This window comes from Streptosporangium amethystogenes (genome assembly GCF_000721075.1).
In the GTDB taxonomy this organism is placed as follows: domain Bacteria; phylum Actinomycetota; class Actinomycetes; order Streptosporangiales; family Streptosporangiaceae; genus Streptosporangium; species Streptosporangium amethystogenes.
Map to the genome: position 1 here is coordinate 1 of NZ_JOEQ01000038.1, position 56,885 is coordinate 56,885.

Below are 56,885 nucleotides of genomic sequence, written 5' to 3' on the forward strand. Positions count from 1 at the left end.
GTGTCGGGCCGGTTGGTGGTGACGGTGCACCATCTGGCGGTGGACGGGGTGTCCTGGCGCATCCTGCTGCCGGACCTGTTCACCGCCTGGCACGCGACCGGCCAGGAAGCGGCCCCGCAGGTGGTCGCTGTTGAAGGGGCCGTTCAGGAGGCGGCCTCGCGGGCGATTTTGCGCGGAGGGGGCGCCCAGCGATCGGCCTCGCGAGAGGCGGCTTACGGAGCGGTCACCGGACAGGGCGCGACCGCTCAAGTAGGGCCTCTTCAGAAAGTGGTCGCTCCGGGAACCGCCCCGGTGCTGGAGCCGGTGCCCACCTCCTTCCGTACCTGGGCACACCGCCTGCACGACGAGGCGGCCCGCAGGACCGGCGAGCTCGACCACTGGACCCGCACGCTCGGTGGCGGCACCGGGCGGCTGGACCCGTCCACGGACACGTTCGCCACCCAGCGCCACCTCACCCTCGAACTTCCCGCCGACGTCACCGTTCCGCTGCTCACCCGGCTCCCGGCGGCGTTCCGCGGCAGGGTTAACGACGTGCTGCTCGCCGGGCTCGCCCTGGCCGTGACCCGCTGCACCGGGCAGCGGGAGGTCCTCCTCGACCTGGAGGGGCATGGCCGGGAGGAGGTCTTCCCCGATGTCGACCTGTCCAGGACCGTGGGCTGGTTCACCACCATCCACCCCGTCAGGATCGACGCGGGTCCCGCCGACTGGACCGACCTTTCGGGGCCCACCGCCGCGCGGGCGATAAAACGGGTCAAGGAGCAGCTCCGTGCGACTCCCGGAGAAGGTATCGGCTACGGCCTGCTCCGCCACCTCAACCCCGTCACCGCGCGGGAACTGGCCCGCTGTCCCGTACCGGAGCTGGCTTTCAACTACCTCGGCCGCGTCGAGGCCGCCACAGGTGCGGACTGGTCCCCGGCGCCTGAGTCGGAGGCGGTGGGCGGAGGGCACGCGGACGGCCTCGCGCTCCCGCACGCGCTGGAGGTCAACGCCCTCACCAGGGATCTGCCGGACGGGCCGCGCCTCTCGGCGACCTGGTCGTGGGCCGGGCGCCTGTACGGCGAGGAGCAGGTCAGGGAGCTGGCCGAGGCGTGGTTCACCGCCCTCACCGGCCTGTCCCGACACACCGGAGACGGCCTGACCCCGTCGGACCTGCTGATTTCCATCAGCCAGGAAGAGATCGACGCGTTCGCGGCGGAACTCGACGCGGAGTGGAGCACACGGTGAGCCAGCTTGAGGACATCCTGCCGTTGTCGCCGCTGCAACAGGGCCTGTTCTTCCACGCCGTGTTCGACGAGGCGGCGCCCGACGTCTACACCGCGCAGCTCGTGCTGGAGCTGGAGGGCGCCCTCGACGTCCCCGCGCTGCGGGACGCGGCCTGCCGGCTGGTGCACCGCCACGCCAACCTGCGGGCCTCGTTCCGGCAGCGGGCGGGGGGCGATCCGGTGCAGCTGGTGCACCGGCGGGCAGAGATACCGGTTGGTTTTCACCAACCATCACATCCTGCTGGACGGCTGGTCGACACCGCTGCTGGCGGCCGAGCTGTTCGCGCTGTACTCGGGCCAGGAGCCCGCCCCCGCGCCGCCCGGACGCCGGTGAATCCCGGATGCGTCCGAGCCCGTCTCGACGAGGATCTCACCGGCCGTCTCGCCTCCGTTCTGCGTGCCCGATCGCTCACCCTCAACACGGCGGTCCAGGGGGTCTGGGCGCTGCTGCTGGCCCAGCTGACCGGCCGCGACGACGTCGTCTTCGGCGGTACGGTCTCCGGCCGCCCGCCCGAGCTGCCCGGCGCCGAGCGCATGATCGGGCTGTTCATCAACACCCTGCCGGTCCGGGTACGGCTGCACCCCGCAGAGACCCTGGCCGGGCTGCTCGAACGCCTCCAGGCGGAGCAGTCCGAGCTGTTCGCCCATCACCACCTCGGCCTGTCCGACATCCAGCGCGCCTGTGGGCTGGGGCGGCTCTTCGACACCATGACGGTCCTGGAGAACTACCCTCTCGACACCGCGATCCTGAACGGCCGTTCCATGGAAGCGGGCGTGGAGGCGGGACTGCGGCTCGCGGGTGCCTCGGGCAGCGACGCGACCCACTACCCGCTGGCCCTGGCGGTCGTCCCCGGTGAGCGCCTCTCCCTGCGGCTCGACCACCGCCCCGACGTCGTCCCGCACGCCGAGGCCGTCAGGCTCCTGGACAGGCTCGTCCTGCTTCTCGGGGCCGTCGCCGCCGACCCCGAGCTGCCGCTCGCCCGGCTCGACCCGCTCTCCGCCGACGAGCTCGTCCGGATCCTTGACGAGTGGAACGGCCCCGAATCCCCGCCCGTGCCCGGGGCCGCGGCGACGATCGCGAGTGCCTTCGCCGAGCGGGCGCGGCGGGCACCGGACGCCGAGGCCGTCGTCGGCGACGGTTTCTCCCTCAGCTACGCCGAGCTGGACGGCCGGGCCAACCGGCTGGCGCACCGGCTGATCGGGCTGGGCGTCCGCCCTGAGACACCGGTCGCGGTCCTGCTCGACAGGTCCGCCGACGTGGTCGTGACGACCCTGGCCATCGCCAAGGCGGGGGGAGCCTACGTCCCGATTCACCACAGCTACCCACCGGACCGGATGAGCTGGGTGATGGCCGACACCGGCGCTCCGGTACTGGTCACCGACCGCACTCCCGGATTCGAGCACGCCGCCGAGGTGGTCCGGGTGGACGAGCCCGTCCCGGCCGATCCGGCTCCGCCGGAGCCGCGGGTCGAGGTTCACCCCGAGCATCTCGCGTACGTCATCTACACCTCGGGTTCGACGGGAACGCCGAAGGGGGTCGCGGTGCGGCAGTGCGACGTCGTGGCCCTGGCCGCGGATCGCAGGTGGGAGTGGCACCGGCGGGTGCTGATGCACTCGCCGCACGCCTTCGACGCCTCCACCTACGAGATCTGGGTGCCGCTGCTCCGCGGTGGCACCGTCGTCGTCGCGCCGCCGGGCGACCTCGGTCCCGACGCGTTCGCCGGCCTCGTCGCCAGGCACCGCCTGACCGCGCTGTTCATCACGACGGCACTGTTCAACCTGGTCGCGGAGGAGGCGCCGGGCACGTTCGCGCCGCTCGCCGAGGTCCTCACCGGCGGTGAGGCCGCCTCGGCCGCGGCCATGCGCCGGGTGCGGGCGGCCTGTCCGCAAACCCTGCTCGGCCACGTCTACGGGCCCACCGAGGCCACGACGTACGCCACTTATCACCCCGTCTCCACGGTCTCCCGCGCCGGCACGCCGCCCATCGGGCGGGCCATGGACGGCATGCGCGCCTACGTGCTGGACGGCTTCCTGCGGCCGGTCCCGCCGGGGGCGCCGGGCGAGCTGTACCTGGCGGGCGCCGGGCTGGCCCGCGGTTACCTCGGCCGCCCGGCGCTGACCGCGGAACGGTTCGTCGCCTGCCCGTACGGCGGGCGGATGTACCGGACCGGGGACGTGGTCAGGTGGTCGGCGGACGGCGAGCTGGAGTACCTGGCCCGTGCCGACCGCCAGGTCAAGATCCGGGGGTTCCGCATCGAGCCGGCCGAGATCGAGGCGGCCCTGGCAGGGCACCCGGGTGTCGTCCAGGTGGCCGTGACCGTCCGCGACCGCCGCCTGCTCGCCTACGTGGTCGGCACCGTGGCGGCCGAGGAACTGCGCCGGTTCGCCGGGCGGACGCTCCCCGAGTACATGGTGCCGTCGTCGGTGATCGGCCTGGACGCGCTGCCGCTCACCCCGAACGGGAAGGTGGACCGCGCCGCCCTGCCCTCGGCCTTGGCCGCCGCCGTGGGGCGCGACCCTCGCACCCCCGAGGAGGAGTCGCTCTGCCGGCTGTTCGCCCAGGTGCTCGGCCTGGAGCGGGTCGGCGCCGACGACGGATTCTTCGACCTGGGGGGTGACAGCATCGGCGTGATCCGGCTGGTCTCCCTCGCGGCGCGGGAGGGGCTGGTGATCAGCCCGCGTGAGGTGTTCGCCCGCCAGACGGCCGAGGCGCTCGCCCGCGCCCAGGGGGAGAGCACCCGGGACCTGGGAGAGGGCGGGCTGGAGATGCTGCTCCCGCTGCGTGCCTCGGGCTCCCGGCCGCCGCTGTTCTGCGTGCACCCCGGTGCCGGGCTCGGCTGGCCGTACGCGGGACTGCTCCGCCACCTCGGCCCTGACCAGCCCCTTTACGCCTTCCAGGCCAGGGTCCTGGCCGAGCCCGACTATGTGGCCCCGTCGATCGAGGCCATGGCCCTGGACTACCTGGAGCGCCTGCTCCAGGTCCGGCCGCACGGGCCGTACCGGCTGGCGGGCTGGTCCATGGGCGGCCTGATCGCCCACGCCATGGCCGTGGAACTGCGCGAGCGAGGGGAGGAGGTCGCGCTGCTGGCGCTGCTCGACTCCTACCCGGGTCAGGAGATCAACTCGGACGAGCGTGACGTGCTGGTCGAGTTGCTCTCGGCCATCGACTACGACGGGCCCGGTGAGATCGGCGACGTCGTGGAGTTCCTGCGCGAGCAGGGCGGCCCGTACGCCACGCTGGACGAGCGGACGCTGACGGCGGTCTACCGGAACTACCGGAACGGTGTGAAGATTTCCGAGGAGTACGCGCCGAGGATGTTCGAGGGGGATGTGCTCTTCGTGACCGCGGCCCACGGCCACGAGGAGGGCGGTCCCACGGCCGCCGACTGGAAGCCTTATGTCACCGGCGCCATTCATGATCACCAGGTCGCCTGCGACCATGCGAACATGTTGAGTCCCGGACCCGTCGCGGAGATCGCCGCCCTTCTCAGAGAGGACACAGAGTGAGCAGCAACCCATTCGAGGACCCCGAGGGCGTCTATCTGGCGTTGATCAACGACGAGGGCCAGTACTCTCTCTGGCCCGCCTGGTCGGAGATCCCGGCGGGCTGGACCGTCGCCTTCGGCGAGGACTCCAGGCAGGCCTGTCTGGACCACATTGAGGCCAACTGGACCGACATGCGGCCCAACAGCCTGATCCGGGCGACGGAACAGTGAGCGGCCGAGTGCACAGGGGAGAGGCATGACCTGGCTGCGCTGCGCCTCCCCCCGCCCGGGGGCGACCACGCGGCTGTTCTGCTTCACGCACGCGGGCGGATCGGCCACCGCCTACCGGGACTGGCCCGCGCTGCTACCCGACTCCGTCGAGCTCCACGCGACCCAGCTGCCAGGCAGGGCGGACCGGTTCGGAGAGCCGTCGCCCCAGGACATGGACACGCTGGCCGACCTGGTGACCGAGGCGATGTCGCCGCTGCTGGACCGGCGTTTCGCGCTGTTCGGGCACAGCATGGGAGCGACGCTCGCCTACGAGGTCACGCGCCGCCTGGAGGCCAGGGGACTCGCCCCGGCGCGGCTGCTGGTGTCCGGGGCGAGGGCGCCGCACGAGTCCCGGGAGAGGAACGCGATCTCGGAGTACGACGACGACCGCCTCGTCGCCGAGCTGGCCAAGCTCGGCGGTACCGAAGTGGAGATCCTCTCCCACCGGGCGATGCGCGAGATCGTCCTGCCCTACATCCGCGCCGACTTCCGGCTGGTCGAGGCCTACCGCCATCGCCCGGGACTCCCGCTGCACACCCCGATCTCCGCTCTCGTCGGCGACGCGGACCCGGAGGTCACCCCGGTCCAGGCCAAGTCGTGGGAGGCCCGTACGATCTCCGACTTCTCTCTCACGGTCTTTCCCGGCGACCACTTCTACCTGCAGCCGCAGCGCGCGCCGGTGGTCGGGGAGATCACCCGGCTGCTCGCGAGATGAACGAGCCGATCAGAGGATGAGCGCGAAGCAGTCCGGCCGGTAGCCGCGGGGCATCGGCCCGGGAGTCTCCAGCGCCTTGTTGACATAGGAGAGCATCACCGGATCGAGTGCCTCCAGGTTGTGCCCGATGGCACCCTCGATGATCCCCTTGAGCGGGCAGTCGTCCTGGAGCATCCGGTTGGTCACCTGCTCGGGCGGCCCCTCGACGAAGGTCGAGGCGGCCTCCTGCTCGGCCTTCAGCCCGAGCGCGGTGTAGTCGACGCCGGGCTCGACCATGGAGGGGGTGTTGAGCTCCTTCATCAGGGCCGAGTCCGAGTGGAGCTCGTCGCAGACCGTCTCCCCGCCGCAGCTCCTGCGCAGCTCCTCGGTCAGCTCGTGGTGCGGAGCCCCCAGGGTGACCAGCTCGGACACCTTGCCCGCCCCGCCCTCCGAGCGCAGGTACGCCCGGGGGACGATCCCCCCGAGGCTGTGCCCGACGATCGCCACCTTCTCGGCCCCGGTGGCCTGGAGCACCCCGTCCACGAAGTTCCCCAGCGTCCGGGCCGAGCGCCTGATCGAGTTGCTCCAGCCGTAGTCGAGGGCGAAGACGCAGTAGCCCTGTTTGCTCAGGTAGGGGGCCGCGACGGGCCAGGTCGCCGCCCCGGTGCTTCTCGCGCCGTGGACGAGCACCACCGGGTACGGCGTGTCCTGGTCGGGCCGGCAGTCGAAGTCGTTGGCCTTCGGCAGCCCCGCCGAGGCCAGCCGCCTGGCCTCGGCGACCATGTCCACCCTGGGCGACGGGGACGCGGACCGCCCGCCGGTGAGTGTGCCGGCCGCGACGGTGAGCACCGCGAACCCCGTCACGACACACAGGACGATCACGATGATGTGGCCGAGACGGAGCTGCCCCACTCGATCTCTCCTCAGAAAGAACGCCGGACAAGAGCCTTTCTCGCCGCCCCGCCCCGGAGCTATGCCCTGCCCGCGCCTGTTGCCGTCCCAAAGTTGGCACTCCCGCAACAAGCGGTCCCCATGCCGATGCCACAGCCGGGCGCGTCTACCCCCAGGGAGACCACCCGGCTGGCGGATTGTGTCGAAGAGTTGGCCTTCCTTGGGCAGTGAGTGCCCATGAGGCGAGGCGTGGAGGCCGTTAGCGTCAGCCTGTGGGTGAACGAGTACTGATCGCGCTCGGTGGCAACGCGATGACGGGGCCCGACGGCGGGGCCTCACCCGGCGACCAGCGCCGTGCGGTCGAGCAGGCCGTCCGCCATGTCGCCGCGCTCATCGCGGAGGGCCATCAGGTGACCCTCACCCATGGCAACGGCCCCCAGGTCGGCAACCTGATCCTGAAGAACCAGCTCGCCGCGCACGTCGTGCCACCGGTGCCGCTCGACTGGTGCGGGGCACAGACGCAGGCCACCATAGGCACCCTCGTTCTCAACGCGCTCGACGGCCGCGCGGCCGTCGTGGTCACCCGCACGCTCGTCGACCCCGCCGACCCGGCCTTCCAGGACCCGGTCAAGCCGATCGGCCGCTACTTCAGCGAGGCGGAGGCCCGTCGCTTCGAGGAGCTCGGGCAGACCTGGCGCCGTTTCGACCGGGGCTGGCGCCGCGTGGTGGCCTCCCCCGAGCCGCTGGAGATCCTCGACGCCCCCGCGATCACCGCGCTGGTGGCCGCCGGCTTCACCGTCGTGGCCGCGGGTGGTGGCGGCGTGCCCGTGGCCCGCGACGCCGGAGGGCGGCTGGGCGGGGTCGAGGCCGTGATCGACAAGGATCTGGCGGCGGCGGTGCTGGCCCGGGACGTGCGGGCCACGGTCCTGGTCATCGCGACGGACGTGCCAGGGGCCGTCGTCGGGTTCGGCACGGCCCAGGCCAGGCCCCTGGGCGCGGTCACCGCGGCCGAGTTGCGCGTACTACACGCCGCCGGGCACTTCGCCGGCGGCAGCATGGGCCCGAAGGTCGAGGCCGCGCTGCGCTTCGTCGAGCAGGGCGGCGACCGGTCGGTGATCACCTCCCTGGAGAACATCGGGGCGGCGCTCACCGGCGAGAGCGGCACCGTGGTGCGAAAGTGAACACGACGCGATTGAAAGGTGGCAGGGATGCCGGAACCCATTGAAGTGCGCAAGGTGCCCATCGAGAGCGTGACCGACGCCTCCGGGCTGGCCCGGCTCATCGACGACGGGGTGATCGAGGCGCACCGGGTGCTCGCGGTGATCGGCAAGACCGAGGGCAACGGCGGGGTGAACGACTACACCCGGATCCTGGCCGACAGGGCCTTTCGCGAGGTGCTGGAGGCCAAGGGACACCCTTCCCCGACGAGCGTGCCGCTGGTGTGGTCGGGTGGCACCGACGGCGTGCTCAGCCCGCATGCCACGATCTTCGCCACCACGGCGAACGCCGAGCCGAGCGACGAGCCGCGGGTGAGCGTCGGCATCGCGATGAGCGATGTGATCCTGCCCGAGGACATCGGCCGGCCCGCGATGGTGGAGAAGGTCGCCGCCGGAGTGCGTGAGGCCATGAAGCTCGCCGGGATCGACGACCCCGCCGACGTCCACTACGTCCAGACCAAGACCCCGCTGCTCACCCTGTCCACGATCAACGACGCCAAGTCGCGCGGCAAGGACGTGGTGATCGAGGACACCGGCCCGTCGATGGACATCTCCAACTCCACCACCGCGCTCGGTATCGCCGTCGCGCTCGGCGAGATCGAGATGCCTGCCGCCGACCAGATCCACCGCGACCTGTCGCTCTACTCCTCCGTCGCCTCGTGCTCCTCCGGCGTCGAGCTGGACCGGGCCCAGATCGTGGTCGTCGGCAACGTACGTGGCATCGGTGGCCGCTACCGGATCGGCCACTCGGTCATGAGGGACGCGCTGGACGCCGACGGCATCTGGGAGGCCATCCGCTCCAGCGGCATCGAGCTGCCCGACCGCCCCCACCCGTCCGATCTGGGCGACCGGCTGGTCAACGTCTTCATGAAGTGCGAGGCCGACCCGTCGGGCAGCGTGCGGGGCCGCCGCAACATCATGCTCGACGACTCAGACGTGCACTGGCACCGCCAGATCAAGGCCACCGTGGGCGGCGTCGCGGCCAGCGTCACCGGCGACCCGGCAGTGTTCGTCTCGGTCGCCGCGGTCCACCAGGGCCCGAGCGGCGGCGGCCCGGTGGCCGCCATCGCCGACCTCGGCTGACGGGTACGCGCTCGGGCGGGGTGGAAATCCTCCCCGGGCACCACCGCGGGTAGGCTCCCGGTTCGTGCCGAGTATTCCGCAGCCCCTGGTCCCCGGCGACGACGGCGCCACCGACGCCGCCGTGGCATCCGCGCTCGCCGCCTTCGCCGCGGGGGAGGTGGAGGCCGGTGCGGTCGTCGCCGCGCTGAGCGGGACGCGGCTGCTCGTGCCCGTGGTCGCCCTGCTGAAGGAGTCGGAGATCGGCGAGCACGGGTTGCGGCAGGAGAAGGAGAGCGAGATGGCTCTGCCGAAGCTCGTCGGCGCGGACGGGCGCGAGGCGGTGCTCTCCTTCACCGGGATGGAGCCGCTGCGGCGGTGGCGCCGGGACGCCAGGCCCATCCAGGCCACGATCCTTCAGGTCTGCCAGGCGGCGGTGCACGAGAACACCGCCGCGGTGGTGATCGACGTCGCGGGCCCGGTGCCGTTCGTGATCGAGGGCGCTCTGCTGCGGGCACTCGCCGCGGTCACGTCGGGCACCCTTGACGAGCTGGGCCCCGAGGTCACAGTGGCACGGATGGAAGAGATCGCCGAGCCTCCCAGGCGTCGGCGGTTCGGTTGGCCATCGCGTGGACGAGGTTGATCGTCAGAATCGCCGGGGCGATCACGGCGACGAACCCGCCGAAGTCGCGTTCGAAGACCAGGGCGAGGATCACGGCGGTCACGCCGTTCTGCTGGGCGAGCCCCAGGTGTACCCGGTCGATCAGCGGCAGGCCGCGGGTGAGCACCAGCGCGGCGACCATCTGCGCGGCGTACGCGGCCAGCCCGAGCAGCACCCCCATGCCCATGTTCGTCCCGCCGACGAGCAGCAGGCCCATCAGGAACGCGGACAGCGCGAACGCCACGCTCACCGCCCGCCCCAGCCAGCGCGCGTCGGGCATGCGCAGGTAGAGCCCGGCGGTCGCCAGGCCGAGCATGAGGGAGCTCCACGCGGCCGACACGACGGCCCCGACCGCCGTCAGGTAGGTCAGCACCGGCGGAGCGTTCCTGATCAGCCGCCAGAGCAGGTAGACCCCGGCCGCGAACAGCGCGTTCAACCCCAGGTCGGCGAAGTACGAGGCCGACAGGCCGCCCCCTCCCGAGCCGCTGACCAGCGCCGCCGCATAGACGGCCAGGATGATCGTCACCGGGTCGTCGAAGGAGGACCACGCCCCGAGGATCGTCTTCGCCTGGCTTGAGAGCCGGCTGTCCCGCATCACCCCGGCGACCGAGAGCGGGTCGATCTGGGCGACCACCACCGCCATGATCAGCGCCCGGGGGTCGCCCGAGACGAGGTAGACGACGCCGGCGATGAACGCCGTCTTGAGCAGCACCCCGACGGTGACCGCGAGCACGATCAGCCGGGAGTGCTCCCTGGCCTCGGCGCGGTCGATCCCGTGCGTACTGCCGTACAGGCCGATCGCCAGCAGCAGGCTGCTGAACAGCACGTACGCGCTTGAGTGTTCCAGGTCACGCAGGCCGCCCAGGTCGGCGGCCAGCCAGCCGAGACCGACGACGACGATCAAGAGCCCGATTCGGGCCACCGCTCACTCCTTGGGATGGATCGCAGATGCCCCTGAGGTCTCGGGGGGCGTTGTCGCTGGTTGATCGGCGGAAGGGTGAAGTGCCCGCGGATCATGTCCACGAGCTTGGCCATCTTGTCGTCGGCGACGTCGACCTCGCGCTGGTCCAGCGTCACCCCGATCAGGTAACGGGTCTCGTCGATCCAGTAGAAGAACATGGCCCCGCGCTCCACGTCGAGGACCGTGCGGATCAGGACGCCGCCCTCCAGCCGGCGCAGCTGCTGGTTGAGCCGCTGGGTGAGCCAGTTGAGCTGGTTGCCCGCCTTGAGATAGATCCTTCGGCGCTCCTCCGGTTCGGTGTCGTGGAAGAAGTGGGCCAGGTCCGCGTCGTCGAGCACGTCGGTGTAGAAACAGCACCGCTGGTCGCCGAAGTAGGCCACGAAGTGCAGGTCCTCCTGGTCGACCATGGCGACGCAGCTGGTCAGCGCCTTCTCCACCGAGGGGCCGATGTCCGGCAGGGTACGGATCAGGATCTCCGACTCGCCGATCACCCTGCGCTTGGTGGCGGTGGGCAGCGGGCCCATCCCGGCCTCCAGATACGGGAGATAGAGGCCCCGGCGATACTGGATGAGCAGGTAGACGCCGGTGGCGACGGCGAACGCGCTCACCCCCGTGGTGATCAGGCCGTGCAGTTCGCCGGGCAGCCCGCCCTGCCAGAGCACGGGGCCGAACGCCGCCACGAACCCCAGCGCCACCTCGACCGCCGCGGTTCCGGTCAGCGCGACCACCATCAGCACCGGCAGCCGCGCCCTGATCCGGCCGAGCACGGTGGAGATGAGGGCGAGCACCACGATCACCGAGACCACGGTGGCCGCGCGGGCCACGTCGTACTCCTCGCCCTCGATGTACCAGGCGAGGAGTTCGAGCAGCACCGGAAGGAGAACGAACGACGCGATGACCGCGGGCAGCTTGCTGAAGCGATCTGTGTCCATGCGCACCGTCCCTCCGGGGATAGGGATCGGGTACAGCCTCCGTGATCATCGCGAGCCCCGTCAATGACCTTCGGGGTCACTTCGAGCCCTCAGATCCCCGGCGGGGCCGGGGTTCGCGGATTATGGTCGCTCCGTGAGCGAGTACGCCGAGCCGGCACAGCGGTCCCTCAGGCACCCCCGGGTCTTCGGGGCGGTGGTGGTCTCGTGAGTGTCGTGGTGGCGCCGCTCCTTCCGGTCCTGGCGGCGGCCACGTCGGGGGCGGTGATCGGGCTGTGGACGCGGCGGGTGGTGGCCCGCCACTCGGTGCCCGACGGGGAGTGGTCCGGGCGGCCCCGGCCGGGGGCCGTGGAGGTGACCACCGCGGTGGTGCTGGCCGCTCTCGTACTGCGGGCGCTGTGGCCCGGCGCGCCCGCGGGGACGGCGAGCACCGTGGTCGGCAGGGCGGGGGAACTGCTCGCCTTCGGGGGGCTGGCGGTGATCGCCGTCACCCTGTCCTTCGTCGACGCAGCCGTCCACCGGTTGCCCGACCGGCTCACCCTGGCCGCCTACCTGGGAATCGCCGCACCGCTCACCGGGTCGGCCCTCGTCGACGGCCGCCTCGGCGATCTGCTCGGCGCGGGTCTCGGCGGCCTCGCCCTGGCGGGCTTCTACCTGGTGCTGCTCCTGATCAATCCGGCGGGAATGGGGCTGGGCGACGTCAAGTTCGCGGCGAGCCTGGGCACCGCCCTCGGCTGGCTGGGCTGGGACACCCTGGTCACCGGGGCCTTCCTCGGCCTGGTGGCCGGGGGCGTCTACGGGGCGGCCCTGATGGTCCTGCGCCGCGCGGGCCGCAAGAGCGAGATCCCCTTCGGCCCCTTCATGGCCGTCGGCGCTCTCGCCGCGGTCCTCACCGCGCTCTGACCGTCGGCGGATGTCTCACTCCGTGAACCGAGGCCATTCCAGTAGGCGACACATGGAAGACTTGTCAGCATGTTGCGTTGGCTGACCGCCGGAGAGTCCCACGGCCCCGAACTCGTCGCGATCCTGGAAGGCCTGCCCGCAGGGGTGGAGGTGACCACCGCCCGGCTGGACGAGGCGCTGCGTCGCCGCCGCCTCGGTTACGGCCGTGGGGCACGGATGAAGTTCGAGCAGGATGTCGTCACCATCGTGGGCGGGGTCCGTCACGGCCGCACGCTCGGCAGTCCCGTCGCGATCCGGGTGGGCAACACCGAGTGGCCCAAGTGGGAGACGGTCATGGCGGCCGACCCCGTCGACCCGGCCGTGCTGGAGGGGCAGGCGCGCAACGCGCCGCGCTCCCGCCCCCGTCCGGGCCACGCCGACCTCGCGGGCATGCAGAAGTACGGCTTCGACGACGCCCGCCCGGTGCTCGACCGGGCCAGCGCCCGCGAGACCGCGGCCCGTGTCGCGCTCGGCCAGGTGGCGCGGAGCTTCCTCAAGCAGGCCCTAGGCGTCGACATCGTCAGCCACGTCGTCTCGATCGGCGGGGCGGCGACCACCCCCGGTGTCATCCCCGGCCCCGACGACTCAGCGGCGATCGACGCCGACCCGGTGCGCTGCGCCGATCCGGAGGGCAGCGCGGCGATGGTCGCCGAGATCGACAAGGCGCACAAGGACGGCGACACCCTCGGTGGCGTCGTCGAGGTGGTCGCCTACGGTCTGCCGCCGGGCCTGGGCAGCTACACCCACTGGGACCGCCGCCTCGACGCCCGCCTCGCGGCCGGCCTGATGGGCATCCAGGCGATCAAGGGTGTCGCCGTCGGCGACGGCTTCGAGACGGCCCGTCGCCCCGGCTCCCTGGCCCACGACGAGATCGAGAACACCGCGGACGGCATCCGCCGGATCACCAACCGGGCCGGTGGCGTCGAGGGCGGCATGACCAACGGCGAGCCGCTGCGCGTCAGCGCGGCGATGAAGCCGATCTCCACGGTCCCCAGGGCGCTGGCCACCGTGGACGTGCTGACCGGTGAGGCGGCCAAGGCCCACCACGAGCGCTCGGACGTGTGCGCGGTCCCGGCCGCCGCGATCGTCGCGGAGGCCATGGTGGCGCTGATCCTGGCCGACGCCGTGATCGAGAAGTTCGGCGGAGACTCCGTCGAGGAGGTCACCCGCAACCTGTCCGGCTACCTCTCTTCGTTGGTGATCAAGTGAGCGGGCGCCAGACCGGCGAGTCGCGGCCCAAGGAGGGCAGATGAGTCCCCGTGCAGTGTTGATCGGCCCTCCGGGGTCGGGCAAGTCGACCATCGGAAAGCTCCTGGCCGACCGGCTCGGGGTCGCCTTCCGCGACACCGATACCGACGTCGAGCTCACGGCGGGCAAGCCGGTGAGCGACATCTTCATCGAGGACGGCGAGGAGGTCTTCCGCGAACTGGAGGCCGACGCCGTACGACGGGCGCTGGTCGAGCACGACGGCGTGCTCTCCCTCGGTGGCGGCGCGATCCTCGCCGAGGCCACCTGCGAGCTGCTGGCCGAGCATCCGGTGGTCTACCTGGAGGTCGGTCTCTCCAACGCCGTCCAGCGGGTGGGCCTGGCCTCGGCGCGGCCGTTGCTCGTGCTGAACCCGCGCAGCCGGCTGAAGAAGCTGATGGACGCCCGCCGCCCCGTCTACGAGAAGCTGGCCAGGATCGTCGTGGTGACCGACGAGCGCGAGCCCGGCCAGATCGTCGACGAGATCGTGAGAGGCCTGGAACCGTGACGATCTCCAGGATCAAGGTCGCCGGTGAGAGCCCGTACGACGTGGTGGTCGGCACCGGAGTGCTCGGTGAGCTGCCCGGCCTGCTCGGGCCGAAGGTCCGTACCGTCGCGGTGATCCACCCCGAGAGCCTGCCGGAGATCGCCCGCCCGGTCTGCGGCGCGATCGAGGCGGCCGGGTACGAGGTGGTCCCGCTGCCGGTGCCCGACGCCGAGCGCGCCAAGACCGTCGAGGTGGTCGCGGAGCTCTGGTCGGCCTTCGGCCGCGCGGGCGTCACCCGGTCCGACGCCGTGGTCGGCGTCGGTGGAGGGGCGACCACCGACCTGGCGGGATTCGCCGCCGCCACCTGGCTGCGCGGCGTCAAGGTGGTGCAGGTGCCGACGACACTGCTCGGCATGGTCGACGCGGCGGTGGGCGGCAAGACCGGTATCAACACCCCCGAGGGCAAGAACCTGGTCGGATCCTTCCACCCGCCGGCGGGGGTCCTGTGCGACCTGGCCACCCTGGTCTCGGTGCCCCGCGCCGACTACGTGGGCGGCCTCGCGGAGATCATCAAGGGTGGTTTCATCGCGGACCCGAAAATCCTCTCCCTCATCGAGGACGACCCCGAGGGGGCCAGGCTCCCCGAGGGGCGGCACACCCGCGAGCTGATCGAGCGCAAGATCCAGATCAAGGCCGACGTCGTCGGCGCCGACCTGCGCGAAGGCGGCCTGCGGGAGATCCTCAACTACGGCCACACCCTGGCACACGCCATCGAGCGCGTCGAGCGGTACCGGATGCGCCACGGCGAGGCCGTCGCGATCGGCATGGTCTACGCGGCCGAGCTGGCTCATCTGGACGGCAGGATCGGTACCGACCTCGTGGAGCGGACCAGGTCCATTCTGACCTCGGTCGGGCTGCCCACCGCCTACCGCCGCGAGGCCTGGCCCGAGCTCCGCGAACACATGCGCCTCGACAAGAAGAGCCGCGGCGCCATACTGCGCTTCGTCCTCCTGGACGACCTGGCGAAGGTGTCCCCGCTGTCCGACCCCTCGGAGGAGCTGCTCGAAGCCGCCTACCGGAAGATCGCCCGCTGAGCTGCACGACGCCGGCGGGTGCGGTGGCCCGGGGCGTGTCCGGGAACCGCGGCGTGTGGTCGCCCCGGGCGGGAAACACCGGCGGTGCGGCAGGCGCCGAGAGCACCCGCTGAACCCGGGCGACCCGGAACCTTCAGCGGGAGGCCGCCGCCGTCCCGCGTCCCGGCCGCACGCGGCCCCCGGCGGTCCCGGTGCCGGGACCGCCGGGGGCCGAGGCGGTTTCAGGAGCCGCTGAGGCGCTTGAGGGCGCTGCGGACCTTCGCCGGGTCGTTCGTGGGCCAGAAGGGCGGCAGGGAGTCGCGCAGGAACCCGGCGTAGCGGGCCGTCGCCAGCCGGGGGTCCAGCACCGCGACCACGCCCTTGTCGTGCTGGCTGCGGAGCAGGCGGCCCGCGCCCTGCGCGAGGAGCAGCGCGGCGTGGGTGGCGGCGACCGACATGAACCCGTTGCCGCCTTTGGCGGCCACATGGCGCTGGCGGGCGGAGCTGAGCGGGTCGTCCGGCCGGGGGAAGGGGATGCGGTCGATGATGACCAGGCGCAGTGAGGGGCCGGGGACGTCGACGCCCTGCCAGAGGGAGAGCGTGCCGAACAGGCAGGTCGGCTCGTCCTCGGCGAACTGCTTGACCAGCAGCATCGTGGAGTCGTCGCCCTGGCAGAGCAGCGGCACGCTCAGCCGGTCGCGCAGGGCCTCGGTGGCCGCCTTGGCTGCCCGCATCGAGGAGAACAGGCCGAGGGTGCGGCCTCCGGCGGCCTCGATCAGCTCGGTGATCTCGTCGATGTAGGCCTCGGGCAGGCCGTCACGCCCCGGCTGGGGCAGGTGCTTGGCGACGTAGAGGATGCCACTGCGGGGGTGGTCGAAGGGAGAGCCGACGTCGATGCCGTTCCAGCCGGCCCGGCTCTTGCCGGCCTTCTTCCCGGACTTGGGGTCGGTGCGCTCCTCGCCCGTCTCCTCCGCCTCCTTCCTGCCGCCCTCGGCACCCAGGCCCCACTGGCGGGCCAGGCCGTCGAAGGCACCGCCCAGGGCGAGCGTGGCCGAGGTCAGGATGACCGTACGGTCGCCGAAGAGCCGGTCGCGGAGCATGCCCGCCACGGTCAGCGGCGCCACCCGCAGCAGGGGCGGCCGCCGGTCGGTGCCCGCCTCCAGCCAGACCACCTCGGCCCGGTCGACCTCTTCGGCGTGGCCGAAGGCGTCGAGCATGCGCTGCGCGGTGTCGTGCACCTCGTCCAGGGAGGTGAAGGCCGCCTTGCGCAGTCCCGCGCCCTCCGGGTCGTCCTTGTCGCCGGTGCGCGGGCCAAGGGCGGTGATGCACGCCCACGCCGAGTCGCGGATCAGGGCGAGCGTCAGCCCGAGCACATCGGGAAGCTCGTCGAGGCGCCCGGCGGGGGCGGCGGCGAGGAGGGCCTTGAGGTCCTCTCCGGCCTCCATGAGCCGGTCGGCCAGGTGCTGCTCGATGAGCTTGCCGACCCGCCGCACGGTCACCGTGACCATGGTCTCCGACAGCTCGCCGCTGACCACCGAGGTGACGCGGTCGACCAGCTCGTGAGCCTCGTCGACCACGACCACCTCGTGTTCGGGCAGGAGCGGGAAGTCCTCCATCGCGTCGATGGCGAGCAGCGCGTGGTTGGTCACGACCACGTCGGACTCGCCGGCGCGGGCACGGGCCAGTTCGGCGAAGCACTCCATGCCACTCGGGCAGCGCGTGGCTCCCAGACACTCCCTGGCGCTGACCGAGAACTGGCGCCAGGCCTGCTCGTTGACGCCGGGGACCAGCTCGTCGCGGTCACCGGTCTCGGTCTCGTTCGCCCACTCCTGGACGCGCTGGACCATCCGGCCCGTCGCGTTGACCTCCCGGGGGTCGAAGAGCTGGTCCTGCTCCTCGTCGGGCCACCCCGCGCTCGCCTTGTAGCGGCACAGGTAGTTGCGGCGGCCCTTGAGGATCGCGAACGTGGGCTCGTGCGGCAGCTGCGGGGCGAGGGCCTTGGCGAGGCGGGGCAGGTCGCGGTCGACGAGCTGGCGCTGGAGCGCGATGGTGGCGGTGGAGACGACCACGGCTCCCTTGGAGGTCATCGCGTGCCTGATCGAGGGGATCAGGTAGGCAAGTGACTTGCCGGTGCCGGTGCCTGCCTGGACGGCCAGGTGGTCGCCCGACTCGATCGCGTGCTGCACCGCCCTCACCATGGTGATCTGTCCGGGGCGTTCGACCCCGCCCACCGCCTCGACGGCGGTGCTCAGCAGGTCCTCAACCGGGGGGATGTCCACCGTTGAGGAGACGTCTTCGGGAGTGGTGATGGAGTCGGTCGGCACGACAGCCAACCGTACCGGCTCGCCCCGACAAGCGTGGCGGCTCCGGCGGGGGCGAAGGTGCTCCCGCACCCGGTCATCGGAATCGCCGGGTGGAGGCCCCGTCGTTCACGGCGGGGAGGAAACGCGGAAAACGGTGCCGTCCGGTGGCGGTGAGTGACAGACTCGGTGCGTGCCGGTGACGGAGATGCTCAAGCTCGCGCCCCCGCCTGAGCAGGGGCGGCGTGCCGAACTGCACTCGCGGGGTTTTCATCAACCGCGGACGTTCGTGACGCACAAAGCGGTTTCGGCCGGGATGGTCGTGCGGCTGGTGGATCCGCGCGACACCTTCCGCGCCTGCCCGGGGTGTGGCCATATCGACATTAGGAATCGTCCTGTCCGGGATGACTTTCGTGGTGTTCCGTACGGGCTCGCCGGCCCGGCGGACTACTTCGCGGCGATCGATGTCGGCCGCCGGGCAGTGCGCCGCGCTGCCGACGACGCGGCCTGAAGCGTCGAATCCATCGACGGAGAGGAGTCACACGCTCGGCCCCAGGACCGGGTGGCTGACCTGGGCGTATGGCCTTCCCCTTGTGAGGGTCAAGCCTGGGGGGACATCTGGGCCCTGAAGCGGGTTCCCCCGCTCTTGAGCTTACGCTCGGATATAGTCCCCTTTAGGTGTTCTATTGCGTACCCTTTGCTCGTTAGGCGGTGACCGAGAGTGATGGTCGGCGTGACGGTGTCCGCCGCGATTGCACCGCGATTGCACCGTGTGAGGTGCGATTGCCCTGCAAAGTCCCTGCTCGAACTGGATGTTTGGGGCGTTTGAGTACATTATGTCCTCCATGTCGGAAGTTGTCCCGTTGCCGTCGTTCGGCGAGGTGTTCTTTGACGAGCGTGGCCAGGAGCGGGTGCTCCGGGTCACCTGGCACGAAGGCACGCTGGTGCTGAGCCTGTGGCGCGGCGAGATGTGCACCGCGAGTTTCCGCATGCCCATGAACGACGTGGGGCGGCTGGTCGACACCCTTGACGAGGGCTTCGTCCAAGCCGGTGGGCAGTACCCCGACGAGGTGGGCGAGCCCGTCCACCCCGAGCAGCGCCCCCCTGCCGAGCAGCAGATCCACAGTGAGTATCCCGGCACCGGTCAGTACGCCAGACCGCGGCCCGAGGACTACGCCCAGCCCCAGCAGTATCCCGACCCGGCCGGTCACCTCCCCGTGCCGGACGAGCCCCGCCAGGTCGCCGCGCTCGGGCCGAACGACGTGCTCGTCGCGCGGGGAGTGGTGCCTCCGCCGGATCGACCCGACTGGTCGCAGGATCGGATGGCGCCGGGGCACGGCTTCTCCGACGCCGTGCCGCGCGAGAACATGATCGTGAACGACGCCCTGCCCTACGGGCAGCCGCAGTCCTTCGATCCGCTCGGTACGGGCCCGGTGTCCGGCGAGGCCGCCTACCAGATGCCGGGCGACCACTACCCGCCCGCGCAGCAGCCCGCTCCGTACACCGCCCAGCAGCCGGATCCCTACGGCGCGCCCGTGCAGCAGCCCGCCGACCGGTTTGGCGCCCAGCAGCCCGATCCGTACGGAGTGCCGCCCCAGCAACGGCCCGTCGACCCGTTCGCGCCGCACGCCGACCAGTTCCCCAATCCCCTCCACCGGCCGGATCCCGACCACTACGGGCAGGGGCAGCAGAACTCGACGGACCCCTTCGGGTTCGCCGCCCAGCAGCAGGCCGGGAGCCACGGGACCCAGCAGCCCGACCCGTACGGCTACCCGGCCCCCGCACAGCCGGACCCCTACGCGTTCGGCACCGCACAGCCGCACCAGGCCGGTCACCCCGCCGATCTCAGAGACCTGTACAGCTCACCGCCGACCTATCCGCAGCAGGACGTCGATCCGTCCGACCCGCTGGGCCTGGGCGGCCAGTCCGCGCTCGACCAGAGGCTGCCGCGCCCCTACCTCCAGGACCCGCCGCACTCCACCGGCGAGAGACTCCGTCCTGAGCAGAGCTACGACGACCGGTACGAACGCCGCCATGACGAGCACCAGTACGACGACAGACGCCGTGAGGGACGGCGCCGCGACGACCGGGACGAACGCCGGGAGTGGTGACTCTCCAGGGGAGGTGAGTTCCCCGGAGGCGGATTCCGTCGTGTCCCGGGCACGAGATCCACGTCCGGGAGTAGCGTCGTTCTGTCCGCCGGATGGGAAATCCGGCGCTGTGTGATGGTTTCCGCTGTCCCGCGTGGTTCGCGGAGGCACGGAAGCCGATCGATCCCTATCGGGTGGGGTGGCGTGGACCAGTCGACCGTGGTGCAGACGCTGGCCGTGTCGGTCCTCGGCATCGCGGTGGCCGCGGTCGCCAGGCGCAGGGGGTGGCCGGCGCCGCTGTTGCTGGTGCTCGCGGGCCTGGTGCTGTCGCCCTTCTTCCCCGAGTACGAGCTCGACCCCGACCTGGTCCTGCTGGTCTTCCTGCCCCCGCTGCTCTATTCGGCGGCGGTCGACAGCTCCTACCTGAGGCTCAAGGACTTCCGCAGGCCGATCGGGCTGCTCTCGATCGGCCTGGTGCTGTTCACCACGTTGGTCATCGGGTGGATCACCCACCTGCTCCTGCCCGAGCTGCCGTCGGCCGCCGCGTTCGCGCTGGGCGCGATCGTGGCCCCGCCCGACGCGGTCGCCGCCGTCGCCGTGGCCCGCAGGCTCGGGCTGCCCCGCAGGACGGTCACCATCCTGGTGGGGGAGAGCCTGTTCAACGACGCCACCGCGCTCACCGCCTACCGGGTGGCGATCGCGGCGGCGCTGGGCGGGGGCATCACCTGGCTGGAGGTCAGCGCCGACTTCGCCCTGTCCGCGGTGGGCGGCGTGCTGATGGGCCTCGGGCTCGCCTGGATCCTGGCCTGGGTGCTGATCCGGTTGCGCGACCCGCTCATCGAGAACACCGTCATGCTGCTCGTCCCGTTCGCCGTCTACCTGGCGGCCGAGAGCGTGCACGTCTCCGGTGTGATCGTCGTGGTGATCGTCGGGCTCTACACCGGCCACCGCCTGCCCAGGGCGGGCTTCGGTACCCGGCTGCTGTCCGAGGCGGTCTGGCGGGTCCTCGGGTTCTTCCTGGAGACGATCGTCTTCGCGCTGATCGGCCTGCAGTTCTGGCCGATCATGAGAGGGCTGGAGTGGGCCAACCCGTGGAAGCTCGCCGGGATGGCGCTGGTCGTCTTCGCCGCCGTGGTGGTCACCAGGGCGGTCTGGCTCGTGCCCAGCATCTACCTGCCCCGGATCCTGTCCGCGAAGATCCGCGAGAACGAGCCCCACGCGCCGACCTGGAGGCAGGTGGCCGTCGTGAGCTGGGCGGGCATGCGCGGAGTGGTCTCCCTCGCCGCGGCCTTCGCCATTCCGCAGACCCTGCCGGGCCGCGACCTGCTGCTCTTTCTCACCTTCTCGGTGGTGATCGGTACCCTCCTGGTCCAGGGCCTGACGTTCCCGGCGTTGATCCGCAGGTTGGGGATCTCCAACGAGCGGGAGGTCTACACCGACAACCTGGCCGAGGCGGCCGCCCAGCAGGCGGCCACCTCCGCCTCGCTGGCCCGGCTGGACGAGCTGGTGGGCGAGGGCGTCGACGAGGTCTATCGGGAGGTCGTCGACCAGCTCAGGACACGCGCCGAGCGCCGTACCCTCACCGCCTGGGAGCGGCTGGGCAGCGGCACGGGACCACAGGGGGAGGAGACGCCCAGCACCGTCTACCGGCGGCTCCGCCGTGAGATGCTGGCGGTCGAGCGCGAGGTTTTCGTACGCCTGCGCGACGAGCGGCGCATCGACGACGAGGTGCTCCGCCGGGTTCTCCACGAGATCGACTTCGAGGAGGCCATCCTGGAGCGAGACTAGTGCTGCGTTCCTCATAGCAGGTAGATAAAACGGCGGCGGAGTTGACGAGGTTCAGGAGCTGGACGGACCCAGATCCATGGTCGGGCGTGGGCGTTGACAGGTCCCTCATCTCTCGCGCGCTCAGCCCGATCGGAACAGCCCGATCTCACCTGTCGCCTCCGAACGGGCACCTGGCTGGACGGATCATCTCGTCCTCACCGTCGGGATGAGCGAAACGTCCAACCTTGATTGCGTACGCCCGGCGGAGCGGCACGATACGGAGATGTGAACGACAACGACCTCCTTCTCAACCTCAACGACCGCAGGTTCGTCATGGTCAGCTCGACGGCGAGCGCGGTGGACCCGGATGGGCCCACCGAGTTCACCTACCGGGAGTCCGGCGGGATCATCTGGGGCGACTACACCGGCGACACGGTGGTCCACGGGCGCTTCGTCGGCATCCGGGACGGCGACCGCGTGGAGATCACCTACGTCCACCTGCTCAAGAACGGAGAGCGCGCCAGGGGACAGGGGGGCAGCCGCGTCGAGACCCTCCCCGACGGCCGGTTGCGCCTGCTCGAGGAGTTCCAGTTCGCCGGCGACGACACGCAGCACGTGAGCGTATGCGTCGAGGTCACCGGAACCTGAGGACCCGCCCGTCGAGCCGGACGGCCCCGGAAAGAGCTCGGCCATACCGGTACGGCTCCCGGGCAAAGGCGGCCGTACCGGACGTTCCCGGGAAGTCCGCCCGCCGTGGCGGGCGGTTCAGACGTCCTGCTGGAGCTGAGCGCGGCCCTCGGCCACGCCCACGAAACGCATCATGCCCAGCGGGACCTCTCCGCCGGCGGACCCGGCGGATCCCGTAGGTCCGGCGGATCCCGCGGATCTGGCGGCTCCGGTGGACCTGGCGGGCCCGGCTGGGGGGTCGGCGGGAGGGCGGCGGGAGGACCGGCCGGGGCCGCGGTCGCTCGGCAGGACGTAGGGGCGTCTGAGCACTTCGTCCAGGATGAAGACGGTCTCGGTGGCCTTGACCGCCGGGATGTTGGCCAGCCTGTCGGTCACCATCGCGTGCACGGCTGCGACGTCGGTCACCCGGACCTGGATCATCGCGTCGTGCTGGCCGGTGGTGATCGCGCAGTACTCCACCTCGGGCATCTGGGCGAGCTGGGTGCGGAACTGGCGCCACATCTGCTGCCGGACGGTCACGAAGATCAACGCGGTGATGCCGAGACCTGCGCGGACGTGATCGATCTCCGCCGTGAACCGCTTGATCGCGCCGTCGGCGCGCAGCGCCTCGAACCGCGTGTAGGCGTTCGCCCGCGAGATGCCGACCCGTTCGGCGAGGGCCGCCACCGAGATCCTGCCGTTCTCGCGCAGCACCTCAAGGATCTTCAGGTGGGTCGCGTCGAGCTCCAGGCCGATTCCGATCCGTCCAGGTTGGCCGCCCTCTTGGGTCGAGTTCCTTGACATTTCGGTCATGGCCATACCCCTTACGTCAGTTTCGTCTCAGCTTAGCCTCATAAGCTGGACTTTCTGCCGGATAATCCTGGACGATCGGCGATCAAACGTCTACATGGCCCATTTTCGGAGGACACAGAATGGCGATCCGTTCACGGCGCCCCGGAGCGAAGGCAGCTCTGCTGCCGGTGCTGCTCACCGGCACCCTCGCCCTTGCCGCCTGCTCCAGCGGCGGTTCGTCCACGACATCCCAGAACGGTGGCACCACCACCGCCGCCAAGACGCTCGTGATCGACACCTCCTTCGACCTCAAGACGGCCGACCCGGGGCGTACCTACGAGCCGACCGGTCTGATCATCGGCAAGGCCGCCTACGAGACCCTGCTCACGTTCGAGGGCTCCGACGTCACCAAGCCGGTGCCGGCCCTCGCCGAGTCGTTCGAGCTGTCCGCCGACGGCAAGGTGCTCACCCTCAAGCTCCGCCAGGACGCCACGTTCGCCGACGGCTCCCCCGTCACCGCGGACGACGTCGTCTTCTCGCTGAACCGCGTGCGCGACATGAAGGGCACGCCGTCGTTCCTGCTCGACGGCGTGGAGGTGGCCGCGTCCGGCGCGGACACGATCACGCTGACGTCGAAGAACGCCAACCCGGCGCTGCCCTACATCCTGCCCAACCCCGCGCTGGGCATCCTCAACTCCAAGCTCGCCAAGGAGCACGGCGCCACCGCCGACACCGGCGACAAGGCCGAGCAGTACCTCAACTCCGCCTCGGCGGGCTCGGGTCCGTACACGATCGAGTCGTTCAACGTCAGCAGCCAGGTCGTGCTCAAGGCCAACGCCAAGTACTGGGGCGCGACCAAGCCGGTCTACGACAAGGTCGTGCTCCGCAACGTCGAGGCCGCGACGCAGAAGCTCAACATCTCGCGTGGCGACAGCCAGGTCGCGCTGAACCTCTCCGGCGACCAGGTCACCGGGATCACCGGCGACCTGCAGATCAAGAAGACGCCCGCGGCCAACGTGATCTTCCTGCTGGCCAACCAGGACCCCTCGGTCAGCAAGATCACCTCCAACCCCAAGTTCGCCGAGGCCGTGCGGAAGGGCGTCGACTACGCGGGCCTGCTGGAGCTGGCCGGCGAGGGCTCGGTCCAGACTCCCGGAATCATCCCCTCGATGTTCCTGGGCTCGCTCCCGCAGGACCAGGCGGCCAAGCGCGACGTCGAGGGCGCCAAGGCGGCGCTCAAGGAGAGCGGCGTGGCCGACCCGACGGTCAAGCTGGAGTACCCCAGCGAGCTGACCGTCAACGGCCTCTCCTTCCAGCCCCTCGCCGAGCGGATCCAGGCCAACCTCAAGGAGGTCGGCATCACCGTGGAGCTCGCTCCCGCGCCGATCACCACGGCCCTGGACAACTACCGCAACGGCAAGGAGGAGCTGGGCCTGTGGTACTGGGGCCCCGACTACCCGGACCCCAGTGACTACCTGGCGTTCCTGCCGGGCAAGCTCGTGGGCCTGCGGGCCGGGTGGAAGGCCGGCGCCGACAAGGAGCTGGAGGCGGCCGGCGCGAAGGCGGCCACCACGATCGGCGACGAGGCCAGGAAGCAGGCCTACGTCGACGTCCAGACCAGGCTCAACGCCGCCGGCACGTTCATCCCGCTCATCCAGCCCAGCCAGAACATCGTGACGGCCAAGTCCGTCACCGGCCTGGAGTTCCACCCGGTGTGGACCATTGATGTCGCCGACCTCAAGTAGCGAGGACCTGAAGGGGGATACGGCCCGGCGCAAGCCGGGCCGTTCCGGCAGCCGGAGCCCGCTGATCCGCTTCCTGGCCCGCAGGGTGCTCACGGCGCTGCTGCTGGCCGTGGGCATCACCCTGGTCACCTTCGTCCTCACCAACCTGGTCCCCGGCGACCCCGTCTCGGCCAACCTCGGCCAGCGGGCCCTCGGCGACCCGGCGATCGTCGCGCAGTGGCGGGCCGAGCACGGCCTGGACAAGCCGCTCCCCCAGCAGTACCTGATGCACCTTCAGGGAGTGGTCCAGGGCGACCTCGGGACGAGCCAGCAGAGCCACCGCCCGGTCATGGACGACCTGGCGGAGTCCGTGCCCGCCACGCTCGAACTGGCCGGCGCCGCGATCCTGATCTCCCTCGTGGCGGGGGTGGCGTTCGGCGTGGTCGCGGCGCTCCGCCGGGACCGGCTCACCGACCACCTGCTCCGGGTCCTCAGCCTGATCGGCATCTCCGTGCCGACGTTCTGGCTGGCGCTGATGGCGTTCTACGTCTTCTTCTACCGGTTGCAGGTCACTCCGGGCAGCGGCCGCATCGACCCGACCATGAGCCCGCCCCCGCAGGTCACCGGGCTGTACACGATCGACTCCGCTCTGGCGGGACAGTGGGACGTGTTCGCCTCGGCGGTCGGCCACCTCGTCACCCCCGCGCTGGTGCTGGCCCTCTACACGATCGGCCTGCTCACCCGGTTCACCCGGTCGGCGGTGCTGGAGGTGCTGGGCCAGGACTACGTGCGCGCCGCACGGGCCAAGGGCCTGCCCGGCCGGGTGATCCTGTTCCGCTACGTGCTCCGCTCGGCGCTGGTGCCGATCATCACGGTCGCGGGCCTGGCCTTCGGCAGCCTGCTGTCCGGCACCGTGCTCGTCGAGGCGATCTTCGCCTGGCCGGGCGTGGGACAGTACGCCTACAAGAGCGCGACCACCCTCGACCTGCCCGCCGTGATGGGCGTCGGCCTGGTGGTGGGCGGGGTCTACCTCGTCATCAACCTGATCGTCGACGTGCTGTACGGCGTCATCGACCCCAGAGTGAGACTCCAGTGAAACTCCCCCAAGCCTGGCGGCAGCCGCTGGCGATCGTCGGCGGGGTGATCGCGCTCGCCTGGATCGTGATCGCGCTGGCCGCCCCGCTGCTGGCGCCGCACGACCCGCTCGCCCAGGACCTGCCGCGGCTGGCCTCGCCCGGCCCCGGCCACTGGTTCGGCACCGACCAGCTCGGCCGGGACATTCTGAGCAGGGTGATGTACGGCGCGCGCCTGTCGATCCCGCTGACCCTGCTGCTGGTCGTGCTCTCGGTGCTGATCGGCGGCCTGCTGGGCGCCTGCGCCGGATATTTCGGCAAGTGGGTTGATGAGACGATCATGCGGTTCGCCGACCTCGTCTTCGCCTTCCCCACCATCATCCTGGCCATGGTCGTCGCCGCCGCGCTCGGCGCGAGCCTCACCAACGCCGTGCTCGCCGTACTCGTCGTCGCCTGGCCCGCCTACGCCCGCGTGACCCGCGGGCTGGTGCTGGGCGTGCGCGAGCGCGAGTTCGTGGTGAGCGGACGGCTGCTCGGCTTCTCCGCCTGGCGCTCGCTCCGGGTGGACGTGCTGCCGAACGTCACCGGCCCCATCCTGGTACTCGCCACCCTCGACATCGGCACCGCGCTGCTGCTGCTGTCCGGCCTGTCGTTCCTCGGGCTCGGCGCGAAGCCACCCTCCCCAGAGTGGGGCGCGATGGTCGCCTCCGGTGTGGAGGTCTTCGACAGCTGGTGGGTGGCGACCTTCCCCGGCCTGGCCATCCTGACCGTCGTGCTGGCCTTCAACTTCCTGGGCGACACGCTGCGTGACGCCCTCGATCCGCGGACGGCCCGCGCCATCAAGGAGCGTGCGCTGTGAGCCTCCTCGCCATCTCCGACCTGAAGGTCTCCATCGGCGGCAAGGAGATCCTGCGCGGCGTCGACCTCGACCTCCGGGCCGGCCGCGTGCACGGCCTGGCCGGCGAGAGCGGCTCGGGCAAGACGATGACGGGCCTGGCCGTGCTCGGACTGCTGCCGCACGGAGCCCGCACCAGCGGCCGGATCGCCCTGGGAGAGCGCGACCTGCTGGCCATGCCGGCCAAGGAGCTCAACACGGTGCGCGGCGGCGAGGTCGCCATGGTCTTCCAGGACCCGGCGACCAGCCTGCACCCGATGCTCTCGGTCGGCCGCCAGCTCACCGAGCACATGCGCCACCACCTGGGCCTCGACAGGAAACAAGCGCGGGCCAGAGCCCTCGAACTGCTGGGCCAGGTGCGCATCCCCGGCCCCGAGGCGGCGATCGACCGCTACCCGCACCAGTTCTCCGGGGGCATGCGCCAGCGCATCGCGATCGCGATCGCCCTGGCCTGCTCGCCGAAGGTGCTCATCGCCGACGAGCCCACGACGGCTCTCGACGTGACCGTCCAGGCCGGGGTGTTGAGGCTGCTGCGCGGCCTCTGCGACGACCTGGGCCTGGCCGTACTGCTCGTCACCCATGACCTCGGCGTGATGTCGGCGGTCGCCGACGAGGTGAGCGTGATGAAGGAGGGCCTGGTCGTGGAGACGGGCCCGCGCGGCCAGGTGCTGCGTGACCCGACCCACCCCTACACCCGCGCCCTGCTGGAGTCACTGCCCGGGGAGACCTCATGACACTGCTGACCGTGGACGACCTCGTCGTCGAGCACCGTACCCCCGGCCGCCCCCTGGTGCGCGCCGTGGCCGGAGCCAGCCTGACCGTCGCGGCGGGCGAGGTCGTCGGGCTCGTCGGCGAGTCCGGATGCGGCAAGTCGACGCTGGCCCGCGCGGTGTGCGGGCTCAACCCGGCCGCCTCCGGGACGATCACCTTCGACGGGCACCCGGTGACCCCGCTCGGCCTACGCCGCAGAAACCGCGCACTGGCCGGGATCCAGATGGTCTTCCAGGATCCCTACGCCTCGCTGAACCCCCGGCGCCGGGTCGGCGCGCAGATCGCCGACGGGCTGCGTACGGCGGGCGACACCGTGACCGCCCCCGCCGACCTGCTGGAGCGGGTCGGGCTGCCCCGCGACTTCGCCGGCCGCCACCCGCACGAGTTCTCCGGCGGGCAGCGGCAGCGGATCGCGATCGCCAGGGCGCTCGCCGCCCGGCCGACCATGCTGATCGGCGACGAGCCCATCTCCGCGCTCGACGCCTCGGCCCAGGCTCAGGTGGCCAGGCTGATGCGGGACCTCGCGGTCGAGTCGGGCGCCGGCCTGCTGTTCATCAGCCACGACCTGTCGGTGGTACGGCTGATCGCCGACCGGATCGCGGTGATGTACCTGGGGAAGATCGTGGAGGTGGGCCGTACCGCCGAGGTGTGGGCCGATCCCCGTCATCCGTACACCCGGGCCCTGCTGGGCGCGATCCCCGCGCCCGACGGCGCCGGCGTGCTCCCGGCGGAGCTGTCCGGAGACGTGCCCGATCCGGCCGATCCGCCGTCCGGCTGCCGGTTCCACCCGCGCTGCCCGGTGGCGATGGACGTGTGCCGGGAGCGCGAACCCACGTTCGGCCCGGTCGCGTGCTGGCTGCACGAACCTGCATGATCGACAAGGTGCGCCTCAGGATGGCCGAAGAGGGGATTGACGCCCTGGTGCTGCGCCCCTCCCCCGACTTCCGCTACCTGGGAGGGCAGGGCGACGGATATCTCGTCCTGCCCCTCCGGGGCCCGCTGGAGGCCGCGGCCGGCCCGCTGGAGGCGGCGGCGCTCATCCCCTCCTCCGCCCGTCGCGTCGGGGTGGACCCCGAGATGCGGGCCTGGGAGCTGTTCTCCCTGCGGCTGAAGGCCGAACTGGTGCTGGCCTCGGTCGCGCTCGCCCCGCTCCGGCTGCTCAGGGGGCCGGCGGAGGTCGCGGCGACGGAACGCGCGGCCTCGGCGGCGGACGCGGTCCTGCTCATGGCGCGCGAGCTGGCGTGGTTCGGCACCACCGAGCGCGCGATGGCCCGGCGGCTGTGGGCGATGATGGTCGAGAAGGGCTGCGAGGAGGTGCTGTCGGTGCTCGTCGCGGCCGGAGAGCACAGCGCCGTCCCCCGGCACGTGCCGTGCGACCGCGTGATCAATCCGGGCGACGCGCTGCTGGTCTCGGTCTGCGGGAGATGGGGGAACCACTGCTCGGAGGTCGCCCGCGTCTTCGCGGTGGCCGAGCCGCCCGAGGACTTCGAGGCGATGTACTCGGTTGTCCTGTCCGCCCAGCGCGCCGCCCTCGACTCGCTGCGGCCCGGCGTGACGGCGGCGGAGGTCGGCAGGGCCGCCCAGGAGGTGGTCGATGGCAGCGGCTACGGCCGCTACGCCGCCGGGCGGCTGGGACGGGGCATCGGCCTCGGCCAGGACGAGCGTCCGTGGCTCGTCTCCGGCGACGCGACCGTGCTCGCCCCCGGCATGACGGTGTGCGTCGAACCGGCGATCTACCTGCCCGAGCTGTTCGGCGCACGGGTGGCCGACGTCGTGGTGTGCACCCCCGCCGGGGCGGAACGGCTCAGCGGGAGCTCACAGGCCCTCCACGTCCTCGACCACTGAACGGGCGGGCCGGTCCGTCCTCCTCCGGGGGAACGGACCGTTCTCCGACGGGGGGTGTCCCTATGGGATTCGTCAAGCGGCCGCGGGCTTTCGGGTGTGGTTCTTCCGGCGGGATTGGTAGGGCTTGCGGTCGCGGAGCATGGCGTAGATGACGTCTGAACGGCGGCGGGCGAGGCAGATCAGGTCGGCGTCGGCCTCCAGCATCGCGGCCAGCACCTCGCGCTCGCCGATCTTCGGGTTGGCCGTCGCCCACAGGATCGGCATGCCGGTCGGGGTGCACACCAGGTACAGGCGCAGGCCCCAGAAGAACCGGGAGTGGGAGGCGCAGTAGCCGTAGCCGGCCCAGCCGGCCAGGTTCGAGCGCTGCACGGTCGGGCGCGACATGCCGCGGGGCACGGGGGTGGAGCCGGCGATCCAACGGTTGTCGAACCAGAAGTCGCTGTCGGTGGCCAGTTCCCGGATCATTCGCTTGATCAGTAGCAACGCGGAGCGTAAGCGCTTGTTGTAGCCCGGTCTTTGCGGGAGGTAGGGGAACATGCCGGCTCTTCATCTGTTAGTTGGACTCGCGTCACGCGGGACGGCCTATCGGATCAGGCCTCGCTATCCGGGCGAATCTCGCAGATTGATCACAATCCGATACGCGCCCTAGGCGGGTGGCCTCGTCAGCCGCCCTGGGTGTAGACGGTCTTCCACCGTGAGCACCGACCGGTCGGTCGTGCGGAGGTGCCCCGGCAGGTCCTCGCCTTGATCTGCAGGACCCCGCCGACGTTCTTACGGAACGTTCCCGGGCCGGGAACGCAGTTGTAGTAGGACGCCGTGTGCCACCGTCCGTGCTGAGCGCTCAGGTAACGTATCTGGGCCCACGCGCAGCCCGAGCCACGGGTGTCCTCCAGCGTGCCGTACACGACGAGGCCCGACTGGCCGACGGCGACCTTGCCCCAGGCCTCGGCGAGTCCGTCGGTGGAGGCCAGGGGGCCCCATCTCCAGACCGTGGGGGCGGAGGTGGAGGCCAGGGCCGGGGCCGAGCCGCCGAGAGCGAGCGCCGCGGCGGTGGTCAGGCCGAGCAGGAGACGAAGACCGGTACGCATGGAGGGGTTCCAAACTCTTGAGCATCGTTACATGTCAAGAGATAGGCCCTCGCGCTTGGAAAAGACTTGCGGCTGACAGCATCCCCGCGGGGCGGAGGACCCCGGCCGGCGCCGGTCAGCCGATGATTTTGTCCACGTAGCACCACCGCCAGTCCTCGCCCGGTTCGAACGAGGCGATGACCGGATGACCGATCACCGTCGCGTGGGCGGTGGCGTGCTTGTTGGGAGAGGAGTCGCAGCAGCCGATGTGCCCGCAGGACAGGCACTTGCGCAGGTGAACCCAGCGATCTCCGGCGGCGAGGCACTCCTCGCACCCCTGCGGGGTGCGAGGCGCCGGGTCCTGGGCCTGCGCGAGGTGTTGACAGATCTGCATGGTCTTCCCTTCGTCCGAACACTGACGATCGTACGGCCGGGGCCGGGGTCCGGTCTCCAACGCCTCGCGGCCCGGGCAACGAGCCGGTACGACGGGCACCTGTCGCACCGGCTCGTTGGGTAGGGTCTGGGCATGCGACCCCTTCCGCGACGAATCCCAGCCCTCGCCGCCTCAGCGCTCGCCGCCGTCCTGATCACCACTGGCTGCTCCGAGATCCAGGAGGTGAGCCAGGGCATCGACAAGGCACAGCAGTGCGTGCAGGCCGCCGGCATCGTCACCGAGACCGTCTCGAAGGTCTCCGGTCTGCTCGACGACCCCGCCGCGATGGAGCAGGCGCTGAAGGACGGGGGCGCCAAGCTGGGCGACCTGGCCGACAAGGCGGCCAACACCTCGCTGAAGGAGGCGGCCGACAGCGTCTCCAACACCCTGGAGGGCTTCAACGTCCCCGATGCCAACAGCGCCATCGACACCGCGCAGAAGGTGGCGACCGACTCGGTGCGGTGGGTCGAGCAGCTGACCGGCGCCTGCGGGTAGCCCTCACCCGCGGAGGCTCCGTCAACCCGGGTTCTCTATGGGGAATGTGGCTGAAATAGCGTCGTTCTCATGAAGCCTCCGGACCGTGAACCGGACCCCCGGTTCACCCTTGCCAACGAACGCACCTATCTGACCTGGTTGAGCACATCGCTCGCGCTGAGCGCGGGCGGTGTGGCCATGGCCGCGGTCTCCGCCGATGTCTTCGTCCCCTGGATGCGGACCCTGCTCGCGGTGGTCCTGGTGTCGTTGTCGGCTCTGGCGGCCGCGATGGCCTACCCTCGCTGGCGTCGCGTCCAGCACGCCCTGCGCAGCTCCGCCCCGCTGCCGCCTCCCGCCCTCGCGCCGCTGTTCGGGTACGGTGTGGCGACGGTCGCGGTGCTCGCCCTGATCCTCATCCTGCTGTCGCGATGAACGGACCTTGGGACGAGGGACTGCAGAGCGAGCGGACCCAGCTCGCCTGGATACGTACCAGCGCCATGCTGGCCGTCACCGCCCTGGCCGGCGCCGGCATCGCCCTGCGCGCCGGCACACCCCCGATGGCGATCATCCCCTTCGCCCCGGCCCTGCTCTGCGCCGGCCTGCTGCTGATCCACACGGGCCTCCGCTTCCGCCGGGTCCAGGAGGCGCTCCACCAGAGCCGCCCCCTCGACAACCGGACCGACGCCCTCGTCGCCTGGCTCGGTACCCTCGCCACCGTGGCCGGAGCCGTCGCCTTCGTGCTGGCGAGGTTCGGAAAGTAGGGAACACGCGGCAGGCTGTTGCGGCATGATCATCCGATGTCGCGGGCGGACCCGGTGTCGGGCCGGATCAGGTCCGGTCAGGGGCGGGGTTCGCCGCCGAGGGCGACGGTCTCGGCGACCTCCGCGTGGCGCTCGGCCTCCTCGGCGGCGAAGCGCTCGGTGTCGAGTCTCTCGGCGATGTCCTCGTCCTGCCGCATCAGCGCCTCCAGGTTCTGGCCCGCCATGTCCAGCACGCCCATGTCGGCGTAGGCCTGCTGCAGGCGGGGGCTCCACAGCCCGATGTCCTTGACGCAGGGAACGATGCGGCTGAAGAGCAGCGAGCGGAATAGCTGGAGATATTGGGACTTGTCAACAGATTCCATGGCATCGGCGACCTCGGCCTTGTTCAGGCCCAGGTTCTCCCAGGTCTCCTGGCCGCGCAGCCGGTCGCGCATCAGGTAGCAGCCCTCGATGACGAAGTCCTCGCGCTCGCGCAGCTCCGACTCGCTGAGCTGACGGTAGTAGTCGCGCAGTGCCATCCGGCCGAAGGCCACATGCCTGGCCTCGTCCTGCATCACGTAGGCGAGGATCTGCTTGGGCAGCGGCTTGGTGGTGATGTCGCGCATCACGCCGAAGGCGGCCAGGGCAAGGCCCTCGATGAGCACCTGCATGCCAAGGTAGGGCATGTCCCAGCGGGAGTCGCTCAGCGTGCTGTCGAGCAGCGACTTCAGGTGTGGGTTGATGGGGTAGGCCAGCCCGACCTTCTCCTGGAGGAAACGGGCGTAGGTCTCGGCGTGACGGGCCTCGTCCATGGTCTGGGTGGCGGCGTAGAACTTGGAGTCGAGGTCGGGGACCGACTCCACGATCCGGGCCGAGCAGATCATCGCACCCTGTTCCCCGTGCAGGAACTGGGAGAACTGCCAGGAGGCGCCGTGCAGGCGCACATCCTTGCGCTGCTTTTCGTCCATCCGCTCCCAGAGCGGGGTGCCGTGGATCGCGATGGTCTCGTCGGGGATGCCGAGCACGTTGTACGGGTCGACCTCCAGGTCCCAGTCGATGCGTTTGACCGAGTCCCACTGCTTGTCCTTGCCCTTCTGGTAAAGGGCGAGCATGCGGTCCCTGCCGTTGTCGTACTCCCAGGTGAAGCGGGCGGCTCCGGCCGCCTCGACGTCCCACGTGGAAAGCTCGGCGGGGATGGTGTAGAGATCGTGTGTCGACATGCGGCCTCCAGAGACGTACACCGTACGTACACAACGAGCGTGCCACGTACACTGTACGTAGGTCAATGGAGTCAATGAGGGGACAATGGTCATATGCCTGCCGAGCCACTGTCCCGAGCGCGCATCGTCGCCACGGCGATCGACCTGATCGAGCGGGAGGGCGCCGACGCGGTGTCCATGCGCGCGATCGCCGCCGAACTGGGTGTGGGCGTGATGTCGCTCTACAACCATGTGCCGAACAAGGAGGCGCTGCTGGACGCGGTGGCCGAGACCGTGCTGTCGCAGATCGAGTTCACCGACGACCCGGACGCCGAATGGACCGATCGGGTGCGCATGCAGGCGCTCGCCTTCCGGCAGATCGCGCACCACTACCCGCGGTGCACGATGGTGGTGGTCAGCCGCCAGCTCCGTTCCACCGCCGGGCTGCTCCCGGTGGAGCGGGCGCTGGCCACGCTGCGTGGCGCGGGCTTCGGGGGCGACGAGGCGGTGCGCGCCCTGCGGGTGTTCATCGCCTACATCGTGGGCTCGCTGCTGAGGGAGGTCGGAGTGACCCCGACGTTCGCCCCGATGCACCGGTCCGACGTCCGCGTCAGTGAGGTCGACCCGCTGCTGTTCCCACAGGTCGGTGAGCTGGCTCCGGCACTCCACGAGTGCGACCACGAGGCGGAGTTCGCGTTCGGCCTCGAACTGCTCATCCAGGCGATGGCCCTGCAGCTCAAGAGGTGACGCCCGGAACCTCGCGGTCCCGGGCGCCGGGAGAGTCTTCCCTTCCCCTGGACACTCTCCATACGGGTCAGTACCAGTTGCTCGACCGGAAGTGACCCCACGCGCCGCACGGTGACCCGTAGCGGCTCTTGATGTAGCTCAGACCCCAGTGGATCTGCGTGATCGGGTTGTACCGCCAATCCCCGCCGCTGCCGCCCATCTTCGAGCCGGGCAGTGCCTGCGGGATTCCGTACGCACCCGAGGAGTGGTTGTAGGCGCGGTGGTTCCAGTTGCTCTCCCTGGTCCAGAGACTGTCCAGGCAGCGGAACTGGCTGTGCGGCCACGCGCGGCGGGAGACGAGACGATAGGCGATCGTCTTGTTCCTGCTCTTGGCGGTCCTCGCGACCGCCTTCACCCTTGGCTTCACCTGGGTGACCCAAGTGAGGCGATGGACGGTTCTCGCCGTCCCTTTCCTGGACGACTCGGCCGTGCTGTCGGCCTGTCCCGAAGTCGAGGACCCGACCATCGCCGAGGCGGCGAGAACGGTCACGACTGTGTTGCGCAGAACGCGGTAGCTGTTCACATGGATCCTTGTCCTTGGGCCGCGTGCGGAAGTCGCAGGAGGGCACGTAGGTGCTCTCGTGCGGCCGTAGATCCGGCGCCCGTGGCTCGGGCGGGGAACGTCCGCGCGGTCTCGCCGGCCTGTTTCCGGCATGAGACGCCGCGGCGGTCTCTCTAGGCGGCTTTCTAGTACGCGAGAGAGTGTCGGACAGCGGATGGGACACGCGAAGGGAAGGTGTTTGCCCGATCTTCTTGATCTACGGGAGATTCGGCAAGGGTCCGGTTACGACCGGCGAATCGCCCATGCGTGGAGACGGTGTGAAAATCACCCCGTCATGGGGTTTCAGATCACCGCTCCGGGATCAGCGGATCAGTACCAGCCCCGCGAGCCGAAGTGCGCCCACGCCTGGCACGGAGATCCGTAGCGCTGCTTGATGTAGCCGAGTCCCCATCTGATCTGTGTCCTGGGGTTGGTGCGCCAGTCGCGGCCGGCGCTGGCCATCTTGCCCGCGGGCAGCGCCTGCGGGATACCGTACGCGCCCGAATAGCGGTTGTGGGCGCGGTGGTTCCAATTGCTCTCCCTGGTCCAGAGCCTGCTGAGGCAGTTGAACTGGGCCCTGCTCCAGCCGTGCGCGGCCACCATCGGCCTGGCGACGGCCTGGTTGCCCGTTCTCGCCGAGGACGCCTGGGCGACCGTGGTGGTGGTGCCGAGGGTGAGCGCCGAGGCGATCACCAGCACACCGGTACGGCGTAGCGTCGACATGGGACTCCCTTGTGCCTTGGAGGTGGGGGACGGCCGCCACGATGCCCGGTGATCCGCCGCCGGGCCAGTCGACAGCACATGTCAGGAGCCATGTCAAAGATCGGTAAGAAAATGATCAAAGCCTTGGTGAGGGGGGCGCCGTCTCGCCTGTGTCCTCTGTCACATTTCACTTTATGGACGACATAACTCTCAAACGTGACAGGGGGATTAGGGTGCGGAGCATGGGAATCCGTGATATCGCCATCAACACTCTTTCCGATGCGCCCACCACACTGGCCGAGCTGGCCGGAGAACGGGCGGTCCTCGTCGTCAACGTCGCTTCCAAATGTGGCCTGACCCCCCAGTACGCGGCTCTCGTCGACCTCCAGCGGACCTACGGCGATCGGGGGTTCACGGTCGTGGGGGTGCCCTGTAACCAGTTCTACGGACAGGAGCCGGGCACCGCGGAGGAGATCCAGGAGTTCTGCTCCACCACCTACGGCGTCGACTTCCCGCTTCTTGCCAAGAGCGAGGTCAACGGCGAGGGCCGGCACCCGCTCTACGACCTGCTCACCCAGACCCCCGACGGCGAGGGCAAGGCCGGCGACGTCGAGTGGAACTTCGAGAAGTTCCTCGTCTCGAAGGACGGGGAGGTGCTCGCCAGGTTCCGGCCGCGCGTCCTGCCCGACGACCCCGCGGTCATCGAGGCGATCGAGAGGTCCCTCTAGCCGCGCAACTGCCCCTGACGATCAGCTCGGTGGGCAGCAGCACCCCGCGCGGCCGCCTGGTGCCGCCGCGCAGCACCAGTTCGGCGGCGCGGTAGCCGATGTCCTGGGCAGGCTGGGCGATCACCGTCAGCGGTGGTGCGCACAGCTCCGCCCAGGGCACGTCGTCGAACATGATCAGAGACAGGTCCCTGGGAATGCGCAGGTCAAGCTCCCTGGCCGCCAGCACCGCCGCCTCACCCAGCAGGTTCCCTCCCGCCAGTACGGCGGTCAGGTCGGGCCGGTGCTGGAAGAGCCCGGCCGCGGCGGCGTACGCGGAGTCGCGACTGCCACGGGCGACGACGATCAGTTCCTCGTCGACGAGGGGGCCGAGCGCCAGCCGGAAGAAGGACAGGCGCTGTTCCTGACCGGGGCCGCCGAGGTAGGCGATGCGACGGTGTCCCAGCCCCGTCAGGTAGTCGACCGCGGTCCTGATTCCCGCGCGGTCGTCGGCCAGCACCGTGGGGATGTCGGCGTGTCCGGGTGAGAGCCGGTGCGCGAACACGGTGGTCAGCCCGGCCCGCAGGGTCGGCGCCCAGCCGTCGCCGTCACCGGAGGGGACCGCGATCACCCGGTCCACCCCCTGTTCGAGCAGCGTGCCGATCAACTCGGCCTCACGCTCGGGGTCGTCGCCGGTGGCGCCCAGGATCACCGGCTCTCCCGCCGAGCGCGCGCAGGTGAGCACGCCGTCGGCCAGGCGGCCGTAGAAGGTGTCGGTGATGTCGGGCAGCAGCAACCCGATCCCGCCCGAGCGCCGCTGACGCAGGTTGCGCCCGAGCGCGCTGGGCCGGTAGTCGAGCTGGGCCGCGACGTTCAGCACCCGTTCCCTGGTCTCGGGACTCGCCGATCCGCCGGACAGAACCCGGGACACCGTGGCGACCCCCACCCCGGCCGCCTCGGCGACATCCTTGATCGTCGTACGACGCATGTTCATGGAAACGATTCCATCATGCTTTCCGTGTTCGATCCAGCGTGAAGCGATAACGGCTGCCCTGCTGACAGGCCAAAACCAGCCATCCTCTTGACAGAGATATCCGTTTCCGGTGAGATGCATGAAAACGTATCCAATATCGGGTGAACACGGGGTTGGCCCGAGGCGCTAAGGACTTCCATGGCATCCATCGTTCTCAGCAAAGTCGACAAGATCTACGCGGGCGGCGTCAAAGCCGTGAACGGCCTCGACCTTGAGATCAAGGACGGGGAGTTCATGGTGCTGGTCGGGCCGTCCGGCTGTGGCAAGTCCACCGCCCTGCGCATGATCGCCGGGCTTGAGGACATCAGCGGCGGTGAGATCGCCATCGGCGACCGGGTGGTCAACCACCTGCCTCCGAAGGACCGCGACATCGCCATGGTCTTCCAGAACTACGCGCTCTACCCGCACATGACCGTCGAGGAGAACCTCGCCTTCGGTCTGAAGCTCCGCAAGATGCCCAAGGCGGAGATCGCCAAGCGGGTCGGCGAGGCCGCCAAGATGCTCGGCCTCGACCAGTACCTCAAGCGCAAGCCCGCCGCCCTCTCCGGTGGCCAGCGCCAGCGTGTCGCCATGGGCCGCGCCATCGTGCGTGAGCCGCAGGCCTTCCTCATGGACGAGCCGCTCTCCAACCTGGACGCCAAGCTCCGCGTCTCCATGCGGGCCTCCCTCAACACCCTGCACGAGCGCCTGGGCGTGACGACCGTCTACGTCACCCACGACCAGGTCGAGGCCATGACGCTGGGCGACCGCGTCTGCGTGCTCCGCGACGGCCTGCTCCAGCAGGTCGACACCCCGCAGAACCTCTTCGACAAGCCGGTCAACCTGTTCGTCGCCGGCTTCATGGGCTCCCCGTCGATGAACTTCGTCAACGCCGAGCTGGTGCGCGGCGACGGCGGCGCCGCCGTCGCCTTCGCGGGCTTCAAGCTGCCGGTGCCGAACGAGACCTTCGCTGAGAAGCGCGGCCTCGACCAGTACTTCGGTAAGAAGATCATCCTGGGCATCCGGCCCTCCGACTTCGACGACTCGATCGCCGCCAACGGCGCCTCGGGCGGCTGGACCCGCCTGCAGGTCCGCGCCGAGGTCACCGAGGAGCTGGGCTCCGAGATCAACGTGCTCTTCCTGATCGACGCCCCGCCCGTCCAGCACCAGGACACCGTGGCCGCCGCCGACGCCGACGGCGACGAGGAGGCGACGCTGCCGCTGGTGGGCGACAAGTCGCTGTGGACCGCCCGGGTCAACTCCCGCAGCCACGTCCGCCCCGGCCAGAACATCGAACTGGTCGTCGACACCCACAACCTGCACTTCTTCGACCCGGTCTCGGGTCTGGCGATCGGTCACGAGGCCAACGTTCACGCCTGATCGGCCCGACGGACCTCAGGGGCCGTCATCGACCATCCCCGCAGGCCGGAAAGGGCCCGCACCACGACCCCCTCCCGTGGTGCGGGCCCTTTCTGTCGAAGTTGTCACGCCGAAAGTGTCACGTCAGCGGCGGCCGAGGCGGCGTGAGACCTGGCCGATCAGGTTGAGGGGAAGCAGCCTGCCGATCCTGACGATGGCCTTGTAGCGCAGGTCGGGGATGCTCACCGGCACACCACGGGCCAGGTCGCGCATGGCCTCGCGGGCGACGTTGTCCGCCGACAGCCACAGGAAGCCGGGGATGCTCGACGTGTCCATCGAGGCGCGCTGGTGGAACTCGGTGTGCACGAAACCCGGGCACAGGGCCATGACCCGCACCCGGCTACCGGCCATCTCCATGGCCGCGGACTCGCTGAAGCTGACCACCCACGCCTTGGAGGCGCTGTAGGAACCCCGGGTGAAGAACGCCGCCACCGACGCCACGTTGATCACCGCGCCCCGGTCGCGCTCCCTCATGCCCGGCAGCGCGGCCAGCGTCAGCCGCAGCACCGCCTCGCAGTGCAGCTTGAGCATCCGCACCTCCTCCTCCACCGGAACGTCGAGGAAGTGGCCCGGGTGGCCGAAGCCCGCGTTGTTGACCAGCAGGTCGACCCCCTCGCGGAGTCGTCGTTCCACCGCCTCCAGGCCCTCGTCGGTCACCAGGTCGGCGACGAGTACCTCGCTGCTCACCCCGTAGCGCAGGCGCAGCTCCTCGGCGACCGAGATGAGGCGTTTCTCGTCGCGGGCGACCAGGACGAGTGAGAATCCGTCGGCGGCCAGACGGCGGGCGAAGGCGGCGCCGATGCCGGCCGTCGCCCCGGTGATCAATGCGGTTGGCATACCCGCAGTCTAGGGACGCCCCGGTGGGGGAGGGCAGGCGAACGCCCGAGGGTTCCGGCCGGTGGCCGTGTCGACCCGTGATCGTCAAAAGGCGTAGAACAGTTGGCGATCTTTCGGCAAGTGTCATGAGGCGGCGAGACCGTTCCCGACGAGGTTGCATATAACGGGTTCCAGGGACATGTCGCCCGCACTCCGGGTGCCGTCTCCACAGCTTGAAATGCCGCCACCGGGGAGCTTGAAATGGCTGGAAAGTGTTTGGTACCCACCGTCTTGACGGTGACCGTCGGGGCCGCACTGGCCTTCGGAATATCAACGGCTGCCTCCGCCGCGACTCTGACCACCGCGACCGGCCTGTCCGCGCCGGCGGTTCAGCCGGTGCCGTATCCACCGCGTCCCGCGGAGCAGGTCAACTCGATCCATCAGGACCAGCAGCAGGGAAACAACATCCGCCTGGAAAACCGCAGGAGGCATCATCGTAACTGTGCGGGGCGCTGCCGTAGCTGCGGGAGGAACTGCGGCGGTGGCGGTTGCGGGAGAAGCTGTGGGCCGAGCGCGGTAGCGGGAAAGCAGCTGCCGTTCACAGGGGCACCCATGGAGACAATGGCCGTGCTCGGCGGCGGCCTGCTGGCCGTGGGAGCGACCGGCACGCTGATCTCGGTACGGCGCCGTCGATCCGCCCGTGCCGAATAGGAGACGACGCCGAACAGTCGTAGTGGGCCTGCTGGTCCCCGCAGCCCTGGGGTTGGCGGGGGGCTGGTCGGTCCACCTCGGCATGCGCGTGCGCGATCACCTGGAGGCCGCCAGGGGGGCGCTGGTCCAGTTGCGCTCGGTGGTGGGCGCGGGCGATCCGCGCCCGGTGACCGAGGCGCTGGCAGAGACGCTGACAGAGGCCCGCCGGCACGCGGTCGAGGCCCGGCGGCTCACCGGGGGCCCGGACTGGTGGGTGATCGCGCACACCCCGATCGCGGGGAACGCCGCGACGACCGTGCGCGGTCTCGCCGGGGCCACCGCCGAGCTGACCGATGTGCTCGCCGGCGTGCGGGAGGCAGCCGGCCCTCTCCTGACGATCAGAACGCGCTCCCCGGGCGACCTGCGGCACCAGCTGGTCGCGCTCGACGCCGCGGCGCCGGCCCTGGACGACGGCGTCACCCGTCTCGGGCGGGTGCTCGCCCACCTGGCGGCCACTCCGGACAACACCGGCCTGGACCGGCTGGACGAGGCGCGTGACACGGCGCTGAACGAGATCGGCCGGCTGCGTGGCCTGCTCCGCGGCGCGGCGGACGCGGCCGCCCTGTTGCCCCCGATGCTCGGCCGCGACGGCCCCCGCCGCTACTTCCTGGCGTTCCAGACCAACGCCGAGGCGCGAGGCACCGGGGGACTGGTCGGGGCCTTCGGCATCCTGAGGGCCGACCGTGGCCGGGTCTCCGTCGAGCGTCTCTCCGCCAACACCGGCCTGGCCACAAGTCCGGTACCCGTCGCCGACCACGGCCAGGACTTCCTCGGGCGCTATGGAACGGGCGCGACCAGGATGCTCTCCGTCTCCAACCTCTCCCCGCACTTCCCGTACGCCGCGGCCACCTGGACGGGGCTGTGGGAGCGGCAGGCAGGCGGGCGGCTGGACGGTGCCATCGCCACCGATCCGGTGGGCCTCGCCCACCTGCTGAGGGTGATCGGGCCGGTCCCTCTCCGTGGCGGGAGCGAGGTCACCGCCGAGAACGTCGTCGACCTCACCGAGCGGGAGGCCTACGCCCGCTACCCCGACCCCGTGGCACGCAAGCGGTTCCTCATCGAGATCGCCGGTGCCGTCAGCGAGGCGCTGCCCACGTCTCTCGTCGACCCGACCAGGCTGCTGCCCGCGCTGTCCGACATGGTGAGCGAGCGGCGGCTCCAGATCTGGAGCCGGCACCAGGCCGAGCAGCGGCGGCTGTCGCGTACCCCGGTCGGTGGCGTGCTGCCGTCGCGCCCGGGGCCGTTCGCGGGACTGGTGGTCAACAACTCCGCCGGAGGCAAGCTCGACTACTACCTGGAGCGCTCCCTCGGCTACGAACTGGGCCCCTGCCGGGGCGGGCTGCGCTCCTCGACGGTGCGGATCCGGCTCACCAACGACGTCCCGAGACGGACACTGCCCTCCTACGTCACCGGCAGGCTCGACTCCCCGCAAAGCGGTCACACCCCCGGTTCCAATCTGCTGTGGGTGTCGCTGTACGGCGGGCTCGACGCGAGGATGACCGAGGCGCGCCTCGACGGCGAGCGGGTGGCGGTCATCAGGGAGGCCGAACGCTCCCACCCCGTCTACTCGGCTCTCCTGGAGTTCGCCCCGGGACAGTCCAGGAGGCTGGAGTTCGACTTCACCGAACTCGCCTCCGACGATCCGCCAATGGTCCCGGTGCAGCCGCTGGTCCGTCCCCAGCGGACTCGCGTCACCCAGGACCCGCGGGGTTGCGCCTTCTGACGCCGAACTCCCCGGCGGGACGGCGGGTGGACCCGCCCGGCACCTGTCCTCGCGCGGTGCCGGCGCGCCGTATCGGCAGAAAAGAGCAAAGAGGCGCGTGCCACGGGTGGTGGCGCACGGCGGGCGATCTACCCTCGCGCCATGAGGGCTTCACCGGGGACCGATGGGATCGCACAGCACTCCGTGACCGTGGTGGGAGCCGGAGCACCGGGCGGTGGCGAGGGCGTCCCGCCCGGGCACGAGGGCTGCGGGCAGCGCTGCTGGCGGGAGGCCGGGGTGGCGCGGGTACCGCGGGACGGTGCCCGCTTCCGCATCCTCTTCGTGTGCACCGGCAACGTCTGCCGCTCCCCGATGGCCGAGCGGCTGACCCGCTCCGCCATCGGGCCGTGCCCCGCGGTCCAGGTGATCAGCGCGGGCACCCACGCCGAACCGGGGCGGGAGATGACAGAGCATGCCCGGCGGGTCCTGGTACGGCTCGGCGGCGATCCGGCCGGCTTCGGTTCCCGCCCGCTCAGCCCCGAGCTGGTGGCCGCCGCGGACCTCGTGCTGACGGCCACCCACGGGCACCGCGCGGAATCGGTGGCCATGCACCTCGCGGCGGCCACCCGGACTTTCACCATCGCCGAGTTCGGCACACTGGTGCGGGCCGTGCCGCCCGAGGAGATCGTCCGGCACCGGGATCCCGTACGGCGGGCCCGCGCACTGGTCGACGAGACACGGGCGATGCGCGGACTGGTCCGGGTCGACCGGTTCGACATCGCCGATCCGTACGGGCGATCCCGGCTGGTCTATCGGATGGTGGGACGGCGCATCGCGAGATCGCTCGCCGTCCCGTTCCGGTTGCTCACACACCCACCGGCTTCTTGGCCGTCTTCTTGACCTCTGCCTGGTACTCGTACTCGTACCCGTAGCCGTGGTAGGCGTCGTTGCCCGACCGGACGAAGTTCAGGACGGTTCCCACCACGCGGACGTTGATCGATGACAGCAGCTCCGAGGCGCGGGCCATGTGTTCCCGGCGGGTCTTGCCGTACCGGGCGACGAGCAACGCGCCGTCGCAGAGTGCGGCGATCGCCGCCGCGTCGGTGATGGGCAGTAGCGGCGGCGCGTCGATGATCACCATGTCGTACGCCGCGGTGAGCTGGGCGAGTACCTCACGCATCCCGCCCGAGCCGAGCAGCTCGCTCGGGTTGGGCGGGATCTGGCCGCTCGGCAGGACGGACAGACCGGCCTCGCCCCAGACCTGGATGACCTCGTCCAGGCGTGCCCTGTCGATCAGCACGTCCGTCAGGCCGATCGCTCCCTCGATGCCGAGGTAGCGAGGAATGCTGGGACGGCGCAGGTCGCCGTCCACCAGGACGACCCGCCAGCCGGCCTGGGCCAGTGTGATCGCGAGGTTGGCGGAGATCGAGGACTTTCCCTCGCCCGGCAGACAGCTGGTGACCACGAGTGATTTCGGCTGCCGGTCGACGCCGATGAACTGCAGGTTGGTGCGGAGCGCGCGAAACGCCTCGGATCTGGTGGACCGGCCGTGATTGCGCAGGATCAGGGGGTAGTGCCGCGCGTCCCGCTCGTAGCCGATGACCCCGAGGGTCGAGTTGCCCGACGCCTCCTGCAGTGCCTGGGAGGTCTTGATGGTCGTGTCCAGCCGGTCTCGGAGGATGATCGCAGTCATGGTGGCCAGCAGCGCGGTCAGCACCGCGACCGCCAGGTTGGCCAGTGGTCTGGGACTGACGGGTTCCTCCGGGACATCCGCCTGGTCCACTATCGTGATCTTGACGGCGGGGCGGCTGCGCGGAGTGGGCCGCTCGATCTGGTCGATCAACTCGGCGAACCGTGCCCCCAGGGCGTTGGCCAGCTGGGAGGCTCGCGCGGGGTCGGTGTCGGTGACCGTGGCACGCAGGAACACGGTGCCCGGGACGGCCTCGGCGGTGATGTTCTCCTGGAGGCGCCCGATGTCCTCATCCTTGACGATCTGGCCGACCACCCGGCGGCTGGACAGCAGGCTGGCGTAGGAGTGCACCCGCTGGGCCGACAACATGCCCGCCTGATAGGCGGTGGAGAGACTGCCCTCCTTGTCATAACCCGACACCAGCATGGAGATCGTCGCGACGTATTTCGGCGGCGTGTTCGCCGTGACGGTGAGTGCCGCGCCTACTGCCAGGATCAACGAGAGGAGGAGCAGCAGCCAGTTCCTGCGCGCCAGTCGTACGTAGTAGAGCAGATCCACGGGGTCAACGCCGCCTTTCGCGGATTTTCTGAGGGGCCTTGGGGCGCTGGACCGGCGAGTCGACGCTCGCGCCGCGCAGTAGACCGATGAGAACGACGGCGATCACGCCCGCGATGACCACCGCGATGAGCGGTGACAGCCGGCCCAGGACCATCGTCAGGCAGAGGGCACCGGTGATCGCCGTGATCGCGCCCAGCGTCACAGAGACCACCCGGGTTCCCAGGCCGATGTGGCGTAGCCGGTGAGACAGGTGATCGGTGCCGCCCTGCAGCGGTGAACGGTTCGCCAGTGTCCGGGAGAGGAAGACCACGCAGGTGTCGACGGTCGCGACGAAGGTCGGCAGGAACAGTCCGGCGATCGTCGTGTCCGGGGGCCGTCCGGTGACCAGGACGGCCGCCGAACAGGCTAGCGTGAATCCGAGGAACAACGATCCGGAGTCCCCCATGAACACTCTCGCGGGCGCCCAGTTGTGCGGCAGGAAGCCCAGGCACGCGCAGGCGAGCGCGGACAGGAACACCGCGAGCGCGGTGTGGCCCTGTACCAGGGCCGTGGCCGCGAGGAGACCGGCGGTCACGGTGGCGACGGTTCCCAGCGCGCCGTCCATGTTGTCCAGCAGGTTGAAGGAGTTCGTCATCACGACGACCCACACCACGGTGAGGGCGCCGTCCAGCCACGTCCCGGTCAGGGGTGCCTGGACGCCGGAGAGCACCACCCCGATCGCCACCACGGTCTCCACGGCCAGCCTGGTGGCCGCGGGCAGGGGGGCGATGTCGTCGATCAGGCCGAGGACGCACACCGCGACGGCGGCGAGGAGGATAGCGGTGATCTGCAGATCGGCGAGGCCGAGCGCGATCACGGTGGGCGTGACCGTGCCCACCGTGATCGCGATACCGCCGAGATAAGGGGTCGGGCGGGCATGGGCCCTGTGCCCGCCGGGACGGTCGACGAGATCCCAGTGCAGTGCCAGGTGCCTCAACGGCACGACGGTCGCCACGCTGAGAAGGCCGGCCGCGCCCGCGGCGAGGGCGATCATTCCGTTCACCGGGGGCACGCCGCCGGAGCACCGATGGACTCTCTGATGACCTCGGTGAGGATCCTGTCGAGAGAACGCTGTGGCACCCAGCCGGTGAGCGCGCGGAGCTTCGCGGTGTCCGGGACCCTGCGGGTCATGTCCTCGAATCCCCGCTCGTAGGCCTCGGAATAGGGGATGAGGTCGACCCCGGAGGTGGATCCGGTGAGCTCGATGATGAGTTTCGCCAGCTCCATGATGCTGACCTCTTCGGCGGAGCCGATGTTGAACGTCTCACCGACGGCCGCGTCCTCGTCGAGCAGCCGGAGCAGCGCGTCGATGACGTCCGCGACGTGCGCGAAGCAGCGGGTCTGGGTTCCGTCGCCGAAGACCGTCAGCGGCGTGGCCGACAGGGCCTGCCGGACGAGGCTCGGGATCACCATGCCGTAGGTCGGGCTCTGCCGCGGGCCCACGGTGTTGAACAACCGGACGACGATCGTCGGCAGGCCACGCTCCCTGTGATAGGCGTTGGCGAGGATCTCGTCGACGGCCTTGGCGGTGCTGTAGGCCCAGCGGACCACCGCGGGGCTGCCGAGAATGCGGTCGGCGTCCTCGCGCAGCGCACCGGAGGAGTTCTTGCCGTAGATCTCGCTCGTGCTGGTGATCAAGATCTTCTTCCGGTACCGGTGTGCGGCCTCGATGACGATCTCCGAACCTCGGATGTTGGTCGTCAACGACCGCAGCGGTTGCTCGACGATCAGCTTGACGCCGACTGCGGCCGCCATGTGGACGACGACGTCGCACCGGTGGACCAACTCGTCGACCATGAGTTCGTCCAGGACCGAACCGTGCACGAAACGCAGGTCCGGGTGGGGCCGCAGGTTCTCCAGCCGCCCCGTCGAGAGGTTGTCCAGGACGACGACGGAGTCACCACGCGCGAGCAGCGCGTCGGCCAGGTGCGATCCGATGAATCCACTTCCACCCGTTATTAGATAGTTGGTTCTTGGTGCCGTGCTCACGGGTTCCCCTCATCACGTGCTTGGAGAGATCTCTGTTGGCGGGAGGAGGCGGTGGTTCACGCGTACGTGCCAAGCGTCGACTCGATGCCCGGAACCTGGGTCGTCTCGAACCAGCGCACCGTTGTGCGGAGCCCGTCCTCAAGCGGGACGGGGCACACACCGGGGAACAGTTCGCGCAGAAGATGGGGAGAGGCCTGGGACTGCCGGATGTCGCCCGCCCTCGGCGGCAGGTGAGCCGACTCGACAGGGCGGCCGAGGACCTCGGCGAGGACGTCTATCAGGTGCCGGAGGGAGACCATGGTGCCGAACGCCAGGTTCACCGGCTTCGTGCTGGTCATCCGGAACGCGGCCGCGTCGGCGAGGACCCGGGTGACCGACCCCACGTAGGTGAAGTCCCGCGACTGGAGGCCGTCGCCGTGCAGCGGCACCGGCTCGCCCCGCAGCGCCGCGGAGACGAACGCCGGGATCACCGCCGCGTAGGCGTGTCCGGCGGTCTGCAGCGGGCCGTAGACGTTGAAGAAGCGGAACGGCATGACCGGCAGGCCGTAGCTGTGCGCGTAGGCCATCGCGTAGGCCTCGCCCGCGAGCTTGCCGGCCCCGTACGGGCTGAGCGGTCTGGTGGGCAGGTCCTCGTGCTTGTGGGGTTCGGGGCTGTCGCCGTACACCGAGGAGGAGGAGGCGAGGATCACGTGTGGCCTGTTCGCGCGGCACGCCTCGAGCACGTGGAGGGTGCCCGTAGCGTTGACGGAGTGCGAGGCCAGCGGGTCGAGGAGCGAGCGGGGCACCGACGGGCGGGCGGCAAGGTGGACGACGGTGGCGACGTCCGCGACGAGGTCGGCCAGGAGATCCCGGTCCAGGATGCTGCCCATCACGAAGTCCACTCCGACACCGTCGAGGTTGGCGAGCTCTCCGCTGCTCAGGTCGTCCAGCACGGTGATGTTCTTGACTTCGGGCCGAGCCGCGAGCGCACGGCATAGATTCGCGCCGATGAACCCCGCTCCACCGGTCACCAGGACTCTCACTTGTTCATTCCTCTCATGATTCCTGTCGTAACAAGGCGATCGCGGTGTTCCGCGTACAGTGCTCGATAAAGGGCTTCGGTGTCCGCGACGAGGCGCTCCACGTTGAAGGAGGCATTGGCCCATCGGCGGGCCGCCTCGCCCATCCGGCAGGCGAGCGCGGGGTCGGAGAGCAGTCTCACGGTGTGTCGCGCCAGTTCCTCCGCGTCGGCTCCGGCCAGCAGGCCGGTGCGCCCGTCCTGGACGATCTCGGCGACGCTTCCGACTCGCGTGGAGACGGCCGGGGTTCCGGCCATCCCGGCCTCGATGAGGGTGAGGGGCGTGCCCTCGTTGTCGGAGGTCAGCAGGATCACGTCGGCTGCGGCGTATACCGTCTCGACATCTTTTCTCCACCCGAGCATGCGAAAGGAGTCCCTCGTAGGCCGGATGCTCCGCTCCACCTCCTCCTTGAGGTCGCCTTCTCCGCAGACGACGAAGCGGCAGTCGGGCAGGCTCCGCAGGACGGCGTTCGCCGTGGCGACGAACCGGTCCGGCCGTTTCACTGATGTGAGCCGTCCCACGAAGGCCACGACAGGCGCGTCCAGGGGAAGGTTCAGAGTGGCACGAGCCGCCCCGCGCTCGGGAATCCGGTCCAGCCGGACACCGGGTGGTATAACGACATACTGCTCCGACCGGCCGATCCCGGCCGCTAGCAGGTCGTCGCGGACCTGAGATCCGACGGTCACCAGCCGATCCGACATGGACGCGAGGAGCCGTTCCACCTGTACGTACAGGTGGCGTTTGGCCGGTGAGAAGTAGCCGTGCAGGAGATGGCCGTGGAAAACGTGGATCCGGGCCGAACCGACGCCGGCGAGGCGTGACGCCGTACGGCCGAGCGCACCCGCCTTGGCCGTCCGTGTGTGGACGACGTGCGGGCGGAACGCACGTATGGCGCTGATCAGATGGAAGAGGGCCCGATAGTCGTCGGTGGGTCTGAGCGGCCGGCCGAGGCCCGCGACTCGGTGAACCTGCACCGCCGAGTCGCGGAGCCGAAGGTGGTCCCCCTCGCCGTTGTCGACGTGACCGGTATAGAGATGGTGGTCGAACTCATCCGGGTTCAGCCCTTCAGACAATCCCATTACCTGGGTAGCGGGGCCGCCGACATTCATCCGGGCAATGATTTCCATGACACGAATCCGACTGTCGGGCTTCACGCAGGCTCCTTGCTGACAGGCGTGGCTCACGTCGAGAAGCTAACTAGGGATTCGGGCCGTTCCGTCCACGCCGTCACGGCGGTGGTGAAATGTTTTATCGCTCCCTACCTGCGCGTTATCGAGCCGCGTTGCTCGGTGTGACGGCCGTCCGCGTCGCTTCACGCACAGCGGGCTCAACCGACGGGATACGCCGACGAAAAGAATCGGCAATGGGGGGTAATCACCAGACCATGGACATCCTCCGGACATGAGGACATCCGTCCCTCGGCGCTAGCGTCGCCGACGCAGAGTCGCTCGCTGGTGGGTCAAACCGACCGCCGGCCCCTGTGACGTCGTCCTGACGCGGATCGAAGGTAGCCTCCCGTGGAATATCTCATCGTTGCCGCCGCCGCAGTGGTGCTCGTCTTTCTTGTCCGTGCGAACCTGGGCGCCGCAGTGGCGCGCCGGGTCCTGCCGGTCCTACTCGCCGCCTTCGTCGTCCGGCTGGTCGTCCATGTCCTGGTGATGCGGAGCGGTGTCATCGACTACGGCGGTGACAATCTGGGTTACGAGGGGAGGGCCGTTGGAATCGTCGAATACTGGAGGCAGGAGGGTTTCCAGTTCGTCACGGCCGATGAGATCGACACCCTCACCTCCGTCGCTGTGCCGTGCCAGGTCTTCGCGATCGTCATCTACCTGTGCGGTGGCCTCGCTCCGCTCGCCTGCACCGCCATCGTCGCGCTCCTCGCCTGTGCGCTGTGCATCGTCATCTACAGACTTGCCCGGTTCGTCGGCGCCGACGAGCGCTCGGCGTTTCTGGTGCTCGTCGTCACGGCGTTCATGCCCGCGTTCCTGTTGCACACCTCGGATACATACAAGGACGGCTTCAACGCATTTCTCGTGGTGACCAGCATCGGCCTGGGAGTTTCGCTTTCACGACGATTCGACCTGCACAGGCTCCTCATGCTCGTCCCGCTGCTGTGGGCCCTGTGGTACGTGCGGCCGTACATGGTGTTCATGTGCGCGGTGCCGCTGATCCTTGGCCTGGTGGGTCTCAAGAGCGTGTTCTCCCCGCAGCGCATGCTCGTCTTCGCGATGCTGCTGGTATCCGCCGTGTTCGTTTTCGGGGGCGTTTACGGGGAAGCCCAGATCGAGGCGGCCCAGGAGCAGCTTGAGAACGGCCAGTCGGCGGCCGTCCGTCGTGCCAACGGGGACGGGAGGTCGGGCGTCGTCTTCGAAGACGGCGGCGACCCGTGGAACGCGCTCGGCTCCAAGGTGCTCTACACGCTCCTGTCCCCGTTCCCCTGGACCGAGGGCGGCCTGATATTGCATCTCGGGAAGATAGACGTTCTTATCTGGTATTTCCTTCTTTACAGCGCGGCGCGCGGGTGCCGCCGGCTGTGGCGCCGTGACCGCACGACACTCCTGATCCTCATGTCGTTCATCATCCCGGGCACGATCGTCTACGCCAGCACCATGGCCAACATCGGCCTGATCTTCCGGCAACGCATACCGATCGTCCTGGTCACGAGTGTGCTCGCCGCAGTGGCGTGGAGCAGGAGCTCACGGGGCGAGGAGCAGCCCGCGGCCTCTCCCTCATGCGGGCGGCCTGCCGATGACGGTGTCTCGAAGGTGATCTGACGGCGCGACCGGGCCGGGTCGCCGGAGGAAGCGCGGCCGGTGCTCCAACGCCGGAACCATACCTCCGACATGACCAACGTTAGCCGAACCTTTCGCCGGTGCATGCTGATCATCACGGCTGCGCGCCCGCCGTCCGCCGTAGCATCGGTCACGATACGACAGCCTGCGAATTCGCTTCAGGACGGATGGTTCGATCGCACGGCACCGAGCCGGCTCGAAGAGCCCGCGCGCGGTCTGCTCCGACTGCCGCACGTTTCCAGGATCCGCCCTTTCCCGAGATGGGAGCCATGTGGTGATGATGCACCGGATCGACGTGAGTGCGGTCCTCGGCCTGGTCCTTGCCGGACGGCGGGCAGGCGACGATCGACCGCGCGGGGGAGCCGTCGTACCGCCTGATGTCTTCGCGACAGTGGTGTGAGGTGTGCCGGATGCTGGTCACCGTTCTCACTCCCACGTTCAACCGGGCAGGGTATCTCCCGGAACTCCACGCGAGCCTATTGCGTCAGGACATGGACCTGGAATGGGTCGTCATCGACGACGGGTCGACCGACGACACCAAAGATGTCATGGAAGAACTGGCCCGGATCAGCCCGTTCCCGGTCCGCTTTCAGTGGCAGCCGAACGGTGGGAAGCACTCGGCGTTCAATCACGGGGTCTCGATGGCCCGCGGCGAGCTGATCGCTCAGATCGACTCGGACGACCTGCTCGTTCCCGGCGGGCTGCGCCGCCTCCTGGACCATTGGTCCGATATCGGGGGCAGCCGGCGGTACGCCGGGGTCGCCGGCCTCTGCGTGGACGAGCGGGGGCACGTCGTCGGTGAGAGATTCCCGCGCGACGTGATCGATGCAAGCTGGCAGGAAGCGGTCTATCGGTATTCCACGGCCGGCGACAAACCGAGAATGTACAGAACCGATGTCCTCCGCGCGCATCCCTTTCCCCTGAGAACGGGGTACGTCGCCGAAAGCGTGCTCTGGCGGGCGATCGGAAGAAATTATCTGACGCGCCACGTCAACGAGCAGGTCGTCGTGTGCCGTATGTCCGCGCAGAATCGACTGACCCGGCGTCCCTTCGCCGAGATCGCCTCTGGGGCCGTCATGCAGCACGGCATCACCCTCGCGGAGGACATCGCATGGCTGCGCTTCAGGCCGGTTCATTTCGTCAGGGCCGCGGTGAACCTCTCGCGGGCCTGTTTCCATCAGAAGGAACCGGTGTGGCGCTGCTCCCGCGGTTTCGACGCGGTGGCCGCCAGAGCTCTGAGCCTGGGCTCGATACCACTTGGCTGGGTGTTCTACCGAATGGACCTGCTCTCCTCTGGCCCAGGAGAAAGTCATCATGAGCATTGAGGGGAGACTCGGCCCTCCCGGCTGAGGGCCCGTGACATCCGTGACCGGTGTCTTATCACTGCCACCGCCAGCCCCCGGGCGCCTCCGCCGACCTCCCCTGGAAGGAACGCGGCATCAGGCATCATGGCGGCGCCACCGGGCGATCAGGCCGGAATCCGTTAGCGGTGCCAGTACCGAACGCGCCTCGGACAGGCGAGGCAGGAGATCGCGTAGCGGGAGGTGTGCCGAACGCGTGAACCATGCCACTTCGAGCAAGGCCATGAGGATGTAGGCGACGCTGGACGCGAGGGCGGCGCCCAGCGCGCCCCAGCGAGGAATCAACACCAGGTTGAGCAGGACGTTGATGGTCAGCGCGCCGACGGCGATGACAGTCATGGAGATCGGCCGGGCGAGCCGTACGAGATGCTGCTCGACCAATCGGATCACCGAAAGCGCGATCATTCCGGGGGCCAGTGCCAGCAGCGGTATGACGCTACCGGCGAAAGGCCGGCCGTAGACCAGCGGGATCAGCACGGGGGAGACGGCCGCCAGGATCCCGATGAAGGCTGTGGAGAGAAGCAGGTTGAGCCAGAGGGCGCGGACGGTGATCTGCTCGGCCTGCCGGATGTCGCCATAGGCCTGCAGGGGAAGCATGACCCGGGTGATCGCCTCTGCCGGGATGCAGGCAAGGGAGAGCGTCGTGACCGCGACGGTGTAGATCCCGACCGTGGCGGCGGAGTCGAGGGCGTTTATCAGCAGGGTGTCAACGGTCATCAGGAGATAGAAGGCCACCAGCCCGATGTGGTAGCGGCTTCCCATGGCGAGCTGGCGGCAGGCGAGCCGACCGTCCGTCAGCAGGGGACGTGGGCGGAGCGCCCGGATGAGAAGGATGAAAGGAAGGACCACTGACATCGTCCAGCACACGATGACGCTGGTCACCGTGACGTGGCCGGTGGCCGCCAAGACCAGAAGGGGGAGGCACTGGATCGACGCGGCGGCGACGGTACCGCGGTTGATGATGTCCACCTGTGATCGCAGCAGCGCGATGCCTTTGAGATTCGTGGCCGCCACGCCGAAAGGCACGGTCAGCAGTGCCAGGCCGAGCAGCGGAGACGTCGTCGGCATGGCGCCGACACGCATCAGCGTCAGCGCGATCAGTGTGGTGGCCGTCCCCGAGAGCAGGCCGATTACCAGGCCGTTCGCGAGAAGACTGCGGTGCCGTGCCCGGTCCGTCCACAGATAGATCTGTGCTTTCTCGACAGACAGGTGCCCCAGCAGGATGGCGGTGAGCGTCGTGGTCGCGATGACCGAGTAGGTTCCCCGCCCCTCGGGCTGAAGGATCCGTGCGATCAGCACGCCCGTCACCGTGCCCAGCAACACCTGGACCGCATGGCTCCCGACGGTCTGGAGCACCCTGCTGAGGGAGGAGCTCAGGTCTGCGGTAGGGGGCATCGGAAGCCTGTCCGGACGCCGCGGGATGACCGCTCGGTTGAACGGCCGATCCGGTTGACCTCGGTGGATATTGATCCGGAGGGAGAGGCGTGATGGACGAGTTCGGGGTCTGGGTGTGATGTTGTGGCCATTCCGGCTATTCCACACATCAGGTCTCCAGGAGTCGGTGGTACAGGTTGACGTGCTAAGTGGTCATGGCGGTTGCGCCGAGGTTCCTGCGCGCCCAGGCGCGTGCCGCGGTCGCCAGCGTGGTGGCGTGCTGGGGGTGGGTGAGCAGGTGGGTGATGGCTTCGGCCAAGGCTGCGGGGCTGGCTTCTCGGACCTCGGTGCCCGGCGACGACGATCGGAACCCGTGCCAGCCGTGCGGTCACTGCGCCGATCATGTAACTCTCGTACGTGAACCCGTGCAGCAGAACGACGAGGCGGGCGAAGGCCACCAGGTTCCACCCTGGGGCCGGCAGCCCTGACGGCTTGCGGTCGAAACCGAGATGATGGACGCCGATCCCTGCCTCGCGCAGAGTCTGCTCGTGAGGACCGCCTTTCGACAGTAGAAGGACGTGGACCTCGATGCTTCTGAGACACAGTTCTCTCGCCAGTAGGGACAGCTGTTTCTCCGCGCCTCCCAGCTCCAGCTGTCCGATGAGAAACGCGACGCGCCGCAGGCCGGCCTGCTCTCCTCGTACCGCAGAGAGCCTCTCGTTGATCGTGCGGCTGGCGGGCGGTTCCGCGTGCCGGGTCATCGCAGTTGCCAGGCCTGACATCCGGCCCCGCTGATGAGGGTGCTCTCCGGGATTGCGTGCGCTCGGTTCCAGAGCTCGAACTGCAGCAGCGCCCACAGTCGGGCGCCGTGGTCGGCGCCGTTCATGTGCCTCCGGAGCAGCTCCTGGACCACCGCTGGTCGGAACAGGCCTCTGCTGCGGGCGGTGTCGTCGGTGAGCATGTCGTAGGCAAGTTCCCGCAGTTCGCCACGGAGCCACGCAGCGAGAGGCACACTGAACCCCTTTTTGGGATAGCGCAGCAGCTGTTCGGGGAGCCAGGGGGCCACCGCGCGTTTGAGCAGGAGTTTGGTCTGGCCGCTGCGGATGTGCAGCGCGCTGGGAAGGGCGGCCGCCCACTCCATTATGTGGTGGTCCAGGAACGGTGAGCGGGCCTCCAGCGAGTTGGCCATCGATGTGATGTCAGCCTTGACCAACAGGTCACCCGGGAGATAAGTGAGGGTGTCGACATCCATGACACGGCCGAGATCGGTCTCAGCGGACGAACCCTGGAAGACCTCCTCCAGCAGGAGGTAGCTGTCCACCCCCGTCAGTAAGTCCCGGAGCGCGTCGCTGTAGATCTCGGATTTCTGCTCCGGCGTGAAGTAGGACATCAGGCGGGCGTAGCGCTGTGATGGACGCGCCGCGGCGAACCTCATCAGCCGGCCCAGCCGGTGGGGCAGGGATCGGGAGTCGCTCCGCTCGCTCACGAGGGTGCCGGCGCGCGTGAGCGTCGCCGCCAGGGCCGGGGGCAGCGCCGGAATCCTACGGGCCTGGTTCATCAACGCGTAGCGCTGGTAGCCGCCGAAGCACTCGTCGCCGCCGTCTCCGTTGAGCGCGACGGTGACATGCTGCCGGCTCAGCTGGGCCACGTAGAAACTGGGGATCGCCGAGGAGTCGGCGAACGGTTCGTCGAAGTGCCAGGCGAGGCGTGGCAGCATGTCGAGCAGGTTCGATGTCACGACGAGCTCATGGTGATCAGTGGAGTACCGGTCGGCGATCATCCGTGCTTTGTGGCGTTCGTCGTACCGACTGTCCTCGAAGCCGATGCAGAATGTCTTGACCGGCTCGGTGCTCTGCATCGCCATGGCGGCGACCACGGCGGAGGAGTCTATGCCCCCGGACAGGAATGCCCCGATGGGCCGCTCGCTCACCATGCGGATCCGGGTCGCGTCCAAGATTAGCTCGCGTAGCCGTTCCTCCTCCTCCCGCTGGTCCACTACCGGTCGTGGGGTGCGGTCCGGCCGCCAATAGCGGTTGACCGTGATCCTGCCGTGTTCCCAGACGAGCACATGTCCGGGGGAGAGCTTGTGCACGCCCTGGTAGATGGACCACGGCGCGGGGACGTACTGGTACGTCAGGTAGTGATGCAGGGCGACGGGATCGATCTCGCGGCCCATGCCGGGGTCCTGTGCGAGGGACTTCAGCTCGGACGCGAACCGGATAGAGGAGTGGTCGGCCCGCCAGTAGAGCGGTTTCTTACCCACCCGGTCCCTGGCCAGAACCAGCCGCTGGCGGTCTCGATCCCAGATGGCGAAAGCGAACATCCCCCTGAGCCGGTGAACGAGCTCTACGCCGAACTCTTCGTAGAGATGCACCAGGCATTCGGAGTCTCCGGCGGTACGCAGACGGTGCCCCTTGGCGATCAACATCTCGCGGAGCTCGGCGAAGTTGTAGATCTCGCCGTTGAACACGGCCACGACGCGGTTGTCCTCGTTGTAGACGGGCTGGTCGCCGGTCGCCACATCGATGATCGCCAGTCGGCGCATGCCGAGTGCCGAGTGTTCGTCACTGTGGAAGCCCGCGCCGTCCGGTCCCCGGTGCACGATCACATCGCACATGCGGCGGACGAGTTCGGGGTCTGGGTGTGATGTTGTGGTCATTCCGGCTATTCCACACATCGGGTCTCCAGGAGTTGGTGGTACAGGTTGATGTGCTGGGTGGTCATGGCGGTTGCGTCGAGGTTCTTGCGTGCCCAGGCGCGTGCTGCGGTCGCCAGGGTGGTGGCGTGCTGGGGGTGGGTGAGCAGGTGGGTGATGGCTTCGGCCAGGGCTGCGGGGTCGGCGGGGGGGACGAGGAGGCCGCGGTCTTCGAGGAGTTCGGGTGTGCCGCCTACCGAGGTGGCGATGATGGGCCGGCCGGCGGCCATCGCTTCCATGACCGCGTTGCTGAGGCCTTCGGACAGGGAGGGCAGTACGACGATGTCGGTGCGGGCCAGGAGGCCGGCGGTATCGGTGCGGGATCCGAGGAAGCGGACGTCGAGGCCGAGTGTGGTGGCCTGGGTTTGGAGGGGGGCGTATTCGGGGCCGTCGCCGACGAGGATGATCGTGCAGGGGTTGCCCTGCCGGGCCAGGGTGGCGGCGGCGTCGACCAGGAACCGGTGCCCTTTGATCTCCAGGAGGTTGGCCACGCACAGGATGACGGGCAGTGGGGTGTCGATGTTCTCTGGTTCGGCCGGGTCGAAGGCAGTTTCGGGGAGGCCGTTGTAGATCACGCTGAGTTTGTGCGCGGGGAGGTGTTCGACGGTGCGGGCGTCCTCGGCGACGGCGGCGGCGTTGGCGATGACGTGGTCGGTGATGCGGTTCACGGCCCGTTCCAGAGTCAGCACCCACCAGCGTTCCCGCTTGAAGAAGCTCAGACTGCGCCGGCCCGCGACGACGACCGGAACCCCCGCCAGCCGGGCGGCGGGTGGAGCCACGACGTAACCGAAGTAGAGAAACGCATGCAGCACCTGAGGCCTCAGACGTCGCAACAGACGTATGAGACGGGCGGCGGCGCGCAGGTTGGCGACCAGGGCCGACGGTTCAGGGGAGAGGGACGCGAAGCCGAGCCGGTGTACCTCGATCCCCACCAGGCGCAAAGTCTTCGCATACCCCTCATCTCCCCGCAGGACGAGCACGCTGACGTCGATATTCCTCGCGTGCAGTTGCCGGGCCAGCAGGGAGACCTGCGCCTCGGTCCCCCCGGGCAGCGTCAGCTGCGGAATGAGAAGCGCGACGCGCCGGAGGCCGGACCTATCGCTGGCCGCCACGACGTTCCCCTTCCGGAGGCTGCTCTTCGGTATGAAATCCAATGTGAGGTGCCACGTCCGCGGTTCTCAGCCGGAGTGGTCGTCAGGTGTGCGGTGAGGGTGGGGACGTGACCGGCCGGCCGGGCGGGGCCGTTTGACAGGCGTCACCCTGAGGAGGATCGAGAGAAGTCGGCCGCCGAGCCTGGCCAGGCGCGCCGATCGCCGACGTGCGGACGCCGGTTATTTGACGCCGCGGATGACGTACAGCCCGCGGTGACGTTCGATGGAGACCTCACGCAAAGCCAGCTCCTGCGTCCACCGCTCAAGGCGCCGCCGGGTCTGCGGCTTTTCGTAGCGCGGCGAGAGCCAGTCGAAGGTGTCCAGTACCGACCAGCTCCGGGCGGTCTCCCTGTCCGTCACACCCAGATAGCGATGGTTCGCGACCGGGATCAGGCGTGCCAGGCACTGTCCCGCCCACGGGACGGCGCTGAGCTTCATGGACAGGGGGAGCAGCTTCGGCACGGCCTTCTCCACGAGGGCGTAGAGCTTGGCGGAAGGCACGTGTTTGGTGATCGGACGCAGCAACTGCCGGGGATGGGGATAGGCGACGATCGCCGCGTACACGTCGATGCAGAACCGGCCGCCGGGCCGCAGATAGCGGAACAGCGTCTTGAACGTCTTTTCGACGTCCGGCGTGTGCTGGATCACCCCGCAGCAGAACAGGAAGTCGAACGACTCCTCGGGAAACGGCAGTGCGTAGATGCTGGCCTGGACAAGCCTCAAATGAGGAAAGT

General features: G+C 69.6%; 52 protein-coding genes and 1 pseudogene (1 of these 53 running past the window's edge). 31 read left to right on the plus strand and 22 right to left on the minus strand.

Going from position 1 to position 56,885, the window contains the following annotated elements; translation table 11 throughout:
* From IG98_RS0136745 to IG98_RS0136760, 4 genes are all read left to right on the plus strand, one after another.
* The coding region (locus IG98_RS0136745) for a condensation domain-containing protein (protein ID WP_245651874.1) at positions 1-1,224 on the plus strand (1,224 nt) is incomplete at its 5' end.
* Complete coding sequence (locus IG98_RS45770) at positions 1,221-4,769, plus strand: amino acid adenylation domain-containing protein (RefSeq protein ID WP_425428146.1); 3,549 nt, start codon at positions 1,221-1,223, stop codon at positions 4,767-4,769. The genes IG98_RS0136745 and IG98_RS45770, both read left to right, overlap by 4 nt.
* A complete protein-coding gene (locus tag IG98_RS0136755; RefSeq protein WP_030923337.1) occupies positions 4,766-4,978 on the plus strand; it encodes an MbtH family protein in 213 nt (70 codons plus the stop codon). Before IG98_RS45770 ends, IG98_RS0136755 begins: the two co-directional genes overlap by 4 nt.
* Before the next feature lie 25 nt (positions 4,979-5,003).
* Positions 5,004-5,732 carry a thioesterase II family protein gene (locus tag IG98_RS0136760; protein ID WP_030923340.1) on the plus strand — a complete coding sequence of 243 codons (729 nt, stop codon included), beginning with the start codon at positions 5,004-5,006 and terminating at the stop codon, positions 5,730-5,732.
* Between the two features lie 9 nt (positions 5,733-5,741).
* Here IG98_RS0136760 and IG98_RS45775 read toward each other — a convergent pair whose 3' ends face one another.
* The gene (locus tag IG98_RS45775; RefSeq protein ID WP_051753419.1) at positions 5,742-6,623 is read right to left on the minus strand and encodes an esterase/lipase family protein; all 882 of its coding nucleotides are present in this window, start codon (positions 6,621-6,623) and stop codon (positions 5,742-5,744) included.
* A 251-nt stretch (positions 6,624-6,874) separates the two neighbouring features.
* Between IG98_RS45775 and IG98_RS0136770 the strand changes: the two genes are divergently transcribed.
* The 3 genes from IG98_RS0136770 (at position 6,875) to IG98_RS0136780 (ending at position 9,521) form a co-directional block, all read left to right on the plus strand.
* On the plus strand, positions 6,875-7,783 hold the full coding sequence (locus IG98_RS0136770) for a carbamate kinase (protein WP_245651875.1): 909 nt from the start codon (positions 6,875-6,877) through the stop codon (positions 7,781-7,783).
* Between the two features lie 27 nt (positions 7,784-7,810).
* Complete coding sequence (bar, locus tag IG98_RS0136775; RefSeq protein ID WP_030923347.1) at positions 7,811-8,902, plus strand: barbiturase; 1,092 nt, start codon at positions 7,811-7,813, stop codon at positions 8,900-8,902.
* A 64-nt stretch (positions 8,903-8,966) separates the two neighbouring features.
* Positions 8,967-9,521, plus strand: coding sequence for an SseB family protein (locus tag IG98_RS0136780; RefSeq protein WP_030923350.1), 555 nt, complete (start codon positions 8,967-8,969; stop codon positions 9,519-9,521).
* Here the strand turns inward: IG98_RS0136780 and IG98_RS0136785 are convergent.
* Both IG98_RS0136785 and IG98_RS47735 read right to left on the minus strand, forming a co-directional pair.
* Positions 9,442-10,461, minus strand: coding sequence for a cation:proton antiporter (locus tag IG98_RS0136785; RefSeq protein ID WP_051753420.1), 1,020 nt, complete (start codon positions 10,459-10,461; stop codon positions 9,442-9,444). The two genes, IG98_RS0136780 and IG98_RS0136785, sit on opposite strands and share 80 nt — an antisense overlap.
* The gene (locus tag IG98_RS47735) at positions 10,440-11,432 is read right to left on the minus strand and encodes a hypothetical protein (RefSeq protein ID WP_030923355.1); all 993 of its coding nucleotides are present in this window, start codon (positions 11,430-11,432) and stop codon (positions 10,440-10,442) included. The genes IG98_RS0136785 and IG98_RS47735 overlap by 22 nt, the downstream gene beginning before the upstream one ends.
* 204 nt (positions 11,433-11,636) lie before the next feature.
* On the opposite strand from IG98_RS47735, the gene IG98_RS0136795 reads away from it, so the two are divergent.
* From IG98_RS0136795 to aroB, 4 genes are all read left to right on the plus strand, one after another.
* The gene (locus tag IG98_RS0136795) at positions 11,637-12,332 is read left to right on the plus strand and encodes a prepilin peptidase (protein ID WP_037972282.1); all 696 of its coding nucleotides are present in this window, start codon (positions 11,637-11,639) and stop codon (positions 12,330-12,332) included.
* Positions 12,333-12,401: 69 nt separating this feature from the next.
* Positions 12,402-13,580, plus strand: a complete 1,179-nt coding sequence (gene aroC, locus IG98_RS0136800) for a chorismate synthase (protein ID WP_030923360.1) — start codon at positions 12,402-12,404, stop codon at positions 13,578-13,580.
* A gap of 40 nt (positions 13,581-13,620) precedes the next feature.
* Positions 13,621-14,124: a shikimate kinase gene (locus tag IG98_RS0136805; protein WP_030923362.1), complete on the plus strand. Its 504-nt coding sequence runs from the start codon at positions 13,621-13,623 to the stop codon at positions 14,122-14,124.
* A complete protein-coding gene (aroB, locus tag IG98_RS0136810; RefSeq protein WP_030923365.1) occupies positions 14,121-15,197 on the plus strand; it encodes a 3-dehydroquinate synthase in 1,077 nt (358 codons plus the stop codon). Before IG98_RS0136805 ends, aroB begins: the two co-directional genes overlap by 4 nt.
* A gap of 221 nt (positions 15,198-15,418) precedes the next feature.
* Here the strand turns inward: aroB and IG98_RS0136815 are convergent, their stop codons facing one another.
* Positions 15,419-17,500, minus strand: a complete 2,082-nt coding sequence (locus IG98_RS0136815) for an ATP-dependent DNA helicase (protein WP_030923368.1) — start codon at positions 17,498-17,500, stop codon at positions 15,419-15,421.
* Positions 17,501-17,669: 169 nt separating this feature from the next.
* On the opposite strand from IG98_RS0136815, the gene IG98_RS0136820 reads away from it, so the two are divergent.
* The 4 genes from IG98_RS0136820 to IG98_RS0136835 all read left to right on the plus strand — a co-directional run bounded on the left by IG98_RS0136820 (position 17,670) and on the right by IG98_RS0136835 (position 21,981).
* On the plus strand, positions 17,670-17,987 hold the full coding sequence (locus IG98_RS0136820) for a zinc ribbon domain-containing protein (protein WP_157594730.1): 318 nt from the start codon (positions 17,670-17,672) through the stop codon (positions 17,985-17,987).
* Between the two features lie 334 nt (positions 17,988-18,321).
* A complete protein-coding gene (locus tag IG98_RS0136825) occupies positions 18,322-19,587 on the plus strand; it encodes a hypothetical protein (RefSeq protein WP_157594731.1) in 1,266 nt (421 codons plus the stop codon).
* A gap of 183 nt (positions 19,588-19,770) precedes the next feature.
* Positions 19,771-21,354 carry a Na+/H+ antiporter gene (locus tag IG98_RS0136830; protein ID WP_030923378.1) on the plus strand — a complete coding sequence of 528 codons (1,584 nt, stop codon included), beginning with the start codon at positions 19,771-19,773 and terminating at the stop codon, positions 21,352-21,354.
* A gap of 264 nt (positions 21,355-21,618) precedes the next feature.
* A complete protein-coding gene (locus IG98_RS0136835) occupies positions 21,619-21,981 on the plus strand; it encodes an avidin-fold protein (protein WP_030923381.1) in 363 nt (120 codons plus the stop codon).
* 117 nt (positions 21,982-22,098) lie between these two features.
* On the opposite strand, the gene IG98_RS47740 is transcribed toward IG98_RS0136835, so the two are convergent.
* Positions 22,099-22,812, minus strand: a complete 714-nt coding sequence (locus IG98_RS47740) for an Lrp/AsnC family transcriptional regulator (RefSeq protein WP_030923383.1) — start codon at positions 22,810-22,812, stop codon at positions 22,099-22,101.
* Positions 22,813-22,931: 119 nt separating this feature from the next.
* On the opposite strand from IG98_RS47740, the gene IG98_RS0136845 reads away from it, so the two are divergent.
* From IG98_RS0136845 to IG98_RS0136870, 6 genes are read left to right on the plus strand one after another with little or no spacing between them, the layout of a single operon-like run.
* Positions 22,932-24,536: an ABC transporter substrate-binding protein gene (locus IG98_RS0136845; RefSeq protein WP_030923385.1), complete on the plus strand. Its 1,605-nt coding sequence runs from the start codon at positions 22,932-22,934 to the stop codon at positions 24,534-24,536.
* Complete coding sequence (locus IG98_RS0136850; protein ID WP_030923388.1) at positions 24,517-25,611, plus strand: ABC transporter permease; 1,095 nt, start codon at positions 24,517-24,519, stop codon at positions 25,609-25,611. Before IG98_RS0136845 ends, IG98_RS0136850 begins: the two co-directional genes overlap by 20 nt.
* Positions 25,608-26,447, plus strand: a complete 840-nt coding sequence (locus IG98_RS0136855) for an ABC transporter permease (RefSeq protein ID WP_012892256.1) — start codon at positions 25,608-25,610, stop codon at positions 26,445-26,447. Before IG98_RS0136850 ends, IG98_RS0136855 begins: the two co-directional genes overlap by 4 nt.
* Positions 26,444-27,217, plus strand: coding sequence for an ABC transporter ATP-binding protein (locus tag IG98_RS0136860; RefSeq protein ID WP_030923392.1), 774 nt, complete (start codon positions 26,444-26,446; stop codon positions 27,215-27,217). The genes IG98_RS0136855 and IG98_RS0136860 overlap by 4 nt, the downstream gene beginning before the upstream one ends.
* Positions 27,214-28,128, plus strand: coding sequence for an ABC transporter ATP-binding protein (locus tag IG98_RS0136865; protein ID WP_030923394.1), 915 nt, complete (start codon positions 27,214-27,216; stop codon positions 28,126-28,128). The genes IG98_RS0136860 and IG98_RS0136865 overlap by 4 nt, the downstream gene beginning before the upstream one ends.
* Positions 28,125-29,099: a M24 family metallopeptidase gene (locus IG98_RS0136870; RefSeq protein ID WP_030923397.1), complete on the plus strand. Its 975-nt coding sequence runs from the start codon at positions 28,125-28,127 to the stop codon at positions 29,097-29,099. The genes IG98_RS0136865 and IG98_RS0136870 overlap by 4 nt, the downstream gene beginning before the upstream one ends.
* 177 nt (positions 29,100-29,276) lie before the next feature.
* Here the strand turns inward: IG98_RS0136870 and IG98_RS0136875 are convergent.
* The 3 genes and pseudogenes from IG98_RS0136875 to IG98_RS0136885 form a co-directional block, all read right to left on the minus strand.
* Positions 29,277-29,639, minus strand: a pseudogene (locus IG98_RS0136875) (transposase family protein); the annotation flags it as partial.
* 122 nt (positions 29,640-29,761) lie between these two features.
* Entirely contained in the window at positions 29,762-30,187 is a 426-nt protein-coding gene (locus tag IG98_RS0136880) for a hypothetical protein (protein WP_030923402.1), read from the minus strand.
* Between the two features lie 115 nt (positions 30,188-30,302).
* Positions 30,303-30,560: a ubiquitin carboxyl-terminal hydrolase 14 gene (locus IG98_RS0136885; protein ID WP_030923405.1), complete on the minus strand. Its 258-nt coding sequence runs from the start codon at positions 30,558-30,560 to the stop codon at positions 30,303-30,305.
* 132 nt (positions 30,561-30,692) lie between these two features.
* On the opposite strand from IG98_RS0136885, the gene IG98_RS0136890 reads away from it, so the two are divergent.
* The 3 genes from IG98_RS0136890 (at position 30,693) to IG98_RS0136900 (ending at position 31,834) form a co-directional block, all read left to right on the plus strand.
* Positions 30,693-31,094, plus strand: coding sequence for a hypothetical protein (locus tag IG98_RS0136890; RefSeq protein ID WP_030923408.1), 402 nt, complete (start codon positions 30,693-30,695; stop codon positions 31,092-31,094).
* A gap of 69 nt (positions 31,095-31,163) precedes the next feature.
* Positions 31,164-31,505, plus strand: coding sequence for a YidH family protein (locus tag IG98_RS0136895; RefSeq protein ID WP_030923411.1), 342 nt, complete (start codon positions 31,164-31,166; stop codon positions 31,503-31,505).
* Complete coding sequence (locus IG98_RS0136900; RefSeq protein WP_030923414.1) at positions 31,502-31,834, plus strand: DUF202 domain-containing protein; 333 nt, start codon at positions 31,502-31,504, stop codon at positions 31,832-31,834. Before IG98_RS0136895 ends, IG98_RS0136900 begins: the two co-directional genes overlap by 4 nt.
* 77 nt (positions 31,835-31,911) lie before the next feature.
* Here the strand turns inward: IG98_RS0136900 and IG98_RS0136905 are convergent, their stop codons facing one another.
* Positions 31,912-33,033, minus strand: a complete 1,122-nt coding sequence (locus IG98_RS0136905; protein ID WP_030923420.1) for a ferritin-like domain-containing protein — start codon at positions 33,031-33,033, stop codon at positions 31,912-31,914.
* A 93-nt stretch (positions 33,034-33,126) separates the two neighbouring features.
* Here IG98_RS0136905 and IG98_RS0136910 point away from each other — a divergent pair, with 93 nt between their 5' ends.
* The gene (locus IG98_RS0136910) at positions 33,127-33,759 is read left to right on the plus strand and encodes a TetR/AcrR family transcriptional regulator C-terminal domain-containing protein (RefSeq protein ID WP_030923422.1); all 633 of its coding nucleotides are present in this window, start codon (positions 33,127-33,129) and stop codon (positions 33,757-33,759) included.
* A 67-nt stretch (positions 33,760-33,826) separates the two neighbouring features.
* Here the strand turns inward: IG98_RS0136910 and IG98_RS0136915 are convergent, their stop codons facing one another.
* A complete protein-coding gene (locus tag IG98_RS0136915) occupies positions 33,827-34,321 on the minus strand; it encodes an aggregation-promoting factor C-terminal-like domain-containing protein (protein ID WP_030923427.1) in 495 nt (164 codons plus the stop codon).
* Between the two features lie 348 nt (positions 34,322-34,669).
* Entirely contained in the window at positions 34,670-35,062 is a 393-nt protein-coding gene (locus IG98_RS0136920; protein WP_030923430.1) for an aggregation-promoting factor C-terminal-like domain-containing protein, read from the minus strand.
* A 221-nt stretch (positions 35,063-35,283) separates the two neighbouring features.
* Here IG98_RS0136920 and IG98_RS0136925 point away from each other — a divergent pair, with 221 nt between their 5' ends.
* Positions 35,284-35,769 carry a glutathione peroxidase gene (locus tag IG98_RS0136925; RefSeq protein WP_030923433.1) on the plus strand — a complete coding sequence of 162 codons (486 nt, stop codon included), beginning with the start codon at positions 35,284-35,286 and terminating at the stop codon, positions 35,767-35,769.
* Here the strand turns inward: IG98_RS0136925 and IG98_RS0136930 are convergent.
* Positions 35,741-36,739: a LacI family DNA-binding transcriptional regulator gene (locus IG98_RS0136930; protein ID WP_030923438.1), complete on the minus strand. Its 999-nt coding sequence runs from the start codon at positions 36,737-36,739 to the stop codon at positions 35,741-35,743. The genes IG98_RS0136925 and IG98_RS0136930 overlap by 29 nt on opposite strands.
* 177 nt (positions 36,740-36,916) lie before the next feature.
* Between IG98_RS0136930 and IG98_RS0136935 the strand changes: the two genes are divergently transcribed.
* Positions 36,917-38,137 (plus strand): ABC transporter ATP-binding protein, encoded by a 1,221-nt coding sequence (locus tag IG98_RS0136935; RefSeq protein ID WP_030923441.1) that lies wholly within the window; start codon positions 36,917-36,919, stop codon positions 38,135-38,137.
* 123 nt (positions 38,138-38,260) lie between these two features.
* On the opposite strand, the gene IG98_RS0136940 is transcribed toward IG98_RS0136935, so the two are convergent.
* Positions 38,261-39,013: an SDR family NAD(P)-dependent oxidoreductase gene (locus IG98_RS0136940; RefSeq protein WP_030923442.1), complete on the minus strand. Its 753-nt coding sequence runs from the start codon at positions 39,011-39,013 to the stop codon at positions 38,261-38,263.
* Between the two features lie 712 nt (positions 39,014-39,725).
* Here IG98_RS0136940 and IG98_RS0136950 point away from each other — a divergent pair.
* Both IG98_RS0136950 and IG98_RS0136955 read left to right on the plus strand, forming a co-directional pair.
* Positions 39,726-41,465 carry a DUF4012 domain-containing protein gene (locus IG98_RS0136950; RefSeq protein ID WP_051753422.1) on the plus strand — a complete coding sequence of 580 codons (1,740 nt, stop codon included), beginning with the start codon at positions 39,726-39,728 and terminating at the stop codon, positions 41,463-41,465.
* A 141-nt stretch (positions 41,466-41,606) separates the two neighbouring features.
* Positions 41,607-42,344, plus strand: a complete 738-nt coding sequence (locus tag IG98_RS0136955; protein ID WP_084195920.1) for an arsenate reductase/protein-tyrosine-phosphatase family protein — start codon at positions 41,607-41,609, stop codon at positions 42,342-42,344.
* Here IG98_RS0136955 and IG98_RS0136960 read toward each other — a convergent pair.
* The 5 genes from IG98_RS0136960 to IG98_RS0136980 are packed head-to-tail and all read right to left on the minus strand — an operon-like array spanning position 42,310 to position 47,905.
* Positions 42,310-43,692 carry a tyrosine-protein kinase domain-containing protein gene (locus IG98_RS0136960; RefSeq protein WP_030923450.1) on the minus strand — a complete coding sequence of 461 codons (1,383 nt, stop codon included), beginning with the start codon at positions 43,690-43,692 and terminating at the stop codon, positions 42,310-42,312. The genes IG98_RS0136955 and IG98_RS0136960 overlap by 35 nt on opposite strands.
* 4 nt (positions 43,693-43,696) lie before the next feature.
* Positions 43,697-44,725, minus strand: coding sequence for an MraY family glycosyltransferase (locus IG98_RS45790; protein WP_051753424.1), 1,029 nt, complete (start codon positions 44,723-44,725; stop codon positions 43,697-43,699).
* A gap of 5 nt (positions 44,726-44,730) precedes the next feature.
* Positions 44,731-45,720, minus strand: coding sequence for an NAD-dependent epimerase/dehydratase family protein (locus IG98_RS0136970; RefSeq protein WP_030923457.1), 990 nt, complete (start codon positions 45,718-45,720; stop codon positions 44,731-44,733).
* 56 nt (positions 45,721-45,776) lie between these two features.
* Positions 45,777-46,742, minus strand: a complete 966-nt coding sequence (locus tag IG98_RS0136975) for an NAD-dependent epimerase/dehydratase family protein (RefSeq protein WP_030923460.1) — start codon at positions 46,740-46,742, stop codon at positions 45,777-45,779.
* Complete coding sequence (locus IG98_RS0136980; protein ID WP_281178584.1) at positions 46,739-47,905, minus strand: glycosyltransferase; 1,167 nt, start codon at positions 47,903-47,905, stop codon at positions 46,739-46,741. The genes IG98_RS0136975 and IG98_RS0136980 overlap by 4 nt, the downstream gene beginning before the upstream one ends.
* A 390-nt stretch (positions 47,906-48,295) precedes the next feature.
* On the opposite strand from IG98_RS0136980, the gene IG98_RS0136985 reads away from it, so the two are divergent.
* Entirely contained in the window at positions 48,296-49,552 is a 1,257-nt protein-coding gene (locus IG98_RS0136985; RefSeq protein WP_030923465.1) for a hypothetical protein, read from the plus strand.
* 428 nt (positions 49,553-49,980) lie between these two features.
* The gene (locus tag IG98_RS0136990) at positions 49,981-50,895 is read left to right on the plus strand and encodes a glycosyltransferase family 2 protein (RefSeq protein ID WP_169750252.1); all 915 of its coding nucleotides are present in this window, start codon (positions 49,981-49,983) and stop codon (positions 50,893-50,895) included.
* Between the two features lie 114 nt (positions 50,896-51,009).
* Here IG98_RS0136990 and IG98_RS0136995 read toward each other — a convergent pair whose 3' ends face one another.
* The 4 genes from IG98_RS0136995 to IG98_RS0137015 form a co-directional block, all read right to left on the minus strand.
* Complete coding sequence (locus tag IG98_RS0136995) at positions 51,010-52,326, minus strand: oligosaccharide flippase family protein (protein WP_084195921.1); 1,317 nt, start codon at positions 52,324-52,326, stop codon at positions 51,010-51,012.
* A gap of 736 nt (positions 52,327-53,062) precedes the next feature.
* Positions 53,063-54,964, minus strand: a complete 1,902-nt coding sequence (gene asnB / locus IG98_RS0137005) for an asparagine synthase (glutamine-hydrolyzing) (RefSeq protein ID WP_169750253.1) — start codon at positions 54,962-54,964, stop codon at positions 53,063-53,065.
* 5 nt (positions 54,965-54,969) lie between these two features.
* A complete protein-coding gene (locus IG98_RS0137010) occupies positions 54,970-56,112 on the minus strand; it encodes a glycosyltransferase (RefSeq protein ID WP_169750254.1) in 1,143 nt (380 codons plus the stop codon).
* 219 nt (positions 56,113-56,331) lie between these two features.
* Positions 56,332-56,885, minus strand: the 3' portion of a protein-coding gene (locus tag IG98_RS0137015; protein WP_051753429.1) for a methyltransferase domain-containing protein. 442 nt of this gene lie beyond the right edge of the window; only the last 554 of its 996 coding nucleotides appear in the window; its start codon lies off the right edge, out of view; the stop codon is at positions 56,332-56,334.

Excerpts from the sequence above, each read along its gene's own strand:
- IG98_RS0136760 (WP_030923340.1), top strand. The coding sequence starts at position 5,004 with ATGACCTGGCTGCGCTGCGCCTCCCCCCGCCCGGGGGCGACCACGCGG.
- bar (WP_030923347.1), top strand. The coding sequence starts at position 7,811 with ATGCCGGAACCCATTGAAGTGCGCAAGGTGCCCATCGAGAGCGTGACC.
- IG98_RS47735 (WP_030923355.1), bottom strand. The coding sequence starts at position 11,432 with ATGGACACAGATCGCTTCAGCAAGCTGCCCGCGGTCATCGCGTCGTTC.
- aroC (WP_030923360.1), top strand. The coding sequence starts at position 12,402 with ATGTTGCGTTGGCTGACCGCCGGAGAGTCCCACGGCCCCGAACTCGTC.
- IG98_RS0136805 (WP_030923362.1), top strand. The coding sequence starts at position 13,621 with ATGAGTCCCCGTGCAGTGTTGATCGGCCCTCCGGGGTCGGGCAAGTCG.
- IG98_RS0136825 (WP_157594731.1), top strand. The coding sequence starts at position 18,322 with ATGTCGGAAGTTGTCCCGTTGCCGTCGTTCGGCGAGGTGTTCTTTGAC.
- IG98_RS47740 (WP_030923383.1), bottom strand. The coding sequence starts at position 22,812 with ATGACCGAAATGTCAAGGAACTCGACCCAAGAGGGCGGCCAACCTGGA.
- IG98_RS0136845 (WP_030923385.1), top strand. The coding sequence starts at position 22,932 with ATGGCGATCCGTTCACGGCGCCCCGGAGCGAAGGCAGCTCTGCTGCCG.
- IG98_RS0136850 (WP_030923388.1), top strand. The coding sequence starts at position 24,517 with ATGTCGCCGACCTCAAGTAGCGAGGACCTGAAGGGGGATACGGCCCGG.
- IG98_RS0136865 (WP_030923394.1), top strand. The coding sequence starts at position 27,214 with ATGACACTGCTGACCGTGGACGACCTCGTCGTCGAGCACCGTACCCCC.
- IG98_RS0136870 (WP_030923397.1), top strand. The coding sequence starts at position 28,125 with ATGATCGACAAGGTGCGCCTCAGGATGGCCGAAGAGGGGATTGACGCC.
- IG98_RS0136880 (WP_030923402.1), bottom strand. The coding sequence starts at position 30,187 with ATGCGTACCGGTCTTCGTCTCCTGCTCGGCCTGACCACCGCCGCGGCG.
- IG98_RS0136885 (WP_030923405.1), bottom strand. The coding sequence starts at position 30,560 with ATGCAGATCTGTCAACACCTCGCGCAGGCCCAGGACCCGGCGCCTCGC.
- IG98_RS0136890 (WP_030923408.1), top strand. The coding sequence starts at position 30,693 with ATGCGACCCCTTCCGCGACGAATCCCAGCCCTCGCCGCCTCAGCGCTC.
- IG98_RS0136895 (WP_030923411.1), top strand. The coding sequence starts at position 31,164 with ATGAAGCCTCCGGACCGTGAACCGGACCCCCGGTTCACCCTTGCCAAC.
- IG98_RS0136900 (WP_030923414.1), top strand. The coding sequence starts at position 31,502 with ATGAACGGACCTTGGGACGAGGGACTGCAGAGCGAGCGGACCCAGCTC.
- IG98_RS0136905 (WP_030923420.1), bottom strand. The coding sequence starts at position 33,033 with ATGTCGACACACGATCTCTACACCATCCCCGCCGAGCTTTCCACGTGG.
- IG98_RS0136910 (WP_030923422.1), top strand. The coding sequence starts at position 33,127 with ATGCCTGCCGAGCCACTGTCCCGAGCGCGCATCGTCGCCACGGCGATC.
- IG98_RS0136920 (WP_030923430.1), bottom strand. The coding sequence starts at position 35,062 with ATGTCGACGCTACGCCGTACCGGTGTGCTGGTGATCGCCTCGGCGCTC.
- IG98_RS0136925 (WP_030923433.1), top strand. The coding sequence starts at position 35,284 with ATGGGAATCCGTGATATCGCCATCAACACTCTTTCCGATGCGCCCACC.
- IG98_RS0136930 (WP_030923438.1), bottom strand. The coding sequence starts at position 36,739 with ATGAACATGCGTCGTACGACGATCAAGGATGTCGCCGAGGCGGCCGGG.
- IG98_RS0136935 (WP_030923441.1), top strand. The coding sequence starts at position 36,917 with ATGGCATCCATCGTTCTCAGCAAAGTCGACAAGATCTACGCGGGCGGC.
- IG98_RS0136940 (WP_030923442.1), bottom strand. The coding sequence starts at position 39,013 with ATGCCAACCGCATTGATCACCGGGGCGACGGCCGGCATCGGCGCCGCC.
- IG98_RS0136955 (WP_084195920.1), top strand. The coding sequence starts at position 41,607 with ATGAGGGCTTCACCGGGGACCGATGGGATCGCACAGCACTCCGTGACC.
- IG98_RS45790 (WP_051753424.1), bottom strand. The coding sequence starts at position 44,725 with ATGATCGCCCTCGCCGCGGGCGCGGCCGGCCTTCTCAGCGTGGCGACC.
- IG98_RS0136980 (WP_281178584.1), bottom strand. The coding sequence starts at position 47,905 with ATGGAAATCATTGCCCGGATGAATGTCGGCGGCCCCGCTACCCAGGTA.
- IG98_RS0136990 (WP_169750252.1), top strand. The coding sequence starts at position 49,981 with ATGCTGGTCACCGTTCTCACTCCCACGTTCAACCGGGCAGGGTATCTC.
- IG98_RS0136995 (WP_084195921.1), bottom strand. The coding sequence starts at position 52,326 with ATGCCCCCTACCGCAGACCTGAGCTCCTCCCTCAGCAGGGTGCTCCAG.
- asnB (WP_169750253.1), bottom strand. The coding sequence starts at position 54,964 with ATGACCACAACATCACACCCAGACCCCGAACTCGTCCGCCGCATGTGC.